The sequence below is a fragment of the Streptomyces sp. NPDC021212 genome (genome assembly GCF_044332925.1).
Taxonomy (GTDB): domain Bacteria; phylum Actinomycetota; class Actinomycetes; order Streptomycetales; family Streptomycetaceae; genus Streptomyces.
On the sequence record NZ_JBIRPZ010000015.1, the window covers coordinates 1 to 57234 of the forward strand.

50 protein-coding genes and 4 pseudogenes are annotated in these 57234 nt (G+C 69.3%); 28 read left to right on the forward strand and 26 right to left on the reverse strand.

All coding sequences use genetic code 11. From position 1 onward, the window contains the following. The 8 genes and pseudogenes from ACH4SI_RS33210 to ACH4SI_RS33245 form a co-directional block, all read left to right on the forward strand. Positions 1-1826, forward strand: a pseudogene (locus tag ACH4SI_RS33210) (hypothetical protein); the annotation flags it as partial. Positions 1827-1851: 25 nt separating this feature from the next. After that, positions 1852-2307, forward strand: a complete 456-nt coding sequence (locus tag ACH4SI_RS33215) for a hypothetical protein (protein WP_398302316.1) — start codon at positions 1852-1854, stop codon at positions 2305-2307. Positions 2308-2423: 116 nt separating this feature from the next. After that, complete coding sequence (locus tag ACH4SI_RS33220) at positions 2424-2555, forward strand: hypothetical protein (protein WP_398302318.1); 132 nt, start codon at positions 2424-2426, stop codon at positions 2553-2555. Between the two features lie 9 nt (positions 2556-2564). After that, the gene (locus ACH4SI_RS33225) at positions 2565-3209 is read left to right on the forward strand and encodes a hypothetical protein (RefSeq protein WP_398302320.1); all 645 of its coding nucleotides are present in this window, start codon (positions 2565-2567) and stop codon (positions 3207-3209) included. Between the two features lie 199 nt (positions 3210-3408). Then, the gene (locus ACH4SI_RS33230) at positions 3409-4311 is read left to right on the forward strand and encodes a hypothetical protein (RefSeq protein WP_398302322.1); all 903 of its coding nucleotides are present in this window, start codon (positions 3409-3411) and stop codon (positions 4309-4311) included. 514 nt (positions 4312-4825) lie between these two features. Beyond that, positions 4826-5311 (forward strand): SitI3 family protein, encoded by a 486-nt coding sequence (locus ACH4SI_RS33235; RefSeq protein ID WP_398302324.1) that lies wholly within the window; start codon positions 4826-4828, stop codon positions 5309-5311. A gap of 534 nt (positions 5312-5845) precedes the next feature. Further along, positions 5846-6190: pseudogene (locus ACH4SI_RS33240) on the forward strand (Gfo/Idh/MocA family oxidoreductase); the annotation flags it as partial. A 728-nt stretch (positions 6191-6918) separates the two neighbouring features. Beyond that, entirely contained in the window at positions 6919-8334 is a 1416-nt protein-coding gene (locus ACH4SI_RS33245) for a M1 family metallopeptidase (RefSeq protein WP_398302326.1), read from the forward strand. A 58-nt stretch (positions 8335-8392) separates the two neighbouring features. Here the strand turns inward: ACH4SI_RS33245 and ACH4SI_RS33250 are convergent. Both ACH4SI_RS33250 and ACH4SI_RS33255 read right to left on the reverse strand, forming a co-directional pair. Next, a pseudogene (locus ACH4SI_RS33250) lies at positions 8393-8587 on the reverse strand (DUF1396 domain-containing protein); the annotation flags it as partial. Positions 8588-8635: 48 nt separating this feature from the next. Beyond that, positions 8636-9190, reverse strand: a complete 555-nt coding sequence (locus ACH4SI_RS33255; RefSeq protein WP_398302328.1) for a hypothetical protein — start codon at positions 9188-9190, stop codon at positions 8636-8638. Between the two features lie 99 nt (positions 9191-9289). Here ACH4SI_RS33255 and ACH4SI_RS33260 point away from each other — a divergent pair, with 99 nt between their 5' ends. Next, on the forward strand, positions 9290-9802 hold the full coding sequence (locus ACH4SI_RS33260; RefSeq protein ID WP_398302330.1) for a PadR family transcriptional regulator: 513 nt from the start codon (positions 9290-9292) through the stop codon (positions 9800-9802). Between the two features lie 90 nt (positions 9803-9892). On the opposite strand, the gene ACH4SI_RS33265 is transcribed toward ACH4SI_RS33260, so the two are convergent. After that, positions 9893-10039 carry a hypothetical protein gene (locus tag ACH4SI_RS33265; RefSeq protein WP_398302332.1) on the reverse strand — a complete coding sequence of 49 codons (147 nt, stop codon included), beginning with the start codon at positions 10037-10039 and terminating at the stop codon, positions 9893-9895. Positions 10040-10702: 663 nt separating this feature from the next. Here ACH4SI_RS33265 and ACH4SI_RS33270 point away from each other — a divergent pair. Next, complete coding sequence (locus ACH4SI_RS33270) at positions 10703-11239, forward strand: hypothetical protein (protein ID WP_398302335.1); 537 nt, start codon at positions 10703-10705, stop codon at positions 11237-11239. On the opposite strand, the gene ACH4SI_RS33275 is transcribed toward ACH4SI_RS33270, so the two are convergent. The 3 genes from ACH4SI_RS33275 to ACH4SI_RS33285 form a co-directional block, all read right to left on the reverse strand. Beyond that, entirely contained in the window at positions 11205-11807 is a 603-nt protein-coding gene (locus ACH4SI_RS33275; RefSeq protein WP_398302337.1) for a hypothetical protein, read from the reverse strand. The two genes, ACH4SI_RS33270 and ACH4SI_RS33275, sit on opposite strands and share 35 nt — an antisense overlap. After that, positions 11792-12058, reverse strand: a complete 267-nt coding sequence (locus tag ACH4SI_RS33280; protein ID WP_398302339.1) for a hypothetical protein — start codon at positions 12056-12058, stop codon at positions 11792-11794. The genes ACH4SI_RS33275 and ACH4SI_RS33280 overlap by 16 nt, the downstream gene beginning before the upstream one ends. A gap of 455 nt (positions 12059-12513) precedes the next feature. Next, positions 12514-12882, reverse strand: coding sequence for a low affinity iron permease family protein (locus ACH4SI_RS33285; protein ID WP_398302341.1), 369 nt, complete (start codon positions 12880-12882; stop codon positions 12514-12516). Between the two features lie 490 nt (positions 12883-13372). On the opposite strand from ACH4SI_RS33285, the gene ACH4SI_RS33290 reads away from it, so the two are divergent. Further along, positions 13373-13585, forward strand: coding sequence for a hypothetical protein (locus ACH4SI_RS33290; protein WP_398302343.1), 213 nt, complete (start codon positions 13373-13375; stop codon positions 13583-13585). 492 nt (positions 13586-14077) lie between these two features. Here the strand turns inward: ACH4SI_RS33290 and ACH4SI_RS33295 are convergent, their stop codons facing one another. Both ACH4SI_RS33295 and ACH4SI_RS33300 read right to left on the reverse strand, forming a co-directional pair. Then, a complete protein-coding gene (locus tag ACH4SI_RS33295) occupies positions 14078-14287 on the reverse strand; it encodes a hypothetical protein (RefSeq protein ID WP_398302345.1) in 210 nt (69 codons plus the stop codon). Positions 14288-14702: 415 nt separating this feature from the next. Further along, on the reverse strand, positions 14703-15608 hold the full coding sequence (locus ACH4SI_RS33300; RefSeq protein WP_398302347.1) for a S41 family peptidase: 906 nt from the start codon (positions 15606-15608) through the stop codon (positions 14703-14705). A gap of 57 nt (positions 15609-15665) precedes the next feature. Between ACH4SI_RS33300 and ACH4SI_RS33305 the strand changes: the two genes are divergently transcribed. The 8 genes from ACH4SI_RS33305 to ACH4SI_RS33340 all read left to right on the forward strand — a co-directional run bounded on the left by ACH4SI_RS33305 (position 15666) and on the right by ACH4SI_RS33340 (position 26928). Beyond that, complete coding sequence (locus tag ACH4SI_RS33305; protein WP_398302349.1) at positions 15666-16208, forward strand: ArsR/SmtB family transcription factor; 543 nt, start codon at positions 15666-15668, stop codon at positions 16206-16208. Between the two features lie 220 nt (positions 16209-16428). Beyond that, the gene (locus ACH4SI_RS33310; protein WP_398302351.1) at positions 16429-17262 is read left to right on the forward strand and encodes a PIG-L family deacetylase; all 834 of its coding nucleotides are present in this window, start codon (positions 16429-16431) and stop codon (positions 17260-17262) included. A gap of 197 nt (positions 17263-17459) precedes the next feature. Beyond that, on the forward strand, positions 17460-18278 hold the full coding sequence (locus ACH4SI_RS33315; RefSeq protein WP_398302353.1) for a hypothetical protein: 819 nt from the start codon (positions 17460-17462) through the stop codon (positions 18276-18278). Positions 18279-18532: 254 nt separating this feature from the next. Further along, positions 18533-22762, forward strand: coding sequence for an FtsK/SpoIIIE domain-containing protein (locus tag ACH4SI_RS33320; protein ID WP_398302355.1), 4230 nt, complete (start codon positions 18533-18535; stop codon positions 22760-22762). Between the two features lie 105 nt (positions 22763-22867). Beyond that, the gene (locus ACH4SI_RS33325) at positions 22868-23155 is read left to right on the forward strand and encodes a hypothetical protein (RefSeq protein ID WP_398302357.1); all 288 of its coding nucleotides are present in this window, start codon (positions 22868-22870) and stop codon (positions 23153-23155) included. A gap of 8 nt (positions 23156-23163) precedes the next feature. Then, positions 23164-24864: a hypothetical protein gene (locus ACH4SI_RS33330; RefSeq protein WP_398302359.1), complete on the forward strand. Its 1701-nt coding sequence runs from the start codon at positions 23164-23166 to the stop codon at positions 24862-24864. Positions 24865-24910: 46 nt separating this feature from the next. Then, positions 24911-25189, forward strand: a complete 279-nt coding sequence (locus ACH4SI_RS33335; protein ID WP_398302361.1) for a hypothetical protein — start codon at positions 24911-24913, stop codon at positions 25187-25189. A gap of 35 nt (positions 25190-25224) precedes the next feature. Next, positions 25225-26928 carry a protein kinase gene (locus tag ACH4SI_RS33340; protein ID WP_398302363.1) on the forward strand — a complete coding sequence of 568 codons (1704 nt, stop codon included), beginning with the start codon at positions 25225-25227 and terminating at the stop codon, positions 26926-26928. Between the two features lie 19 nt (positions 26929-26947). Here ACH4SI_RS33340 and ACH4SI_RS33345 read toward each other — a convergent pair whose 3' ends face one another. After that, entirely contained in the window at positions 26948-27739 is a 792-nt protein-coding gene (locus tag ACH4SI_RS33345) for a helix-turn-helix domain-containing protein (RefSeq protein ID WP_398302365.1), read from the reverse strand. Between the two features lie 263 nt (positions 27740-28002). On the opposite strand from ACH4SI_RS33345, the gene ACH4SI_RS33350 reads away from it, so the two are divergent. Next, on the forward strand, positions 28003-28851 hold the full coding sequence (locus ACH4SI_RS33350) for a helix-turn-helix domain-containing protein (protein ID WP_398302367.1): 849 nt from the start codon (positions 28003-28005) through the stop codon (positions 28849-28851). Here the strand turns inward: ACH4SI_RS33350 and ACH4SI_RS33355 are convergent. Further along, the gene (locus ACH4SI_RS33355) at positions 28835-29662 is read right to left on the reverse strand and encodes a TIM barrel protein (protein ID WP_398302369.1); all 828 of its coding nucleotides are present in this window, start codon (positions 29660-29662) and stop codon (positions 28835-28837) included. The two genes, ACH4SI_RS33350 and ACH4SI_RS33355, sit on opposite strands and share 17 nt — an antisense overlap. After that, positions 29659-30678, reverse strand: coding sequence for a Gfo/Idh/MocA family oxidoreductase (locus tag ACH4SI_RS33360; protein WP_398302371.1), 1020 nt, complete (start codon positions 30676-30678; stop codon positions 29659-29661). Before ACH4SI_RS33360 ends, ACH4SI_RS33355 begins: the two co-directional genes overlap by 4 nt. 386 nt (positions 30679-31064) lie before the next feature. On the opposite strand from ACH4SI_RS33360, the gene ACH4SI_RS33365 reads away from it, so the two are divergent. The 3 genes from ACH4SI_RS33365 (at position 31065) to ACH4SI_RS33375 (ending at position 34500) form a co-directional block, all read left to right on the forward strand. Next, on the forward strand, positions 31065-31703 hold the full coding sequence (locus tag ACH4SI_RS33365) for a hypothetical protein (RefSeq protein ID WP_398302373.1): 639 nt from the start codon (positions 31065-31067) through the stop codon (positions 31701-31703). 209 nt (positions 31704-31912) lie between these two features. Beyond that, a complete protein-coding gene (locus ACH4SI_RS33370) occupies positions 31913-33307 on the forward strand; it encodes an MFS transporter (RefSeq protein WP_398302375.1) in 1395 nt (464 codons plus the stop codon). Then, the gene (locus ACH4SI_RS33375) at positions 33304-34500 is read left to right on the forward strand and encodes an FAD-dependent monooxygenase (RefSeq protein WP_398302377.1); all 1197 of its coding nucleotides are present in this window, start codon (positions 33304-33306) and stop codon (positions 34498-34500) included. The genes ACH4SI_RS33370 and ACH4SI_RS33375 overlap by 4 nt, the downstream gene beginning before the upstream one ends. A gap of 2 nt (positions 34501-34502) precedes the next feature. Here ACH4SI_RS33375 and ACH4SI_RS33380 read toward each other — a convergent pair whose 3' ends face one another. The 6 genes from ACH4SI_RS33380 to ACH4SI_RS33405 form a co-directional block, all read right to left on the reverse strand. Then, positions 34503-35186 carry a response regulator gene (locus ACH4SI_RS33380; protein WP_398302379.1) on the reverse strand — a complete coding sequence of 228 codons (684 nt, stop codon included), beginning with the start codon at positions 35184-35186 and terminating at the stop codon, positions 34503-34505. Beyond that, positions 35183-36463 carry a sensor histidine kinase gene (locus tag ACH4SI_RS33385; protein ID WP_398302382.1) on the reverse strand — a complete coding sequence of 427 codons (1281 nt, stop codon included), beginning with the start codon at positions 36461-36463 and terminating at the stop codon, positions 35183-35185. Before ACH4SI_RS33385 ends, ACH4SI_RS33380 begins: the two co-directional genes overlap by 4 nt. A 364-nt stretch (positions 36464-36827) precedes the next feature. After that, complete coding sequence (locus ACH4SI_RS33390) at positions 36828-37628, reverse strand: nucleotidyltransferase (protein WP_398302384.1); 801 nt, start codon at positions 37626-37628, stop codon at positions 36828-36830. 789 nt (positions 37629-38417) lie between these two features. After that, on the reverse strand, positions 38418-38966 hold the full coding sequence (locus ACH4SI_RS33395) for a DinB family protein (RefSeq protein WP_398302386.1): 549 nt from the start codon (positions 38964-38966) through the stop codon (positions 38418-38420). Between the two features lie 35 nt (positions 38967-39001). Beyond that, positions 39002-39967 carry a nucleoside hydrolase gene (locus ACH4SI_RS33400; protein WP_398302388.1) on the reverse strand — a complete coding sequence of 322 codons (966 nt, stop codon included), beginning with the start codon at positions 39965-39967 and terminating at the stop codon, positions 39002-39004. A 76-nt stretch (positions 39968-40043) separates the two neighbouring features. Continuing rightward, on the reverse strand, positions 40044-40877 hold the full coding sequence (locus ACH4SI_RS33405; RefSeq protein WP_398302390.1) for a class I SAM-dependent methyltransferase: 834 nt from the start codon (positions 40875-40877) through the stop codon (positions 40044-40046). 596 nt (positions 40878-41473) lie between these two features. Here ACH4SI_RS33405 and ACH4SI_RS33410 point away from each other — a divergent pair. The 3 genes and pseudogenes from ACH4SI_RS33410 to thrS all read left to right on the forward strand — a co-directional run bounded on the left by ACH4SI_RS33410 (position 41474) and on the right by thrS (position 44704). Continuing rightward, on the forward strand, positions 41474-42139 hold the full coding sequence (locus ACH4SI_RS33410; RefSeq protein WP_398302392.1) for a hypothetical protein: 666 nt from the start codon (positions 41474-41476) through the stop codon (positions 42137-42139). Between the two features lie 264 nt (positions 42140-42403). Further along, a complete protein-coding gene (locus ACH4SI_RS33415) occupies positions 42404-43213 on the forward strand; it encodes a class I SAM-dependent methyltransferase (protein ID WP_398302394.1) in 810 nt (269 codons plus the stop codon). A 278-nt stretch (positions 43214-43491) separates the two neighbouring features. Further along, positions 43492-44704 (forward strand): annotated as a pseudogene (thrS, locus tag ACH4SI_RS33420) (threonine--tRNA ligase). Between the two features lie 194 nt (positions 44705-44898). On the opposite strand, the gene ACH4SI_RS33425 reads toward thrS, so the two are convergent. From ACH4SI_RS33425 to ACH4SI_RS33450, 6 genes are all read right to left on the reverse strand, one after another. Next, positions 44899-45351 carry a hypothetical protein gene (locus ACH4SI_RS33425; RefSeq protein ID WP_398302396.1) on the reverse strand — a complete coding sequence of 151 codons (453 nt, stop codon included), beginning with the start codon at positions 45349-45351 and terminating at the stop codon, positions 44899-44901. 62 nt (positions 45352-45413) lie between these two features. Next, complete coding sequence (locus tag ACH4SI_RS33430) at positions 45414-45833, reverse strand: SDR family oxidoreductase (RefSeq protein WP_398302692.1); 420 nt, start codon at positions 45831-45833, stop codon at positions 45414-45416. Beyond that, positions 45830-46258: an SseB family protein gene (locus ACH4SI_RS33435; protein ID WP_398302398.1), complete on the reverse strand. Its 429-nt coding sequence runs from the start codon at positions 46256-46258 to the stop codon at positions 45830-45832. Before ACH4SI_RS33435 ends, ACH4SI_RS33430 begins: the two co-directional genes overlap by 4 nt. Before the next feature lie 32 nt (positions 46259-46290). Further along, positions 46291-46944 carry a CatB-related O-acetyltransferase gene (locus tag ACH4SI_RS33440; protein WP_398302400.1) on the reverse strand — a complete coding sequence of 218 codons (654 nt, stop codon included), beginning with the start codon at positions 46942-46944 and terminating at the stop codon, positions 46291-46293. A 1-nt stretch (position 46945) separates the two neighbouring features. Then, entirely contained in the window at positions 46946-47452 is a 507-nt protein-coding gene (locus tag ACH4SI_RS33445) for a DinB family protein (RefSeq protein ID WP_398302402.1), read from the reverse strand. Positions 47453-47748: 296 nt separating this feature from the next. After that, on the reverse strand, positions 47749-48858 hold the full coding sequence (locus ACH4SI_RS33450; RefSeq protein ID WP_398302404.1) for a helix-turn-helix domain-containing protein: 1110 nt from the start codon (positions 48856-48858) through the stop codon (positions 47749-47751). A gap of 23 nt (positions 48859-48881) precedes the next feature. Here ACH4SI_RS33450 and ACH4SI_RS33455 point away from each other — a divergent pair, with 23 nt between their 5' ends. Next, complete coding sequence (locus ACH4SI_RS33455; RefSeq protein ID WP_398302406.1) at positions 48882-49841, forward strand: alpha/beta hydrolase; 960 nt, start codon at positions 48882-48884, stop codon at positions 49839-49841. Between the two features lie 55 nt (positions 49842-49896). Here the strand turns inward: ACH4SI_RS33455 and ACH4SI_RS33460 are convergent, their stop codons facing one another. The 3 genes from ACH4SI_RS33460 to ACH4SI_RS33470 form a co-directional block, all read right to left on the reverse strand. Continuing rightward, positions 49897-52854 (reverse strand): aminotransferase, encoded by a 2958-nt coding sequence (locus tag ACH4SI_RS33460; RefSeq protein ID WP_398302408.1) that lies wholly within the window; start codon positions 52852-52854, stop codon positions 49897-49899. 77 nt (positions 52855-52931) lie between these two features. Further along, entirely contained in the window at positions 52932-54503 is a 1572-nt protein-coding gene (locus ACH4SI_RS33465; RefSeq protein WP_398302410.1) for an amidohydrolase, read from the reverse strand. Positions 54504-54530: 27 nt separating this feature from the next. Then, entirely contained in the window at positions 54531-56024 is a 1494-nt protein-coding gene (locus ACH4SI_RS33470; protein WP_398302412.1) for an APC family permease, read from the reverse strand. A gap of 141 nt (positions 56025-56165) precedes the next feature. Between ACH4SI_RS33470 and ACH4SI_RS33475 the strand changes: the two genes are divergently transcribed. After that, the gene (locus ACH4SI_RS33475; RefSeq protein WP_398302414.1) at positions 56166-56777 is read left to right on the forward strand and encodes a TetR/AcrR family transcriptional regulator; all 612 of its coding nucleotides are present in this window, start codon (positions 56166-56168) and stop codon (positions 56775-56777) included. Positions 56778-57234: the final 457 nt, after the last annotated feature.

The following is a 57234-nucleotide window of genomic DNA, read 5'->3' on the forward strand; positions in this document are numbered from 1 at the left end:
CGGTGGCGGCGTTCCAGGCGGCCGAGCGCCGGGCGGCCAACAAGATCGGCGACCGCTTCTTCGGCTCCACCCACTACACCGTCGACGACGGCTCAAGTAAGCGGGGGGCGTACGGGTACCGGGCCGGTGATCTGGACAAGGCGAAGGACCTGCCCTGGGGCACCCCGGAGAAGGAAACCCACCGCTTCTGGGAACTCGACCACTGGGGCGCCAGCGCAGCCAAGGGATTCGGCATCGACGGTTTCGGTGGCGACGTCGACGGGCTCGCCACTCTGGTCGGCTGGCACGGGGGCGACAAGGCCTCCGAGGCCTGGGGTGCGCTGGGGGACACCTTCAGCGGCCTGGGCCAGTACACGACCTGGCCGTATGACTGGGCGATGTCCAAGACCATCGGCGGCGGCAACGGCGACAACGAGCAGAAGAAGGCATTCCGTGAGGCCCTCAAAGGCTTCGTGGCGTGGGACGAGTGGGACAAGGACCCGGTCCGTGCGGGAGGCCAGGTCCTCTACAACGTGACCCCCTTCGGCGTGGCTTCCAAGCTAGGAAAAATGGCCAAGGGCACCCACCTGGCCGAGGTCACGAAGGTCACCAAGGTCGTCGATTCCGTCACTGCCGGCACCAGGGCCGCTCGCGCCGCACTCCCGAAAGCCTCCGACGTGCTGCAGGCCGTCAAACGCCTCCCCCATTGGGGCGATGCACACCACATGGACCGCACCGTGGACGCCGCGGACGACCTGGCCCACCCGCGCGACGCGGGGGTACGCCTGCCGGACCAGGACGGCGAGTCTCCGACGGTCCTGGACAACGTCGGAAACATCCGCCACGCAAACGGCGAGATCATCCACCGTATCGAGGACGCCAGGAAGGAAGGCGACCACCCGCAGCAGTCCTTGCCCGAGGACCACCCCGCACACGAAAGGGCACCTGAGCGCGAGAAGGCCACGGTCGGGGGCGGCGCGGACCACCAGCCACCACGCGCCCACGCACATACCGGCGACGGCCCCTCAGCTCACCATAATCCTTCCGCCGGTCGGCACGGCGGCGGCCCCGGTGCCGGCGAGCACAACGGCCCGTCGACCGGCGGGCACGGTGACGGCTCCTCCGGTGGCCATGGCGACGGGCACAGCACAGGCGGACACCACGGCCCGTCGAGCGGTGGCCACGGTGACGGCGCCTCCGGCGGCCACGGCGACGGGCACAGCGCAGATGGGCACCACGGTCCGTCAACCGACAACCCTGGCAGCGGCCCTGACGCGCCCGAACACGACGGGGCAAGCGGCGGGGGCCACTCGGCTGAGGCACACCATCACGGTAGGTCCGACGGCGAACCCGACTTCACGCGCGGTGAACTTCCGCCAGGCACAGCGGAGCGCACGCTTCACGAGATGCGGGCCATGCGCCACGGTCGGGCACGGTACAAGGGTGCGGAGGACTATCTCCGCGAGATGGCGGGCGGTTCCCCTGAGCGGCACTATCCCGTGCCGACCCATGACCACCCCTACTACCCTGTAGAAGCGCCAAGAGGGCGCCACGTCGACGTTCCGGTGGATCTGCCGGACGGCCGCACTCTGGCCATGGAGGTGAAGCACTACCTTGAATGGCGGACGGTCCATCTCAAAGATGGCGGCACTCGGGCCGTGAGGGGCGAAGTCCCATTGAATGACGGCATCGTTAAGCAAATCAACAAGGATCTAACGCTACGGCGCTTGGACCCAAAATTCGATCCGCGGTGGGTCTTCCTGCATGCGCCCCCGTCACAGGAACTGAGGAACTACCTCACTCAAGCGCGTATCATATTCATCGAATATGGGCCGGCTCCTAAGTAGCTGAATCCAATGGAAGGCGCAAGACGTGACGAAGGCAAGCGAACCGAATCTCCAGGGATGGATTGAGGAGGGGCGCCGAAACATCATTGAGGTAGCGGACATGCTCGGGGTTCCTCCTGAGGTCTATACCCGCGATCCGATGAGCCTGATTCCAGCTCTGCAAAATTATGTTTCACGTGCCCCGCTTGGCGAATTCGAGCAGTCCGACTGGATTACACTGCACAGTGACTTGATGTCGTACGTCGCCGATTATCTGATTCAGAAGCACGGTGCGCGATGGAATATCGCGCAGGACTCCACGGCTCCCCGCGGATATCGCTATGTCATCGAGGCAACAGGGTACGACGGGCAAACCCGTCGGATCGACCCTGCCGACGTAGTGATGAAGGAATTCTCCAGCCTCCCGGTCGACATCACTCGGATGCTGGCCAGCTCGGAACTCACCTTGCGCTTGGCATCGCAGGACGCCGACGGCGAATGATGCAGCCTGTCGTCCACAGAGGAAGGGCGCTGTCGAGGAATCCGCAGAGCCACTCTTTCCCGAAGTGACACGCCGTTCAATCAAAACAGTTGCAATACGAGTCGATGCGTCACGGCGTGGCCATTCTGGATGTGCATCAGCCCATTTCGCGCCTCACCTCAAAAGTATTCAAGTCCGGAACCATGTTCCTGCTGCGCTTCGAGGATGATGCCATCGCCATTCCGCGCAACGGCTCTATCTTCCCCTAAGGAACAACTGTGTCTCAACTCAAGCGTGCGCCGAAAAAATGCGGCTCCTGGTTCTGGGATCTGGAGGACATCGCGCCACCCGGGCTGGAATCGGCTTTGGCCGTAGCGGCAAAAATGACAGCTGTACTCCAGAAGTTCGATCTGCTCAGTCCTGTGAAGCTTGAGTACAGCTGGTCTGTACTCGATTCAGGCTTCACCGGAGTCATGAGCACGCTGTTCGTCTTTACGCCGCTGGACGACCCGGGCCTGCCAGGCAAGGTGCTCGGCAGCCGGCCTGCCGCGTTCCCTGAAGCGGAAGTTGACGACCTTCATGTCGTAGGCTGGGGGACGTGGTTCGACGGGGGCGGAAAGGCCCACAAGGAACCACGATTGGTCGATCTCGCAGTGTCGACTGCCCCTTTCGGGCCGACGGCCACTCTTGCCGTTCATCATGACATTTGGAGCTGGTTTGACTTTTCCGGACGCCCGCACCCCGAGGTGCACCGTCGAAATGCTCCTCGACTCGAGGCCGCGCTTCGAGAGCTCAACTCCACACTCGGTGTGACGCCGGAATTGGGTGATCCGACATATTTCGGTGGCGCTACAGAGTGGGGTATTGGCACGCCAGATGCGTTCGAGGACGGCATGGGTGCTGATCTGACGGACAAGCTCTGACGCGGACCGTTGCGAAGGTCACCCGAGGGTGTCCGATATCCGCTGGGTATTGATCGAGCCGGTGCTCAGCGCCTGGCGGGCCGAGCGGCACGCGTGCGCTAAACATCGGATGCCCGCCCGGGGCGATCGCTTCACACAGATCGGACCCTGTGAGCTCGGGCCCGGCGAATGGGGATGCGGGGGTCGCCAGGAACAGAGCATGACGTACAACATCTTTCTCGTTGATAGCTGTGACTCGGGTGTCATGGCTGAAGCTCTCGCAGAAATTTTCCAGGTCCCGGTGAAGGAAGTGGACGTCGCCGATGGTGATCAGGAAGATCGGTACTGGGATGCACTGGTGTCCTGCGAATATTCGCATGTCCGCGGTAACGTGTCCACTTCCTTGGACATCTATGCTCAGGACTCGGTAAAACAGCAGCCCACGGAAGCTCATTTCTCCGCGGCCCTGGCTCGGCGGATCGGAACGCCCGTTCTTTACCCGCCGCAGGAGAGCCCCATCAGTGCGCACTCTCTGGTCGACCCGGAAGGAATGGTGACGCGAGCCCGACTGGATGAGACGGAGGATGAAGAGCCCTCGTTCACAGTCGTGGCAGTTGAAGCATTCATTGAAAATTTGGCGGACGTTCCGGTAGTGCATCTGCCAGAAGTAGTGCGCGAGCAGAAAATCGCAACGCCACTCTCTGATTCTTTTGAGGAAGCCTTCAAGGGCTTGGCGGATTCTGACGGTGGACCGGAGTGTCTTGCTATCGCGGCCGAGGTAGCTGAGGTGGCGGGTGTCGCTGGATCCTGCCTGAGTGCGTGGGAGAAGCTGGCTCGGCGTGCTGAGCGCAATTGGGAACCATCTGGCTGGTTTCCCTTGGAGTTCTACCGGGAAACGCTCGGCTATCGAGATAATATCGAAGGGTACCTGCGCCAACTCCCGGTAAGCGTGGCTGTCCTGTACAAGCGGTACTTCGACAAGGTCGACAACCTCTATAAAGAGCTGACCGTCGAAGACAAAGAGCATGTTGTCGGTGACGACCGCGATGAGTCCACCGTCGGCTCGGTGCAAAAGGCCTGGTGGTGGTACCGTCGCCCCGATCCCATGCCGTGGGAATCGTGACCAAAGAGCAGGGCGTGTTTGGGATGTCGATCAAGGCCGTGAAACGATCTTGAGGCCGCAACCTGACGGATACATAGTGGGGGCGGCTGGGAGTCGCTGCTGCCGCCGATACTGAGAACGGGCAGGTCACCCCCGGATCGGCGGCAGGTTTCGACGGGATCTGGTGGCGGGCCCGGACCGACTCGCCGTGGCCACGCCCCCTCCGGGGGAGGGGCTGGAAGTAAGGGAGCACCCAACGACCCCGGTCACACCCTGCCTAAGCGAGAGCCCGACCCAAATGCCAAGGCGCAAGGCAATCCAGAGTCCATATCCAAGAGGCAGCCCCTGAGGCCCACCGTGCGCTGAGCCGTCAGAACGAGGCGGCCGACAGATTGGCCCAGCATGGCTACGACCTCGAGCATGCACCCCAAGTGCACGACTGGCCAGCCCCGGGACTCAAAGAGGTAATTGTCATCTATAAAGAAGGCGGCATATTACACCTCTTTCCCTGGAGCCCGCGAGAAGGGTAATCCGCATGTCAATTTCCTACAATCTTGACATGGTGGCGACGGAGAAAACCGTGTTGCAGGTCGCCTGGCAAGTGTGTGACGTAGCCCGGTCTCTCGATCTGTTCGACGCGTCAGTCACTCCCGAACCGCTAGTCGACGAAGGTGCGGTGACCGCGACTGGGCTGTGGCTTCGCGTGGGTGCAGAAAGATCAGATCCGCAGCACCCTGTGCTCACCGATCTCGGGTTTAGTCCGAACGTATCTGTAATGTTCGAACTCGCCAGGTCAAGTGAGCACTCCGATCAGCAGAACGAAATGATCAGGCTGGTGTGCCGCCTACTGGATCGGGTCGCTGGCGATGCGGTGCTGCACTTCCAGTTCGAGGTCATCTGGCTGCTGCGCCGTTCAGGCGAAATGAGTCTGAATGAACGGGACGACCTGTGGCCCCCGCACCGGCTGGCTGCGGTCTCCAGGCCCTATCGACGCACCACGCACGTGTTTTCCGACGAGTGACCACCAACAGGCACTGTCCAGGCGCTGAGCTCTTATCGCCTGTAAGGCACCCCGCTGCGTGCGTGTTCGTGAGACTTCCGCTCGCAGGGGTGATCAGCGCCGTTGCATTGCTCAGCAGCGTCGCAGCAACCTGCTAACCAGCGCCTCCATCGCTGGGCCCACGCCGTGACAGACCCTTGGGACCGACGTGTATCGGACCAAGCTCCAGGGGACACGTAGGGGCCACGGGGGCGGGCCAGGGGAGTAGGGGCCCTCACGCCGCCCCCTGGCGCCTGTTCGAGGCCCGGCGAGTGGATCTTCCCCTCATTGGCGCCAGGCCCTTCGGTAGCGCCTTCCATGGGCGCCTCCCGCGCGAGCGACACCGGTCGTCCTGCGGCGGATCGGGCAGTGCCAGGCACAACGCGTCCAGGGCCGTCACGAAGGCGTGGTCCGGTGGTGTGCCGTAGCCGATGACGACCCCCTGCCGTCTGGCGTTCTCCGGCGGTTCGAGGACGGCGTGCACGCCACCGCCGACGCCCTGGTCATTTCGACAACGGTGCCATCGCCACCGCCGAGGCGTCCTTCTCCGCGCTGTACGGCTACGACGTACGCGCCGAGGTCTTCGGCTCGGAAGGCATGGTGACCGCCGGCAACGGCCGCAGCACCGACATGACCTTCTACGGCCCCCAGGGCATCCACGTCGACACCGCCCGGCGCGACACCGAGCTGCTGCGCGCGGCCTACACCGCCGAGCTGACCGCCTTCGCCGACGCCGTCCGCCACAAGAACCCGGCCCTCGTCACCGGCCACGACGCCCGCCGGGCCCTGTCCATCGCGCTGGCCGCCATCCGCAGCGTGGAAACCACCGCGACCGTCACGATCGCCGAGGTGACCGCATGACGCTCTCCGCGAGCCCCTTCACTCTCGCCGCCGGCGCCGAAATGCTCTACCTGGACCGCCCGTTCACCGAACGCGTCGCCCGCATCGCCGAGCGCGGCTTCCAGGTCGAGATCCTTCTCCTCCATGACCGGCTATCTGACCGGCGACCTCACCGACCCCGACGGTATCGATGCCCTGCTCACCTCGGCCCGTACGTCCCTGGACACGGCCGCGCGACTGGACTGCCCGCGCTTGAACCCGCACGGCACCGGCCTGGACGGCAAGGGGCTCCCCGTCCGCCCCGTCGAGGTAGCCCCCCGCGATGTGGCTCACGGCCGCCGACACCCTGCGCCGCGTCGCGGAGCTGGGCGAGGCCGCGGGCCGCGTCCTCACCCTCGAAAACCTCAACTTCGCCGTCGACCATCCGGGACCGCTCTTTCGCCCGCGTCGCCAACGGCCCCATCTCCGGCGGAACCTGGATCTCTACCACGCCCAGATCGGCGAGGGAAACCTCATCGAACTCTGCCGCCAGGCCCCACATCCTGCACGACCTCGGCTACACCGGCGTCATCGCCCTCGAAGGCTGGGCCCGGGACGACTCCGACGCCGCCCTGGGCGCATTCCGGAACGCCTTCATCCCTCGTCCCGTCAGAGAAAGACGAGGTGACCCGAACGGAGGGTGGACGAGGGGTCCGATTGCCTACTCTGAGGATCCTTTGATCACACGCCACCCCCCAAGGAGCGCGCACGTGACCCACCCCCACATACGCACCGCCGTCCTCGGCCGCGGAGCCGTCGCCGCCACCGTTCCCGTCGCCGTGGCAGCCCTGCTCGCGGCGGCGGGGCCCGCCACCGCTGCCGGACGGGCGGGCGCGCCAGGCGTCGGCGACCCCTACTTCCCACTCGCCGGCAACGGCGGCTACCACGTCGCCCACTACGGACTGACGCTCGGTTACGACCCGACGAGCCGCCACCTCGCTGGCAAGGCGGTCCTCACCGCCCGCGCCACCCAGCGCCTGACCCGCTTCGACCTCGACTTCAAGGGCCTGAGGATCACCGGTCTGACCGTCGACCGGGCCAGGGCGGCGTACAAGCGCAGCGGTCAGGAACTCGTCGTCACCCCCTGGCGTGCCCTGCACAGGGGGCAGACGTTCCGCGTCACCGTCACCTACCAGGGTAAGCCCGCCCCGGTCACCGACCCCGACGGCTCCCGCGACGGCTGGATCCCCACCGACGAAGGTGCCTTCGTCGCGGGCGAACCCCAGGGCGCCATGACCTGGTTCCCGGCCAACAACCACCCGCTCGACAAGTCGTCGTACGACATCACGATCACCGTCCCCAAGGGGCGTACCGCCGTCTCCAACGGCGTCCTGCTCGGCCAGCGCACCCGCAAGGGGAAGACCACTTTCCGCTGGCGGCAGAAGGAACCCATGGCCGCCTACCTCGCCACCGCGACCGTCGGGAAGTTCAAGGTCAAGCAGTACACGACCCGTAGCGGCATCAGGGTCTACGACGCCGTCGACCCGCGCGAGGCCACCGCCGCGGCACCCGTGCTGAAGAAGCTGCCGTCCGTGCTGGAGTGGGAGAGCAAGCTGTTCGGGCCCTACCCGTACCGCGCCGCCGGCTCCATCGTCGACCACGCGCCCAACGTCGGCTACGCACTGGAGACCCAAACCCGGCCCGTCTATGACAGGGCCCCCGGCCTGGGCACCCTCGTCCACGAGAACGCCCACCAGTGGTTCGGCGACTCCGTCTCCCTCACTTCCTGGAAGGACATCTGGCTCAACGAGGGATTCGCCAGTTACGCCGAGTGGCTCTACGACGAGCAGCACGGCGGCGCCAGCGCCCAGGAGAGCTTCGACGACCTGTACGCCACTCCCGCAGGCGATCCCCTGTGGGCGTTCCCGCCCGGCAACCCGGGCAGCGGTGCCAAGATCTTCGGCCGCCCCGTCTACGACCGCGGCGCCATGGCCCTGCACGCCCTGCGCAGCGCCGTCGGCGACCGTGTCTTCTTTCGCATCCTGCGCGCCTGGGCCGTACAGCACCGCCACGCACACGGCACCACCGCCCAGTTCCAGCGGCTCGCGGAACGGGAGTCCGGGAAGAACCTCGGTCCGTTGTTCAAAAAGTGGCTCTACGCTCAGGGGAAGCCCCGCACCCCCTGACGGCCACAACCGTCCCTTGAGCTGACCGGTTCCACACGACCGCGCTGTCGCCCTTGCTGCGGGTGCGGAATTGCTTGGTGTGGCTGTCCTGGTCGATCCACATGTCCATGGCCAGGCGGTCGACGCCCAGCTTCTCGTACTGCCGCAGGCTCTTCTCGCGGCGCTTGCGGGTCGCGATGTCCTCGTCCTTCAGGCTTGCGCGCATCTGGGCGAGGGTGACCGTGCCGCGGTAGTGGGTGGTCCGGACGCCGTCTGCTGCGATGGCGGATTGGGCCCGACGCGTGTGACCGGGCGATCCGTTTCACCCGGCGTCGGCCCTGGTCTGCGCGGTGGCGACGTAGCGGATCGTGAACACCATCGGGATCACGAACCCGGCGACCTGGATGAGGGTGGCCGGGGTGGAGTGGCCGTTGCCGATGTGCGCGACGACGGCGAGCGCGACAGCGGTCACGGCGAAGGCGGCGGTCCACACGGCGGTGATGACGGCGTTGGCCCGGAGGAAGGGCTTGAGGTTCCAGACCTCACGTGGCGTGGTGCGCTTGGCGATGCCCAGAGTGAACGGCTTGCCGACGGCCAGCGAGCCCCCGGCGATCACCGCGAGCGTGCCGGACGACGCAGCCGCCGAGTAGTCGTGCACGGCCGAGTGCGGGTCGGCGAAGGCGACCACGGCCAGAACCGCGAAGAAGGCTGCCGAGCCCACCTCGATGATCAGGCTGTCGAATCCGGCACCGGTCCGGCGCTGCTGGACGATCAGCGCCACTGCGACCGCCAGGGCAGCCAGTGCGGCCCACTTCCACTGGCCGGACGGCAGCACGGCGAAGACGATCCATGGGAGGAAGGTGCGCAGATACGACATCGGTGACTCCCCGTTCGGTTCGTATCATTCCAGTTCTGACATGTGGAAACTAGAACCTCCTGTAGTGACATGTCAACGGTGGAATGTAGAGTGATGGACATGAGCCTTCGACATGCTGTGCTGGGGCTTCTCGCCGATAGGCCCGCCAGTGGCTATGACCTGCTAAAACTGTTCGACACCTCGCTGGCCACCGTCTGGCCGGCGACCCAGAGCCAGATCTACACCGAGCTGACCAAGCTGGCGCAAGCCGGACTGATCACGGTGGTCGCCGAGGGGCCGAGAGGCCGCAAGGAGTATGCCCTCACCGAGCAGGGGATGGCCGAGCTCCGGCAATGGCTGACCGAGACCACGCCGCAGCGGAACACCCGCAGCGAGATCCTGCTGCGCGTGTTCTTCCTCGGTGTGCTGACTCCCGGCCAAGCGCAGGCCTATCTTGCCGAACTGGTCGACATGTCGGTCCAGGGGGAGGAGAGTCTGCGCCGCCTGGCCGACTCCATCGACTGGGACGACGACAACCTCTCGTCCTACGGCCGGATCGTTCTGGAATACGGCCTGCGGTTCAACGCCATGCGCCGCGAATGGGCCGAGTGGGCAGCCGGGCAAATCAAGTAGAGCACGAGCTGGTCGCGCTCGCGCCGTATTCGCGCCGGAGGGCCGCGGTGCCGCGCGGCATGCGCTCGCGGCTGTCGCTCTTGCGGGGGCTCATGACGCCGCCCCCTGTGCCACCTCCGGCGTCCGGTCCGCAGCCGGGCGCTTGGCCATGACGACCAGCACCGGCCCGTGTTGCTTATTCGCAAGGAGCCGGAGTTCGGCGGCCGGGCGCAGTCCGGCCTGCTCGATCAGGTCCACGAGTTGTTCCGGCCGCCATGTGTGTCGTCCAGCGAACGGATACACCTCGGTAGGCCTCGGTGCGCACCGCGTCCTCGTCGCCGACGTGTGTGTCGACTCCGGACACGTCGAGTCCGCGTTCGGCACGGTAGGCGGTCATGGTTCCGGGTCCGCAGCCGACGTCGAGGACGGGCCCGCGCCCGCTCATGGTGTCGGCGAAGGCGTCGATCGATGCCTTGAGCCATGGATGGCTACGGATGTCACCGACTCCCGTCGCACAATCGCTGGTCAGATCCTGGTCAGATCGTCGCGGCACTGCTTCAGGTCAGCCCCGGGTTCGCCGGCGACTGGTGGACTCCGACCAGGCCCAGGAACTGTTCGTCTTCTCCGATGTACCCGGCTCACCGAGCCACGAAAAGCTTCAAACTCCTGGCAGCCGTGGGCGCTTGATACCGCAACGGTGCTTGCGGTGACCGATGGCCAGGTCAGGGGCTGTGTCCGCGTCGTTTGTAGCGGCCGGTACGGGCTGGGTGCTGTCGCCTTCGACACCAGCCGCTGGTGTTGGTGTCGTGATCCGTTCCAGGAGTCGAAGGAGTGTCCAACGCGCGATATCAGGCTGAGGTCTCTTTTTTCGGGCTACCGTCGGACACACCGCGTTGCCTACGCACACCGAGGAGTAATCCTGTGTCATCGCACTGTGACCCCCAGTACGCTCCCGCCGGCGATGTGGGTGCTGCGCTCATGGTGATTGACTCTCGACTCAAAGCCATCTACGACGGCAAGACCGAGACCGACCCCGAACAGCAGCAGCTGAGCGACCAATTCGCCGCGTCACTCGGCCCCCACGAGGCCGAGGACATGCTGGACGGCGCATGCACGCTCATCTACATGTTCATGCAGTGGCTGCGGATGGCCTACGAGGACCACGACAGAGATGTCATCGAGTACGTCGTGCCCAGCTTCGTGGCCTCGTTGCGCATGATGCCGAAGAGTATCTGTCCCGAGGTCATCCCCACCATGACCGGCCTGGTCGTCGCGGCCGGCACCGGCCTGAGCCCCAACCTGTGGCGCAAGCAGTTCGGCGACTGGACCGAGGACGAGATGAATCCCCTGGAAGCCACGGCCTTGCTGCTCGCGGAGCACATCAACCGGCTCACCGACGACCGCGACTTCGCCACCCGCATGATCAGCGAAGCCTTGTCCAGCTCTCCAGATGCTTAGTGGTGCGGTTGCCGAAGGGCTGTGACTGCCGCTTGAATGCGGAGCGCAGTCTCCCGTTCGGACTCGCGGTTCGCCCGGCGTTGCCTGCTGCTGGCTGTCGGGTTTGACGATGAACCACTCCAGGTCGCTTCACTCCTGTCCGGACGAGGTCGGCGTTGTTCGGCCCCTTGCCCTCGAACACCGTCTCCAAGTCCCACAACGGCCGGTTCTGGGCCCCGTCGCAGGGGTATTGGGCGGTCTCCCCGTCCACCTTGCCCTGCTCTTCGACGGGGGCGGCGCACTTCTGCGTGGTCCCCTTCCGGAGCAGGACGCGGGCGAACGGGTCCTCGGGCGGCGTCGTGGGCTTGGCGTCCCCGCCGCCCCCACCGCCGCCCGCGTCGTCATCGCCGGGCTTCTGCGTCGGGTCGGCCTCCGGTTTCGACGTGGGCGCGGAACTCGGGACCGGTTGCTTCGGGGTGGGCACCGCGGTGGCGGCGGCCTCCTCGGTCCGGTCCTGGGCGCGGGTGCTCAGCTGGGGCTTGTACGAGATCCAGATCATGACGCAGGCGATGGTCAGGGCGACCAGCATGCCTCCGGGTGCTCGGTGGGGATGATGTGCAGCCCGTACGCGTTCGGTCCGGCGGCTGCGTCCGGGGTGCGTGACGGGGCGAAGGGCACCTCCACTGTGCCGGTGGTCCCCGGGTACAGCCGGAGCGTCTGCGGCTCGACTGTCGTCCAGGGGGAGAGGTCGCCGACCGGTACGAAGCGGTACTCGTCGACGACTTCGCCGGTGTTGCGTCGCAGCCGCAGCCGCACGGTGGCCGAGCCGCCGGGGTCCACGGTGGTCGAGACGGGTTCCAGAGAGGGGGCACGGTCCGTTGCCTGAAGACACCGGCACGCTGCCCCGCTGGGCGCCCAGCGGTCTCCGGGGCCGCGGGACGGAACTCCCGAAGACCTCAAGGGCTGCTCGAGGGGCCTCTACCGTTGCGCGTGCGCACGGCGTACCAGAGGAGCGAACGTACCGGAACGAGGAGAGACGAAGACCGATGCACGCGCAACGAACACGGGACAACGAACGAGCCCCCGACCCCGATGCGCTCGGTGGGCAACGCCGTGGCGAGCAGGATGATCGAGGAGGAGCCGCACGTCTGCGGCGCGGACTGCGGCCATGGACCGGCGGTGCAGCGCTCCGCGGTACATCACCTCCTGGACACCTCCGGCCAGGCGTTCACCGGACCGCTGCATGATCCTCGTAAAGCCGGCCTCACGGGGGCTGGTAGCCATGCCGTGCGTGGTCAGCTCTGCTTCTCCATGCTGATGGCCTGGCGGAGTTCCTCACTCGCCGCTCCTGCTTCTTGCCGCTGGATCTCCAGCAGAGCGGCGGCTATGGCGTCGAGCTTGCGTTGGATGGCGTGTTCTGCACGCCGTTCGGAGTTCTTCAGCAGTGCCAGAAGCAGCAGCGACACAGCGGACATCGCCTCGCCCACCAGCAGCAGCCACGGCGTGGGCAGCTTCAGTACGTGCGCGGTGATCGCGCCGACGACCAGAACGAGGCACACACCGAAGAAGCCGGGAGAGCTGGTGAAGTTCGAAGCGTGTTCCGCCAGGCGCGTGAACCAGCCCGGCCGGTCGCCGTCACGGTGTGCGGGGTGCTGAGGCGCCATGAGGTCTCCAGCCGTCCTCACGAGGCCACCCGGTCGGCAGGGGCCCTCAGAAACCCATCGGACTCATCGACGAGCCGCCCGTTACCCGTATCCGAGTCTGCCTGCTCCAGGGCAGACCGGACGGTGTGCTCCAGGTATGTCATACGGTCAGCAGAATCCTCCGATCCGGTGGCCGTTGGCACTACGTTCCCCTCATGGTCGGCACTACCTTCTTCCAGCGGTCGGCCCACGTGCGGGACTCGGCCAAACCTCTGAATTCGAGCTGATGTGGCCGTGCCTACCCCGCCTTCCACAGAGCATGCACCTGCTTGGAGAGGGACCCGGGTACTGCAGCAGGATTGTGAGGTCGAGCTGCACCCGCCGCGGATCGCGGCTCCCCCATGCCGCAACGCCGCATGTCGGCGGCGGCCGTGCGCGTCGTCACCTTCCGGTGGGGGGCGACACGAGCGGCGGCGCGGGGACTGAGGTCCGTCCCAGTGACGCGGTGCCCGTGCAGCGCGAGGCCGATAGCCTGCGTGCGGCGCATGACGAGCCCGGTACCGTGCGACGGGCCTACGCGTCGAAGACCGTCGGCAACCTCCATGGACTGCTGCGCGACTCCAACCCTTGCGCGCAAGCACCTGCCGAAGGGGACGAGGCTGAAGGCGACGAGGTCTTCCTCGAGCCGGAGGAGTACGCGCTCCCTCGTGCACCTCAAGGCTGACCCCGTCGATCCGGTGGCGCACGCGGCGTTGCCCGGGCCGTTGCGCAACCGGCCGGCCCGCGACTGGCTCACCGCGCAGACGCTGGGCCCCGCATGGGGTGGCGCGCCGGGTCCGCCCATGGCCTCACCTGCAGATACGTCTTAAGGGTTCCTCTCCTTGACGTGCTGTGATCTATGGTGGACATGGGGCGCCGGGGGAAGCACCGCTCCGCAGAAAAGCTTCAGTACATGCGGTGCGGTTTCGTGACCGGGGGCGGTCCCATGAAATTCGACGCGAGCGGCATCGGTTGCCGCGGCCCCTGGCCCGGAGTTCGAGGTCATCTGGCTGCTGCGCCGTTCAGGCGAAATGAGCCTGAATGAGAGGGACGACCTGTGGCCCCCGCAGCGACTGGTTGCGGTGTCCCGGCCCTATCGACGCACCACGCACGTGTTTTCCGACGAGTGACCGTGTTGCTGAGCAGCGTCGCAGCAACCTACTCACCAGCGTCTCCATCAGCTGGGCCCATGCCGTGAGCACTCGGCCCGTACCTTGCGGATCGCCGGGCAGGCGACCGACTCGATCACTAGCGCCCGGCTCGGGCCGGGGCTGGCGGCCAGCAGTCGGCAGTAGGTGCGCCTCGCGGCGTTCAGCATCCCGCGGGGGCCGTCGATGGCCTCGGCCAGGTTGCGGGTCTGGTCGCCGTGTCTGAGATGGGAAACCATCGACGTGACATAGCGCGGGGGACGTGGGGACGCTGATTGGCATGCGACGGCGCTCCTGGGGGCGTCACCCCACCCCGAGCGCTGCGACTTGCTGGGCCTCGACAGGTGGTGAGGTAAATGCCTCACCGCGATGGATCGGACCGGAACGAGGAGGTCCCACCCGCCCACCAAGAAAATCGATCTGACCTGCGGAAACGTGATTGGGCAGGCGGGCCGCGTGAGGCGTTTGCCGCGGGTCGGTGAGGCAAACGCGCGCCTGTTTGGCCCGTCTGAGCCTCTGGCCCCCTTGTGGCCTGGGGTTTTGGGGCGACGCCTGAGTGAGATCCGTGGTTGATGCTTCCACGGCCGCGGCAAGCGAACCCCGCCCTTTCGGCTTGGCACTGCGCGTGCAGTGCTGTCGGTGAGCTGGACTGGGTCAGCCTGCCAGTCGGGCGAGGGCCAGCGTGTGCGCGTGGTCGAGGGAGTCGGCAGCGGCGCAGGGGATGTCCGGCTGTACGCCGGTGCCCTCCCAGTTCGTGCTGGAGACGGGGTTGATGGCGCGGCCGACTGGGACGGTGGCTTCCAGGTGTGGGTGCACGGTCCAGCCGTTGCACGGATGTGCGCCGCCGCGGGTGTGCTCGCCGACGACTGCGGCGCGGCCGAGCTGCTGGAGGTCGTACGCCAGCTCCTCAGCGGCGGAGAAGGTGCTATTGCTGGACAGCACGTACAACGGCTTGCTGCCGCCGAAGCGTGCGCCGGGAACGTGCGGCAGGCTCCAGGACTGCTCGCTGCGCTTGCCGCCGTGCCAGTGCATGGTGTTGAGGTGGGTGCGCTCGTCGAGTAGGTAGCTGCAGACGAAGGCGACCGTGTCCGGGTCGCCGCCCTGGTTGGCGCGAAGGTCCAGGATCAGCGCCTGGGCGCGGGAGGCCAGGGTGAGCGCGGCGCTCAGCGGTTCCGCGGCCCACTCCAGCGGGAACAGCATCGGTGCCAGCTCCACCACGGCGACCCCTCCGCCGAGCAACTCCACCCGGGGCGCACCGCCCAGCGAGCTGTCGAAGTCCCGGCGCATGGAGTCCCGGGTGGCCGCCCCCTGTTTCGGGGAGACCGGGTCGGGGTGGTGCTTCAGTCTCAGGTGTCGGTCGCCATTGACGGACTGCAGGTCTGCGGTGACCAGACGGGCGAGCTCCTCGGCGTCGTCGACGTCATAGGCCCCCTCGGCGAGGCGTCGTTGCAGGAGGCCTGTGAGCTGCTCGGCTATCTCGGGGAAGACGTAGTGCCCGGTCAGCAGCCGGGCTGTCTCGTCGATGACGGGGGCAGGCAGAAGCTTCGTCGGAGTCGTCATGGCAGGGAGTAGAGCACTGCCCTTGTGAAAGCGTCAAAGAGTTTAGACACTTTCGGTATGCGCGATCAGCCTTCCTCCCTGCCGCCACCTCAGGACGTCCTGGAGATCGGTGCGCCTGAGCAGTTCGCGGCGCTCTCTCACCCGTTGCGTCAGCGGTTGCTCTTCGCCCTGGGCCACCGGCCTGCCACCATCAGCCGGCTTGCGGCGCAGCTCGATGCGAAGAAGGGCAACGTGGCCCACCACCTCAAAGTGCTCCGCGAAGCCGGGCTGGTCCACGTCGCCGAGACCCGCCAGGTCCGCGGCGGCACCGAGCAGTACTACCAGCGCACTGCCCGCCGCATGGTCGTCGCCGAACCTCAAGCGGCGGGCACCGCCGCGATGCTCGCCGCGGTCGCCCGGGAGCTGGACCGCTCTCCCGCTGAGACCCACCTGGCACTGCGCCACCTGCGTCTCAGCCCTGCGAAGGCAGGGGAACTCGGCGAGGCCCTCGCCAAACTGGTCGACGAGGCCGAGGAAGACGCGGAGAGCCAGCCCGTGCACGGTGTGTTGGTGGCGCTCTATCAGCAGGCACTGTCGACCAGCACCACCAGTTCCGGCTAGCAGCACCAATCCCCCAAACGTCGAACGACTGGACGACCAAATGGCCGCGTAGGGAACAGCCGTCCCGGCGGCGCGGTTGCATCGACCGAGGGACCGGCGCCGCACGGCGGGGAACACGGGGACCACGAGGTCGTCCGTCTCACCTGGATCCGGGCCCCAGGATCGCGGTACGCCCGCCGCGCACTCGGATCAAGACGTATGTCCGCAGGAGGACTGTTTCATGACTGACCGACCCTTGACGCTCATGGCAGTACACGCCCACCCCGACGACGAGGCCACCGGAACCGGAGGGGTCCTCGCGCGGTACGCGGCGGAGGGCATCCGCACGGTTCTCGTGACGTGTACCGACGGCGGTTGCGGTGATGGGCCGGGGGGTGTCAAGCCGGGCGATCCCGGGCACGATCCGGCGGCCGTCGCCTTGATGCGCCGTCAAGAACTCAAGGCGAGCTGTGACGTCCTGAAGGTCAGCGATCTGGAGATGCTGGACTATCCCGACTCCGGGATGACGGGCTGGCCGAGCAATGAAGCCCCCGGGTCCTTCTGGCAGACCCCCGTGGAGGAAGGCGCGGCCCGACTCGCGGAACTCATGCGGCACTACCGACCCGATGTGGTCGTCACCTATGACGAGAACGGCTTCTACGGCCACCCCGACCACATCCAGGCCCACCGCATCACGATGGCGGCGCTGGAGATGACCACGCTGACACCGAAGGTGTACTGGACGACGATGCCCCGCTCGGGGATGCAGCGGTTCGGGGAGATCATGCGCGAGTTTCATCCGGACATGCCGGAGCCGGATCCTGCCGAGGCCGCCGCGATGGCCGAGATCGGCCTCCCCGACGATGAGATCACCACGTGGGTGGACACCACCGCGTTCAGCGATCAGAAGTTCGATGCGCTGGCCGCGCACGCCAGTCAGGGCGAGAACATCTTCTTCCTCAAGATGGGCAAGGAGCGGTTCGGCGAGTTGATGGGTATGGAGACCTACGTACGTGTCAAGGACGCCACCGGCGCCGCCGTACCCGAGAACGACCTCTTCGCCGGCCTGCGCTGATCCGCCCTGCCGACCCACCCGGGCCCAGGAAAGCTCATCGGCCGCACGGCGCGATCGGACGGGTCACCCACCCGGAGGCTTGTTCACGCGACTTCCGCTCCGGTAGCCCTCACAAACCCGGCCGGCATCCGGATCCAGTGGCCCGTCGACGGATACCGGTCAAGTGCCGGAACGAGCGCGTACGGAAGGGGCATCGCGTGTACTACGAGACGCTTGTTGCCTTGCACGGGGTACTTGACCGGTACCCGTGGGCGTCGCACATCACGTGCGACGCCCACGGCAGCGAACTGTACGACCTCGCCATGCGCAGGGCGGAAGCCTACGGTTGGTACTCCACCGGCGGATGGACCTACAAGTACCAGGGATGGGGCGAGGCCAGGATCGTCCAGGACCCGGGACGCTGGGCCGATTGCCTGGCCGGCGGGGACTGGACGCAGGATGGGAAGGTCCGGGAACTGGCGTGGATGTCGGCGGAGATCCCGCTCGATGTCCGTGAGCCGCGTCTCCCACTCCTTCACGTGACGCGCATCCTGTCGGACGCGGTGAATCGGATCGGGCGCGTCCGGTTCACCGGGCTGCATGCGGTCCTCCCGCTGCAGGAACTTGTCGGTGATGCTTCTGACGACTTGCAGGCGATGCGGAAATGGTTCGCCCTCACCGACCCGTCCACTTCGGTTTCCGTAAGCGTCACCGTCGCTGCCGGACCCGCCATGCGGGGAAAGGAGACGGCGGTGGTCGGCGCCATCGGAGAACGGCTCGGTGACATGGCAGAGGCCGAAGTCGCCGCTGGGCAGCTCGACGTGTCCGGTATGGCGGACGTGGCCGGCGAGCACGGCTACAACAAGGGCCGTGAGCGCGGCGTGCTGCGGTTCGCGTGTCGTGTGCCGGAGTGGTCGGCGGACGCCGCCGTGTGGCTGGTCGAGGTCGTGGGTGATGCGTTGCGTGCGGCCGGGTGTGCGGAGCAGGTGGTGGTGACCGCCTCGCTGGCGTCGCCTCCTCGTGAAGCGGCTGAATGACCGGGGCCGACCCCGACGACAGCCACGCCGACTCGGAGGCACGCGCTGCGTCCCGCCTCGGTCGGTCACGGCCGACGGCGCTCACTGGGTAGCCTCCAGAAACGTTCCGCAGGCCCACGAACTCCGCCACACGCACGCGTTGCTGCGCCGACGGTCAACGACTCTGCGCGCCATGTCAATGCCAACGGCGATGGCGCGCGGCACGCTTGGGGTGCCTTGTTGGTACACGGACCCTGGCATGGAGGCACGGAGCGGTGCGGATCGTCTACGCCGACGGCACATCCGAGCAGGACCTGGAACTGCGGATCGGCCGCCCCGACGCCACGCTTGCCGACCTCGCGGCCGCCCTTCGGGTGCCCGCGAGCGGGCTGAGCGTCGATGGCCGGATCCCCCCGCCGGAGACCGTGCTGAACGAGTCCGGGCTGGTCCAGGGGGCGTGGGTGGCCCGGCCCGGTGCGGTCGCCACCGCACCGCGTCGCCCGGTGGCCGTACTGCGGGTGGTCGGCGGCTTGGAAGCCGGGCGCGGTGTCCCGCTCCAGGCGGGCACCACGGTCGTCGGGCGCGGTGCCGAGGCCGACGTGCGGGTCGTGGCCACGGGGGTGTCCCGACTGCACGCGGCGTTCGAGGTCGCGCCCGACGGGGGCGTGCGCGTCACCGATCTCGATACGGCCAACGGCACGGACGTCGGTGGCGAACGCATCGCCGAACCGGGCGTTCGGGTGCGCCCGGAGGACCTGGTCTCGCTCGGCGGTGAGGTGCTGCTGCGCGTCCTGCCGCCCGACCGCCTCGGACCCGTTCAGCGCGTCAACGCCCTCCGCGAGGTCGGCCCCGGAGGCACCCTGCCGTTCAACCGCGCGCCGCGCGGCGGCCGCCCGGCCGATCCGCCTCGGATCGTCGTCCCCGCCGCACCCCGACGTGCCGACAAGGCCCCGTTCAGCGTCTCCAGCATGCTCGGCCCGCTGGTGATGGCCGCGGGGATCGTCGCCCTCACCCACGACTTCCGGTACGCCGCCATCGCGGCCCTCACCCCCTTGATGTTCCTCGGGAACTTCTTCGAGGATCGGCTGCGTGGCCGGTTCGCGCTCCGGCGCGGCACGCGTGCCCATGCCGCACGGGTCGTGGAGTTCGAGCGGGAGGTGGCGGCGCGGAACGCGGCCGAGGTCCGTACCCGCCGCGCCGCCCACCCTGATCCAGCCGAGGTGGTCCATCGCGCCACGGCACCGGGGGTCGCGCTGTGGGAACGGCGTCCGGGTGCCCCGGACTTCCTGCGGGCCGTCGTCGGCCACGCGGATCTGTCCTGGACCCCGCCGCTGGACAACGACTCCGCCGAGCCCGCGCCGGAGGCGGCCGCGATCCTCGGCGCACGGAGCGTCCTGCCGCAGGTGCCCGTGGTCGTCGGGATCGCGGCGGGCGAGGCGGTCGGGCTCGAGGGGGACCGGCGCGCCTGTCTGGCCGTGGCGCGGTCGCTGCTGTGCCAGGCCGTGGTCGGCAGCGGCCCCGCCGATGTGACGCTCGCGGTCTTCGCCGACGCCAACCGGTGCGCCGACTGGGAGTGGACCAAGTGGCTGCCCCACGGCGCGGACCTGCGTTCCGGTACGACCCGGCTGGTGGCCATCGGCCCGGAGCAGACGGACGCGCTGGCCCGGAGCCTGCTGGACATCGTCGCCGAGCGCAAGCCCGCCGAGAACGGCGCGGGGCCGGTCCTCCTGGTGGTCGTGGACGGCGCCACCCTGCTCGAGGGGCGCCCCTGCCCGCTGCGCGACCTGCTGGCCGGCCGCTCCGGCGGCCCCGCGGGGTGCGGGGGCATCGTCCTCACCAGCCGCCTGCCCGCACTGTGCACCACCGTGATCACCGCCTCGGCCGAGGCCACCGGCAGCGTACGTGACGTGGCCTCCGGGGAGGTCGTGCGGGACGTGCTGCTCGGCGGCATGCCGGTGGCCGAGGCGCGTACCGTGGCGCGGGCGCTGGCCCGCTTCGAGGACCCGGAGCTGAGGGTGGAGGGCGCCGGGCTGCCCGACCGGGTCCCGCTGCTGTCGCTCCTGGACCTCGACAGCGTCACCGGGGCCGCCGTCGGCGACGGGTGGAAGAAGCGCGCCCCGGCGCTGCGCGTCGGCGCGGTCCTCGGGGTCGGCGAACGCGACCTGTTCACCGTGGACCTCGACGACGACGGGCCGCACGCCCTGATCGCGGGCACCACCGGCTCGGGCAAGAGCGAACTGCTGCGCACCCTCGTCGTGAGCATGGCCATCGACGCCGACCCCGAGCACCTGACCTTCGCCCTGGTCGACTACAAGGGCGGGGGAGCGCTGGACGAGTGCGCCCAACTGCCCCACACCGTGGGCCTGGTCACCGACCTGGACGAGCAGCTGAGCGAGCGCGCGCTGCGGTGTCTGGAGGCCGAGATCCACCACCGGGAACGGCTGCTGCGCCAGACGGGGCTCAGCCACATCCGCGACTACCAGCGGATGCGCGACGGCGGGTGCGGCGATCTGGACCCCATGCCGCGCCTCGCGGTGGTGATCGACGAGTTCGCGACCCTCGTCAAGGCGCTGCCGGACTTCGTGGACGCGCTGGTCTCCATCGCGCAGCGCGGCCGCAGCCTCGGCGTCCACCTGATCATGGCCACGCAACGGCCCGCGGACTCGGTCAACGACGCCATCAAGAACAACGTCAAGCTGCGCATCGCGCTGCGCGTGGAGTCCACCACCGATTCCCAGGACGTCATCGACAGCCCCGCCGCCGCCGGGATCGGCACCCGGCAGTGGGGGCGCGCCTATTACCGGCTCTCCGCCCGCGAGGTGATGCCGGTACAGACGGCGCTCTCCACCGGCACCACCCCGCAGGCGGAGGTGACCGCGCCGGTGACGGTGGCACCGTTCCTGCTGGGCGTGGGGGCCGAAGACCCGGCCGCGGTGGGGGAGGGCGGCGAGTCGGACCTGCGGCGGCTGGTCGCGGCCGCCCGGGACGCGTCGGCGGCGGCCGGTTTCGCGCCGCCCAGGCGTCCCTGGCCCGATCCGCTGCCAGCCGTGCTGCCCACGGCCGAGCTGCCCGCCGTCGCCGAGCGCGGCCTGCACACCGAGGCCGCCGGGCTGCCCGCGTGGGCGCTCGCCGACGACCCCGACCGGCAGCGGCAGTACGCGGTCGGCTGGGACCCGGCGGCGGGCAACATCCTGATCTACGGCGTCGGCGGCTCCGGCACCTCCACCGCGCTCACCTCGCTCGCCCTCTCCGTGGCCCACGCCGCACCCCCCGACCGGCTGCACGTCTTCGCCCTCGACATGGGCGCGGGCCACCTCGCCCCACTCGCCGGCCTGCCGCACACCGGCGCCCACATCGGAGCCGCCGAGCGGGAGCGCCAGGTCCGCCTGATCAAGCTGCTGCGGCGGGAGCTGGACGCGCGTAAGGCACACGGGCCGGGGGACTTCCCACAGTGGCTGGTGCTGCTGGACAACCTCGGCGCGCTGCTGTCGGACTTCGACAAGGACATCGCCGGGATGAACCTCATCGAGGAGCTGGCCCGCGTCTACGCCGACGGCCCGGCGGTCGCCATCCGTTTCGCCGTCACCGCCGACCGGCCGGGCGCGGTGCCGTCGGCCTGGGCGGCGCTGACGCAGACCAAGCTGCTGATGCGGCTGGCCGACTCGGGCGAGTACGGGTACTTCGACATTCCGCGCGGCTCGGTCCCCACCTACGTACCGGGCCGGGCCCTGGTCGCCGCCAACCGCCAGGTGATCCAGCTCGGTTGGCCGGGCGAGGATCTGGCCCGGGCGGTCGCCGGGGCCGCCGCCCACTGGCCGGACGCGCCCGGCACCGCGCCTTGCATCGGCCTGCTGCCGACGGAGGTCGAACTGACCGCGATGAAGGCGCCCATTCAGGTCGCCTCCGACCCCTGGCAGATCCCGGTCGGCCTGGACGACGCCACCCTGGAGTGCGCGTGGCTGCGGCTGTACGAGAACGAGCACGCCCTGATCGCGGGCCCGCAGCGCTCGGGTCGCTCGACGGCGCTGTGCGCCATCGCCCGCCTGGTGGCCGCCTCCGAGGAGCCGCCCACCGTCATCGCGTACGCCCCGCGCCGCTCCCCGCTGCGCGACCCGCCGCCGGGCGGCGAGATCGCGGTGGTCACCGACTACACCGCGCTGGCCGAAGCCCTCTCCGAGTGTTTCGGCCCCACCCTCCTTCTGGTGGACGACGCCGACACGGTCGAGGACGAGTTGGGGGCCCTGGAGCGCTGGCTCTCGGTGTCCGCCACCTCGGGGAGTCACCTGATTGCCGCCGGCCGCGCCGACGCCCTGCGCCGCCTCTACGGCCACTGGACGCAACCCGCCCGCGACAGCCGCTGCGGCGTCCTCCTCGCCCCCGACCACGACCTCGACGGCGACCTCCTCGGCGCCACCTTGCCCCGCCACGACCGCATGACCCCGCTTCCTGGGCGGGGGTACCTCGTGGTCGACGGGGTTGCGGGTGGGGTGCAGTTGGCGCGGTGAGGGGACGTTGCGTTCCACGCCAAGGGCATTGCGCAGGGGGTCAATGACAGCTGGTGGCCATGCGGCCGAGAATTCTTGTGTGAGCCTGACAGGGGGAAATGACTGATGCCGCCCACGTACGATTTCGAGGCCGCTGACCGGCTCACGCAGCAGCTGAACCGACTCGTCGGAAAGCTCGACGCGTTCATCACGCTGCGAGAAAACCAGAGAACGGCGCTGCTGGGCCCGGAGCCCTGCGACAACTGGTCCGGCCCGAAGCGAAAAAATTTCGACGGGCACTTCAGAACTCAGCAGAACGCGCTCGGTGAGCTGAAAGCGGCCGCGATGAACCTTCGCGGAGTCGTGGCCCAGGCGACCGAGCAGGCTCATGAGGCCCGCAAGGAACGGGGCTAGGGAGCGAAGTGAACGAGAACTCCTGGTGCTCAGCTGTTCCCGAGAATCTGTACCGGTATTCCGACGCGTGCACCCGCGGCGCCGAGGAACTGCAGAGCTGGATCCGCACGGTGCTGGCGCCCGCGATCAGCGCCTATAACAGCGGTGGCGGATGCAGCGGCCCGCTGGACGTGGACGGGGCCAGGAAGGTGGCCGCCGCCTGTCGCACCGACCGTGACGTCCGGGCGACCGGGCAAGCGTTCCAGCAGGCTGGTGCGCCGACCGCTCGACCTGGCAGGCAACAGCAGTACCTGGTGAGGGACAAAGCCCTGGACGTGGTTCTGAAGAGAATTCAGCACCAAGCGCGATTGAAGGCCGGGGCCGCACTCGCGCAGCGATTCATGGAGGCCAGGACCTTCAAGGATCAAAAGTCGCTGCTGGGAGCCCTCGATCAGCACGCTGGCGATCCTTACTTCAGCGCCGGTTTCTTCAACGTCCTGGAGGGGTGGCAGATTGAGACCGTGGTAGCGCTCGACGGCAGCAAGGCGTTGGTCAGCGCCTGCTCCACCGACGTTCTCGACAAGAAGGTCATCGGATTCGTTGCCCACCAACTGACTCAATCGGCACCGACCGTCCGGTTCGCGGTGAGCCTGTTGTATCACCCGATGACCGACCTACAGAAGGTTGGACTACTCAAAGCATTCGCCGGGAATCCCGTGGCCGCGGCGAACTTTGCCAGGTACGTGACTGGCGACGGGAAGGCACTCAAGGCTCTGCTGGGGGCTGAGGGGTACCCGCACCCACGATCATCCGGGAAACCGTCCGTGCTCCAGACGGCAGCCCAGCGGGCCTACCTTTCGATGCTCAGCTCCGCGGTCACCAAGATGAACCAGGCCGAGGTGCAGCGTCTCCTCCTCGCCATGGGGGCCGACGAGAGCGCCAAGGGTGGACCCAAGCCCGGAAACTTTCCCATGATCAGTGCTGCCGACCTGGACGCGATCATGCCGGATCTCAAGAACTTCATGCGCGCCGGTGCGGCCGCCATGGTCTCCCCGATGCCGAGTCAGGCGGAGTTGCGGAACGGCTCGACCCTCCTACAGGAATGGGTGAAGAAATTCGGCGCAAGAATGCACGCCTTCGATGGACTCTATGACGGTATTGTCCTGGCCTACCAGAAGGACGGAGCGAAGCAGAGCAAGATCCGCGACGTCATCATAGACGCGGGGTTCGCGGCCGGCTTCGCCTTCCCTCCCGAGGCATTGATGAGCCTTGGGGTGAGGGGAGTTGGCGGGGCAATCATCTCCGGCTTCAACGAAGACCGCGTGAAGGACATCGCGAAACCATGGATCCTCAAATCGCTCGAAAAGAACAGCAAGAGTGCTGATCCTGCGGAAATCGCCAAGTACACCAACATGCACGTGGGCATCTATCTGATTTCGCGGATGGTGTACAACCGTAAAGGCATGGTGGTCGACAAGTTCGAATGGCCGGACCTCAACGCCCCGGACGGCATGCAAAGACTCCTCACCGTGATGCGTGACGGAGACCACTCCGTGGACTGGGTAGCGATGTCAGGGTGGCCTGCGGAGCGAAAGATCAATGGCGGTGACGCGAAGAACCTGTCCGTGCTGCTCGATGCTTACATTTCGGCCGTCGCGACCAAGGCGACACCCGTGACTCTGCCCGACAGGCTGCCGTCGAACTCGATCTGGCGTCTTTCGGTCAAGTAGTCCGGACTGAAGTCTCACCCGACAACACATATTCAAGGAGTGGAACATGAGCAAGGTAACGTCCTCGGACTTTGCGCAGGCGCAGGCAACCAAGATGCTCAGCCTCATCAACAACCAGCTGCCGGGCCTCATCCGGCAGCTGAACAGCCACGGACAGCAGTTGAGCGACCCCAGCCACTGGGATGGCCCGCTCGCGCAAAAGTTCAGGGGTGAGGTCTGGCCGCAGGCCAGCAGGGACCTGGACAACATGAGGTCGTCCTTGGAGCAGTTGCAGCAGCAGGTGCAGAAGGTCCTCGGGAACATCATGGCCGCGGGTGGTAAGTGACCGGAGCGAGGATACGGCGCCCTGAGGAAGCAGCCATGCCTGAGACCGACCCGGCCCACCCCTGGACCGGAGAGCTGACAGCCGTCGACCTCGAACGGCTCGGTGCCGAGCCGCTGCGCCGGACGGACCCGGTGACGATCGGGCCCTATCGGGTGCTGGCCCGGCTGGGTGGCGGGGGGATGGGGCGGCTCTTCCTCGGCCGGGCCGTGGCCGCGGACGAGTCGCGGTCGGCCGCGTACACGGCCCGAGACCTGGTGGCCGTGAAGGTGATCCGGCCGGAGTACGCCGAGGACGCCCGGTTCCGCCGCCGTTTCGACCGCGAGGTCGAGGCGGTGCGGCGGGTCCACGGCCGGTACACCGCCGAGTTGCTCGGGTCGGGGTTCGACGAGGACGAGCACCTGTGGATGGCGACGGCCTACGTCCCCGGCCTCAGCCTGGACGAGGCGGTCCGCCGCCACGGCCCCCTGCCCGCACCCGTCGTGTGGCGGCTGGCGGCCGAGATCGGGCAGGCGCTCGCCACCATCGCCGCCGCCGGGATCGTTCACCGCGACCTCAAGCCGTCCAACGTCCTGCTGGGCGCTGACGGCGCGCGGGTCATCGACTTCGGGGTGGTGCACACCGCCGACGCCAGTGCGCTCACCATGACCGGCCAACACGTCGGCACCCCGGCGTACATGTCACCGGAGCAGGCGGGCGGCCGTCCCGTCGGCTCCGCGTCGGATGTCTTCTCGCTCGGCTCGGTCCTGGCGCTCGCGGCGACCGGCCAGGCGCCATTCGGCGAAGGATCGACCGGGGACGTCATCCACCGGGTGATCTACGATCCGCCGAGCACGGAGGTCGTCGATCGGGTGGCGGAGAGCGCGCCGGAGCTCGCCGAGCTGATACGCCGCAGTCTCGACAAGGACCCTGACGCCAGGCCCTCCCCGGAGCGGGTGGTCGAGGCCGCCGGCGAGCGTGATCCGGCCGCGGAATGGCCGGATCCCGTCGCGGAGTTGATCGCGGCGCGCGCCGGGTGGAGCGGCAGGTCGGCCGCCGTGTCGCCCATGGACCAGTTGACGGTCCTGCGGCGCGGCGCTCCCGGGCGTACGGTCAAACAGACCGGTCCCCGGAAGAGCCGGCGGGCGGTGTTCCTGGGGGCGGCCGCGACCGTGGTGGCGTCGGTCGCGGTGGTGGCGGCCTTCGTCGTCCCGGGGAACGGGGCGTCGCCGCAGGCGCGCCCTGAGGGCTCGCGCGCCGCTGTCCGTGAGGCGTCGCCCACCGCCTCGGATACGCCCAGCCCCAAACACCGGGAGAGCAAAAGCCCCGTGCCGAGCACATCGGCGCCGCTCCCGCGGATGCCGCCTCCGGCCGCTGACCCGCCCGTGGGCCCGCAGGGCGGCGGAGGAGAAGACGAAGCCTCCACCCGCGCGGCCAGTAAGCCGGAACCGCAACCTCAGCCGAAGTCGACCAAGGTCACGGTCACGCCGCAGCCGTCGCACACGGCGCCGAAGACACGACCGTGGACGTCGTGCCGCTACTACTCGGGGAGCGCCCTCACAAAGTACGGAGACAAGGGGGACCGCGTTCGTGAGGTGCAATGCATTCTGAAGGCTCGCGGATACGACATCGGCCCGTACGGTGTCGATGGGAATTTCGGGTACGACACTCGGCTGTCGGTGAGGGATTTCCAGAACAGTCATCACCTGCACGTCGACGGCATCGTGGGTGAGGACACCTGGCCGGTTCTTCGGGGAGCCTGAGGCGTTGGGTCCGTGCCCACTAGTCCCATTGCGTGCAGAGACCCTTCGCGCAGGCACGGACCCATACTCCATGACCCGGGGGAAGGCGGACGGTCCGGTGGTAACGCGCGAGCTTGCCCGGCGGCGCGGCGGCGAGGTCGATGATCTGCGAGCAGGAATTCGGATGGTCGGAGACGCAGAGCTGGGCCGTGGTATTTCCCGTGTGGTTCGGGTTCTCCACGTACCCGTTCACCGTGGCCCTGGCTGATTTCCAGCAGACTTTCCCGGTCGTGTACGCGTGGATCTCCGCATAGTAGTCGCGGCACCCGGACGTCGGCGGTGGGGGAGCTGCTGATCGGCCGAACCATAGGAAGGCAAGGACCGCGGACAATGAAATGAGCAACCCTGAAAACGCGAACAGGATCACGCGTCGCGGGTTGCGAAACGGGCCGTGCGGCTGATCAGTTGATGTGCCGACGGGCATCGCTGGTTCCGCGTCCGTCCCGGTCACGGGAGATGGGGCGGCTTCCCGCGTCTCCATGGCCGTTTTCAGTGCGTCGTCCCAGAATTCCAGCAAGGGCCCGGGGTCGGCGCCGCACGCCTGCGCGATGTCCTTGACCGCGTCGCGGCCGGGAAACAGTTTGCCGTTGACGTAACGCTCGAGCGACGCCCTGCTGTAGTGGGTGCGGGCTTCCAGCCGGGCGTAGCTCAGCCCCGACGTCTGTTTGATACGCCGCAGTTCGGTCGCCAGGTGCCGTCCGGCCGGGGAAGCCAGAGCAAGAGTGCCCTCATGAGGCGACCCCCTCGACGCGTCAGTGTTGGCTGCCCCCATGCCATTTCCCCCTGTATGTCCTGCCTTGTGGCGATATTCGGACTGTGTGGCGTCTCAGAACGTCCCATGGGACGCCTGATCCCTTCCTGGGCCGGTTCGAGCCGTCAAGAGTGTAGAGGCGGAAGCGCTTGGAACGGGCGGCGAACGTGCCCTCACGCAGTGATGAGCGGACTCGCCGACCCAGGGAAGCGCGAACTCCCTCGGTCGCACGAAAGGCATTTACGGTTGTGGAAACGTACGACACCTGTGTGGATTCCCGCGGGATGAGGGTGCTGGACCTTGGTCAGGTGCGTATTTCAGTGATGAAGCCCCTCGCACGGGCATGGGAACGGGAATACCGTACGTTGCTCCAGCCCACCCCGGGTGCGTGGCTCATCCTGCTCTCGTTCCATCCGGAGCCGTCGTCGTTCCAGGGGCGAGAAGGAACGCATCGGGAAGTCACCGCTTTTGTTCTGCGGGAGGGGACACCGCCACTCGACCTGTCGCTGCCCGGCCGAGGAGAGGCGGACCTGGCGGTGGTTGTGCAATTGCCCCGCAGTGCCGTCCCTCTTCCGGTGGGTGCCTCGCGAAACCTGACGCGGGGACCGGTACCGGTGAGGGACGGGCCCGGGGTGGTGCTGGCCCGATTCCTGGAAGGAGTCGCCGATCAGCACGCGATGCTGGAATCGGCACCCGTCGGGCGCCTCGGATCAGCTGTCATAGACCTTTCGGCCTTGTTTCTCACCAGCATGGTGGACCGGCGGGAGGTGATTTCCTCCTCGCCGAGGACGGAACTCATCAAGGAGATCAAGCGGTTCGTCGTCCGGCACCTGAACGAGCCGCTGCTGTCTCCCGCGCTGATCGCTGCCGAACATCACATCTCCGTGCGGTACCTCCAATACCTCTTCCAGCAGGATCGGCAAACGGTCCGTGGGTTCATCCGCGAACAGCGGTTGGAACGCTGTCGCGCCGATCTGGCGGACGCGTCCCATGCCGGCCGAACGGTCGGGGAGATCCGCGCCCGGTGGGGATTTCAGGACGACGCGGTCTTCGGCAGGGTCTTCAAGAAGACCTATGGGATCTCTCCCGGCGAGTACCGCAAGGTGGGTCACCCCATCACGCCGGTGGGGTGACGGCGACTGCGGCGTCGGCGCCGGGAGTGAAGGCGCTTCGGAAGGCGTCCAGGGCGGCGTCGGAGTCGTCGCGGGCCCAGCTTTCGAGGCCGACGACGCCGGTGTAGCCGAGGTCGTCGAGGGCGCTGGCGATGGCGGGGTAGTGGATCTCGCCGGTGCCCGGTTCGCAGCGGCCGGGGACGTCGGCGACCTGGATCTCGCCGAGGTAGGGAAGGGCCCGGCGGCAGAGTTCGATGAGGTTTCCCTCGCCGATCTGGGCGTGGTAGAGGTCCAGGTTCATTCGCAGGTACGGGCTGTCGACGGCCCGCACGAGCGCCAGGGTGTCCGCGGCGCGGGCGAAGGGGGTGCCGGGGTGGTCGACCGCGAGATTGAGGTTTTCGAGGGTGAAGACGCGGCCGGCGGCTTCGCCCAGTTCCGCGACGCGGCGCAGGGTGTCGGCGGCCGTGAGCCACATCGCGGGGGTGGCTACCTCGACGGGGCGGACGGGGAGCCCCTTGCCGTCCAGGCCGGTGCCGTGCAGGTTCAGGCGTGCGCAGTCCAACTCGGCGGCCACGTCGAGGGACTCGCGGGCCGAGGTGAGCAGGGCGTCGATGCCGTCGGGGTCGGTGAGGTCCCCGGTCAGGTAGCCGGTCATGGAGGAGAACGTGGCGCCGGTGGCGGTCAGGGCGTCGATGTCCTTGGCGGACCAGTCCCAGATCTCGACCTGGAAGCCGCGCTCGGCGATGCGGGCGACGCGTTCGGTGAACGGGCGGTCCAGGTAGAGCATTTCGGCGTCGGCGGCGAGAGTGAAGGGGCTCACGGGGAGCGTCATGCGGTCACCTCGGCGATCGTGACGGTCGCGGTGGTTTCCACGCTGCGGATGGCGGCCAGCGCGATGGACAGGGCCCGGCGGGCGTCGTGGCCGGTGACGAGGGCCGGGTTCTTGTGGCGGACGGCGTCGGCGAAGGCGGTCAGCTCGGCGGTGTAGGCCGCGCGCAGCAGCTCGGTGTCGCGCCGGGCGGTGTCGACGTGGATGCCCTGGGGGCCGTAGAAGGTCATGTCGGTGCTGCGGCCGTTGCCGGCGGTCACCATGCCTTCCGAGCCGAAGACCTCGGCGCGTACGTCGTAGCCGTACAGCGCGGAGAAGGACGCCTCGGCGGTGGCGATGGCACCGTTGTCGAAACGGATCGTCACCACCGCGGTGTCCAGGTGGCCGTCGGCCTTGGCGTCGGGACGGACCAGCGCGTCCGCGGTGGCATGGACGCTGACCGGGGTGGCGCCGGGGTTGAGCCAGCACAGGGTGTCGAAGTCGTGGACGAGGGTCTCCAGGAAGATCGTCCACTGCGGGATCCGGGCCGGGTCGGCGGTGAACGGGCCCGGGTCACGGGTCAGCGACCGCAGCAGCTGCGGGGTGCCGGTACGGCCGTCGGCGACCGCGGCGTGGGCCGCGGCGAACCCGGGGGCGAAGCGGCGGTTGAACCCCACCTGGAGTACGACACCTGCCTGCTCCGCGGCGGCGATGGCGCGGTCGGCGTCGGCCGACGTCACCGCCATCGGCTTTTCCACGAAGATGTGCTTGCCGGCGGCGGCCGCGGCGACGACCAGGCCGGTGTGGGACCGGGCGGGCGCGGTGATCAGCACGCCGTGGATGTCGTCCCGGCCGAGGACCTCTTCCACATCGGTGGTGGCCGTCGGGGCGCCCAGCTCGGTGGCGAGGCGCCGAGCGGTTCCGGGTACCGGGTCGGTGACCGCGGCCAGGGTGACGCCGTGGATGTGACGGGCAACGATCTCGGCGTGGTTGGACCCGATACGGCCTGCGCCGATCGTGGCCAGCTGCAGTGTCCGCATGTCTGTGCTCCCAAGTGAACTAGTACGTTCTAGCAACCGAACGTAAAGTGCCCGCCGTGATCGGTCAAGGGGTCCATGTGTTCGGCAAAGCTGGGCAGCGGCCTGGCGAGGGGCGACGTGCCCCTCATCGGCGCCCGCTGTCGGGATTTACCTTGCGCCAATGCCTTGGCGTTAACTAGAACGTTCTAATCAGCTTCCCGTCGCCGTGGCGGTGGCGGCGAGGGGGGCATTCGGACCTATGGGGCGTTTGTGAGGAGAGTGGCACCACTACTCACACGCGCATTAGCCGGACGTTAGTGGAGCGGCAGCGATGCGGTAGTGGGCCCGACCAGAGTGGGTGACGTACCGAGAAAACAACGACACCGACTGTCCCGGGGGGACCCGAAATGAGCTCCCACACCACTGGCCGCACCGCTCGTCGCCGCACCCTGCGCCTTGCCGCCGCGGCCCTGATCGCAGCCACCGGCCTTACCCTGACCGCCTGTTCCGGCTCGGGCTCCACCGGCATGAAGCCCGCGGCTGCCACCGCGTCCAGCGGCGCGGACTCCTCCGCCGGAGCGCAGGGCTCCGATGTCACGGTCGACACCAAGGCGGGCGCCGCGGGCAAGGCGGCCTCCCCGGTCCGCACCCAAACCCTGGTGGACGGCAGCAAGGCCGAGATCTACAAACTCGGCCCCGAGCACTACCGCGCCAAGATCGTCAGCAGCGGTTCGGTCCTGGCCACGATGGAAGCCAAGGGCAGCGACGCCGGGCTCGACGCCAACGGCATGTACGTCGTGCTCACGCTGGACGGCCAGGTCCGTTCCTGGATGGGCGGCGAACACCAGGGACCGGGCACCTTCAAGCTCGCGGGCGGTTGGAAGGCCAAGGTCACGAAGGTCGGCGACCTCCACTACCGCGCGGAGATCCTCGGCTTCGAGGGCTCGGTGGGCACGCTGGACGCGAACCAGCACGACACCGGGGCCAACGCCAACGGCGTGTACATCGTGCTCAGCGCCGGCGGTGTGATCAGCGCCCACCAGTAAGTTCCTGCCCCGCTGCGGCGGTGGAGCCACCTTTGGTGGCGCCACCGCCGCGGTGACGTGCTGTGGTGCGTACGCACCAGGACCCGTGAGCGGCTGGTCCGGGCGCACCAGGGGAAGACAGCAGCGGGGAACGATGCCCGCCCGGGGCGCCGGAGGGGAGTGTGGGAGGCGCGTGAATCCCGCGCATTTCCCGGATGAAAAGGACGTCCATGTCCGAAGCTGTGGTTTCCCCGGTCCGCATCGGGAGGCTGTCGATCGGCGCGCTCGGTATCCTGGCACTCGCCCTCGGCACCCTGCAGTCGGTGGTGGAGCCCGCGCTCCCGCTGCTGCAACGTGAGTTGGGGGTCAGTCCTGCCGAAGGGGCATTGGTCGGCAACACGTTACTCATCACCGGCGCGGTCGTCGCACCCGTCGCAGGCAAACTCGGCGACCGCTACGGCGGGAAGCGCGTGCTGCTGTGGCTGATGGCCGTGGTGTCGGCCGGTGGTCTGCTGGCCGGTCTGGCGCCGAACCTGCCGGTGTTGTTGCTCGGCCAGGTATTGCAGGGTGCCATGGTGGGTGCGCTGCCCCTCTCGTTCATCCTGGTGCGCAAACACCTCCCCACTGGAGAGTCACAGGTGGCGATCGGGCTGGTCACCGCGCTGTTCACGGGCGGCGGCCTGGTGGGAACGCTGATTGCCGGGCCGATCGCGGAAACACTGTCCTGGCATGGGATGTTCGCGCTGCCGACGATCGCGATCATCGCGACGACGCCGGCCGTGATGTGGCTGATGCCGCATGATCCGCCGATCCCCTCGGACGACGGGATCGACTGGCCCGGCGTGGTTCTGCTGAGCGGTACGTTGCTCGCGTTCATGCTCGGGCTCGGGGCGGTGACGGGCGGCGGTCTGCCGCCACTCGCGGCCGGTGCCGTCGTGGTGGTCGTGGCCGCCCTCGCGAGCGGATGGGTCGCCGTCGAGCGCCGGGCGGCCGCGCCGATGGTCGATCTCCGCATGCTGGCGAAGCCCGCGATGAGGAATGCGTTCGTGCTCACCTTCGTCATCACCATCAGTTTCGGGATGGTGGTCTTCCTGCTCCCGCAGCTGTTCGCGATATCGGCCGACGGGTACGGCTTCGGAGTCGGCACCACCGACATCGGGCTGTTCCTGATGCCCGGCGCCATCGTCGGGGCGGTGAGCGATTCGGTCGGCGGGATCGCGGCGCGGCGTTTCGGTCCCCGTGCCGTGGTCACCGTGGGCGCCGTCGTCACGGCGGCCACGATGATCGCCCTGGCGTCGGTGCACACCGCGGCATGGCAGCTCGTCCTCGCGAAGGTGCTGACCGCGTTCGCCGCGGGCGTCGGTACCACGGCGTTGCTCGCCGGCACCGCCACCGCCGTCGACGCGAGGGACACCGGCATCGCCACCAGCCTGCTCGTGGTGACACGGGTGATCGGCGTCGCCCTGGGCGCCCAGGTCGGCGGCGCGATCCTCGCCGCCGGGGCCGACCCGATGTCGGATCGGCCGGCCGAATCGGCCTTCGTCACAGGGTTCGCCGTCGCCGGCCTCGTCGCCGCCTTGTCGCTGCTCGTTGTCCGTATCACGAAGAAGGGAGTCCAGACGTGAGTACGAGCGCGAAGCGCACAGTTCTGATCTCCGGGGCCAGTATCGCCGGACCCGCGCTGGCGTACTGGCTGCACCGGTCCGGATTCGCGGTCACGGTGGTGGAGAAGGCAGGCGCGCTGCGCGACGGCGGTTATCCGATCGACATCCGCGGCACCGCGATCGAGGTGGTCCGGCGGATGGGGATACTGCCGCGACTGCGGGACGCGCACATCGACTCGCGTCGCTGCACGTTCCTCAACGCCGAGGGCGGTGAGGTGGCCGCGCTCCCCCCGCACGCCGTTGCCGGCAGCGTCGAGGGACAGGATCTGGAGGTGCGTCGTGGGGATCTGGCCGCGGTCCTCCACGGAAAGGTTCGCGACGACGTGGAATTCCTGTTCGACGGCTCCATCGACACCCTCGACCAGTCGGAACAAGGGGTCGACGTGACGTTCCGCGGCGGGCAACGGCGCACGTTCGACCTGGTAGTCGGCGCCGACGGTATGCACTCATCCACCCGGGAGTCCCTGTTCGGCCCCGAAGAGCAGTTCCACCGCTACCTCGGCTACTGCTTCGCCATCTTCACCATGCCGAACACCTTCGGTCTCTCCCGCGAACTCATGATGTGGAACACCCCGGGTAAGGCCGCGGCGCTCTACGCCGTCGGGGACAGCGACGAGCTGCACGCCTTCCTGACCTTTCACCAACCGGAACCGCCGTTCGACGCCCTCCGGAACCCCGACGCCCAGCGGGACCTGGTCGCCACGGTCTTCGCGGGCGCGGGGTGGGAGGTCCCCGGCATGGTCAACGCCATGCGCGACGCGGACGACCTGTTCTTCGACACGGCCGGTCAGATCCGCATGCCCCGCTGGTCCAGCGGCCGCGTCGCGCTCGTCGGGGACGCCGCGTACGCACCCTCGTTCCTTACCGGACAAGGCTCAAGCCTCGCGCTGGCCGGTGCCTACATGCTCGCCAACGCCCTGGCCACGCACCGCGACCACACCGCGGCCTTCGCCGCCTACGAACGCGGTGTGCGCGAGTTCGTGGCCATGAATCAGGCACTGGTCGACAACGGTGCGGCCACGCTCTTCCCCACCACGGTGCGGGCCCTGGAGCAACGCAACACCATGCTGCGTGGCCTCGTCACCATGCCCTCCGCGACACCACGACCGGCCCACTCGGCCCTTACGCTGCCCGCGTTCGCCCCGATGCCGTGACCTCATCCGGTACCGCCGTCGGGGGCGGCCTGGGCCAGGCCCGTCCGGTAGGCGATGACGACGAGTTGCGCCCGGTCGCGGGCCTCCAGCTTCGTCATGGCGCGCTGCACGTGGGCGCGGACGGTGAAGGGGCTGAGGAACATCCGTTCGGCGATCTCCTGGTTGGACAGGCCGGTCGCGACCAGGGCCACCATCTCGCGTTCGCGCGGGGTGAGCACGGCGAGCTGTTCGGAGTGGTGCTGCGGCGCGTCGTCCGGTGTGGCCAGGAAACGGGCCACCAAGGAGCGGGTCGCGGCGGGGGACAGAAGAGTGTCGCCGGCGGCGATCGTCCGCACGGCGTCCGCCAGGTCCTCGGCCCCGATGCCCTTGCCGATGAAGCCGCCGGCCCCCGCGCGCAGCGCCTGAGCGACGTACTCGTCGGTCTCGTACGTGGTGAGGATCAGGATGCGGCTGGCACGCAGTTCCGGGTCGGCGCAGATCTCCGACGTGGCGGTGAGACCGTCCACCTCGGGCATGCGGATGTCCATGATCACCACGTCCGGGCGCAGCTCCCGGGTGAGTCTCACCGCCTCCCTGCCGTCGGCGGCCTCGCCGACCACGGTGATGTCGTCGGCGGTGTCGAGAAGCAACCGGAAGGCGCCGCGCAGCAGGGCCTGATCGTCGGCGAGCAGCACTCGGAGCGTCACGGCGCATCCCCCGCCTCTCCGTCGCCCGTCCGCCCGTCGGTGGTTGTTGCTCCGTCATCCCTCCGCGTCGCGTCCTTGGCGGGCGGGAGGGGCAGCTCGGTGGAGACGAGGAAGCCGCCCTCCGGGCGCTTGCCCGCGGAGAGGTGTCCCCCGACCGCGGTGGCACGTTCGCGCATCCCGATCAGGCCGTAACCGGGCGGCCGGTCCGGCACCGTGGACGCGCTCGGCACGGTACGGGCACCGTCCCCGTCGTCGGCGACGGTGATGGTGAGGCGATCGCGGTTCCAGGCGAGGCGCACCCGGGCGCTACCGGTGTTGGCGTGCTTGGTCACGTTGGTCAGGGCCTCCTGGACGACGCGGTAGGCGGTGAGGTCCACTCCCGGCGGCAGCGGCCTGGCCGTGCCCTCCTGATGCACCGACACCTCCAGACCCGCGCGGCGGAAGGACTCGAGGAGCGTGGGAAGCCGGGACAGCCCGGGCGCCGGTTCGGCGGGCGCGGCCGCGTCCCCGGACTGACGCAGCAGACCGACCGTGGCCCGCAGTTCGTCGAGCGCGTCGCCGGTGGTCTCGACCAGCTCCTTCAGGCTCTTGCGGGTCTGCTCCGGGCGGGCGTCGAAGAGATGGTCGGCGACCGTGGCCTGCGCGTTGGCCAGGGTGATCTGATGGGCCACGAGGTCGTGCAGTTCTCGGGCGATGCGCACCCGTTCCTCGGCCACTCTCCGGCGCGCCTCGCTCTCCCGGCTCTTCTCGGCCCGCTGGGCCCGCTCCTCCACGGCCGCCAGGTAGGCCCGTCGGTTCCGCACCGAGTGACCGAGGACCCCGGCCACCAGCGGGAACGCCGCCACCGCTCCCACCCTGCTCGCGTCCTGCCATGAGAGAGCCCCGAACAAGGGGGCGGAGGCGACCAGCAGCGCCGCGGAGATGAGCAACACCGCGCTCACCGCGCGCCGTTCGGTGCGCGCGGTGAGCGAGTAGGAGTAGGCCGTGATCACGGCGGGGGCCACGATGAGCGGGCTCAGCAGGAGGCCCAAGGACGGCACCAGCACGCCGCTCGCGGTGGTGGCCGCCATGGCGGCCAGGGGCGCCCGGTGCCGTACCGGCAGCACGGCACAGGACACCACGGCGATGACGTAGGCGGCGGCAGGCGGCGGCGACAGCGTGCCGTCGACCCGCACCATGCCGCCGAGCAGACAGAGCGCGAACGCCGTCGCCGTGATCGCTCCCTCCCGCCACCACCTGCCGCGTGGTCGCGGGCCACCGCCCCCCGTGTTCGTCATGGCCGGCTCAGTGCCTCACCCTCGATATCCACCTTTGGCAGCACACGGTTCAGGATACGGGGCAGCCACCGGCCCCGGGATTCAGTCCTTCCGGCCCCGGGCCAGCTCGGCCAGGTCGAAGGTGTCGCTCGCGGGCGGCGTGAAGGCCATGGCTCCTTCGCCCTCGAACCGGCCGTCCTCGGGGGTCCTGCCGGACATCCGGTAGCTCAGCGGGTCCGGTGCGGTACGCGGATGCCCATATACCCCACCCCTTGCAGAACTTGCGTTCGTTTCTGATCGATGTCGGGATATTAAGGCACGGGCGCGAGGCGGGCCCGGGATTTCTCCGGTGCTGCCCAGCGGCGGTACCGGCAGACAACGCCGTTCAGGGGCGGGGCGTCTTCTCGCCGTGCACGGCTGTGTATTCGGCGGCGAGCCAGGGGCCCAGGTCGTCGACGAGCATGCCGAGGACGGCCGGATCGGCCGAGGGGGCGCGGCCGGTGGTCGCGGCGAGCCGCATCTGCTCGACGCGCTCGGGGTAGTAGCGGCCGAAGAGTTCGGCGGACTCGTTGAGGTCGCAGCCGCCCCAGCGGGGCATGATCAAAGTGAACCCGCTGCGCACGATACGACGGGCGACCGCGCGGCTGAGGGTCCGGCGGTCGGCGTCCGTGACGGCTTCGGCGGCTCGGGCGCGCCAGCGTGGCAGCGCGAGGGCGAGGTCGCCGTTCGTTTCGCGGGCGAGCAGGGTCGTGGGGCGGTAACGGGGCAGCCGTTCGGCGAGGTCGGGGCCGAGCAGCGGGGTACACAGGCAGGCGATGAAGAAACCCGCATCGTGGCGTTCGAGGTCGCTCAGCAGGACGCGCGTGCTGGACAGCAGGATGCCGACGCCTTCGATCTGGGGGAACGCGTGGTCGAGCGCGGCCTCGATCGCCGTGGCGTCGGCGCGGTCGGCCTCGGTGGGCTCGTCGTGGAGGGCGAGTTGGAGGTCGAGATCGGAGACTCCGGGGATGGCGGTGCCTCGCGGGATGCTGCCGTAGAGGTAGGCGCTGTGCGGCCGCGCACCGCCGAATGTCTCGGTGATACGGGTGCGGGCGGCATCGACGACGGCAGTGAATGCCGTCGGCACGCGGTCCAGCGCGCCCTCGCGGGCGATCGTTCCGTCGTGGGCCAGACCTCGTTCGCTCATGAGGTCACTGTGCCGTGTGCCGCCGTGCGCTGCCGAGCGCATTTCCGGGGCGTCGACGAGGGGTGTGGCCCTCACCGACGGGGGATGCGGTGAGGGCCACGTTCAGTGTGGCACGGAACAAGCGGTGAAGCAGCAGTTCCGGACAGCAAATTTTGCATATATCCATCACTGAGTTCACAACCGGCTCAGCCGCCCCAGTGGTGATGCGGTGCCACCTGAGACAAATCAGTGGGCAGTCGCAATGGTGAAGTGGGCAACTCCACGTGCGCCAGGTCAAGGTCCCACTTCGCCGGTGCCTCGCCCGGACGAGGGTGCTGGGGACGGTGACGGTGCGCGGCGGCCGGTCCGGGGTGGCGATTCGGTCGAGGGCCAGGCGTGCCGCCTGCCGGCCGACTTCCTGCGGGTCGCGGACGACGGCCGAGATGCCGAGCCCCCTGGAGACGTCGGTCTCGTCGAGTCCGATGAAGGCGAACTCGTGCCGTCCGGCTGGCCGTTCGATGAGGACCCCCGTGCTGATGCCGAGGTTGAGCGCGAGGAATGCCGTCGGGGTGACGGCAGGTCCAGCAGGCGTACGACCGCGTCGCGGGCCTGCTGAGGGGTCGTGAGATCACCGACCACCAGCCGCGGGTCCTCCCGGACCTCCCGGACCTCCCGGACCCCGGCCTGGGCGAGGGCGCTTCGGTAGCCGCTGAGCCGCTGCGCGGCGCGGAACGAGTCCGGGCGCCAGGTGACGCGGTCTCTCCTCGTGCTCGTGCCGGGAGGGGGCCCGGGTGATCCGGGCCCCCTGCCTCACATCCCGGTGGCGCCGTCGATGCGCTCGCGCAGGAGATCGGCGTGGCCGTTGTGCCGTGCGTACTCGGCGATCAGGTCCACCAGGATCCTGCGCAGTGAGATCGGCTCGCCGGTGCTCTTGCGGATCCCCGTTTCGTCCAGTGACGCGGCAGCGGCCGTGATGTGCCGGGAGTGCTCGCACTCCGCCCGCCACACGGCGAAGGCTTCGTCGACGTCACCGTCCAGGCTGCCGAAGTCCTGGTCGGGGTCGTCGTCGGAGTAGTAGAGCATCGGAACGTTCTCACCGGCGAACTGGATGCGGAACCACCAGCGCTCGACGCCCGCCAGATGCCGCACGATGCCGTGCAGGGACAGGCCGGACGGCGGCACCGCCCGTTCGGACAGCCGTTCCGGGGGCAGGCCGGCGCACTTGAGCTCGAAGGTGGCCCGGTGCCAGTCCAGGACGGCGCTCAGGGTCTCGCGTTCGCCACCGGTGGCGGGCGGGGCCGGGCGGGTGTCGCTGTCCCACCGGGGTGCGTAGTGCTGGGGGGAGGCCGTGCCGGTCATCGATTGCCTTCCTGGTCGGGAACGGGCCGGGCGTATCAGGCGGTGAGAGCGTGGTGGATGCGGTCCATCGCCGTGACGGCGTCCACGGTGGCGGCTATCCGCACCGGGGGCCGTTGGTCGGGAATGCCACCATGGCTGACGGTGAACTTCCGCGCGTCGAGCAGTGTGGCGCCGCGCGTGTGACCCGCCAGCTCGACCATGACCTGGTGCTCCTCGTAGGTGGCCAAGGACTCGTCGACCATGATGGCCGCGGCGAGCGGATCGTGCAGGACACAGCCGACGGTGCCGCGAGTGCTGCTGTAGAGGGCCACGTAGGTGTCGAGTACGGACGATGCGAAACGAGCCGCTGGGGCGTCCGCGTCCGCGATCCGCTTCAACCAGATGTCGTCGGCCCACGCGTGGTCGGTCATGTCCAGCGGCACCAGGGTCAGGTCGAACCCCGCGCGCAGCACCTCTTCCGCCGCCTCCGGATCATGGGCGGAGTTCGCCTCGGCCCAGGCGGTGACATTGCCGGGAACACGGAACGCGCCGCCCATGCACACCACGCGGCGCAGGTAACGGGGAAGGTTCGGCTCGATCCGAAGGGCGAGGGCGATGTTGGTCAGCGGGGCCAGCGCCAGCAGCGTCAGCTCGCCCGGCCGTTGTCTGGCCAGGCGTACGAGTTGTTCCGCTGCCGATTCCTGGCTGGTCCGGCGCAGGGACGCAGGGCCGGCGTTGCCGCCGAGGCCGTCCACGCCGTGGACGAACTCGGATGTCCGCAGAGGCTGTTGAAGGGGGGTGGGATGCCCGGCGGCAACCGGTATGTGGTCGAGGCCGGCGATGTCGAGCACACGTAGCGCGTTGGCCGCCGCCACGGCAGTGGGCACGTTGCCGTGCGCGGCCCCGACGGCGACGATCTCGACGTCCGGCTGGGCAGCCAGAAACAGGATCGCCCAGGCGTCATCCACGCCGGGATCGGTGTCGATGACAACGGACAGACGCGGAGAAGGGGCAGGTGGCATGTGATCTCCTCTTGATGGCGATGGCGCAATGGGACCTGGACCTTGCCGCCCGGCGTGGCGCCACCGCGGCCCCCGCTCAACGGGATGCCAGGAGCCCGTACAGCAACGGGATCCGTGGCTCCGGCAGCTGCCACCAGCCGGACGAGGCCCGCGTCATGTGGGGCCAGCGAGGCCAGGGCAGTTCGGGTGACTCGCGCAGCCGCCGGATGCTCAGGCCCGCTCCGATCAGGGCGTTGACGACATCATCCAGCCCGTGCATCCACTCGTAGCTGTCGGTGGCGCCCTCGACGGCCGGGCCGTCCGTGTAGGTGTGCGTCCCGTCGCGGTGCACAGGGCCGCTGCCGCCCAAGTAGTCGTGCCTGAGCAGGAGTTCGGGGCCCTCTCCGGAGGCGGGTTTCGGGCCCAGTGCGTTGAGGAGCGGATGGAACTCCACGACGTACAGGTGGCCGCCGGGACGCAGCAGCTCGGCGGCGACGCCGGCCCAGCGGTCCAGGTCGGGGAGGTAGCACAAGGCGCCCTTGCCGGTGTAGACGACGTCGAACCGCCGCCCGCCGAGGGCCGCCACGGCGTCGTACACATTGGCCCGCACATACGGCACATCGAAGCCCGCACGCGCCGCGATGCCGGTCGCCGCCGCCACGGACGCCGCGGAGAAGTCGAGACCGGCGGCCCGTGCCCCGCGCTGCGCGAAGGCGATCGTCTCCGTGCCGAGGTGGCATTGCAGGTGCAGTACGTCGCGGCCGGCCAGCTCGCCGAGGTCGTCCCACTCCCACGAGGCGAACCAGCGGGACGGGTCGTGCTCCGCGCCGGCCTCGTCGACCCCGTAGAACCGGCTGGCGAGGTGGACGGGGGTCCGGGCGTCCCAGTTCGCCTGGTTGGCCCGCATCATCCGCTCGTACGCGTCGCTCATGGGGTCACTATCCCAGGCACCCGAGGGCGGCGGGGAAGGGTCAGGAGGGCCGAAATCGGGCTCTCGCGGACCGTGGAGCCGGTCACCGCGGAGCAGAGCGAGCCATTGCCGGGATCGGGCGGTGTGGTTGTCGAAGTGGCGTTCGAGCTGCGGCGCTGCGGGCGGCCACGCCGACCGAGCTGCCGCATCGAGGTGACGGAGCACCAGCTCGGCCAGGATCGCGTCCCTGTTCGGGTGGTACTGGTACAGCGAGCCGATCGAGATCCGGGCCTGCTCGGCGATGCGGTTGCCCGCTGTCGACCGCGGCGTCCCGAAGCCGGACGTCGCGTTCTACGGCTACTGGCGCCACGGTCGCTCCAGTCCCGGCCGACCCAGACGCCCGGCGGACTGCGGCCGGACCAGCCCCGCCTGCGCGGGGACCCCGACACGGGGCATGAGAGGTGGAGCCGCGTTGTGGATACTCGCGTCGCCGCCGAGGAGGGTGTCGGAAGGACCACCCTCATCCGGTGTTCAGGCCCAGCGACGATGAGCCCCGCGATCGGCAGCATTTACCTCATCAGTGGAAGAAGCGACAAAGAAGACAACCGGGGGCGCTCATGAACGAGACCTTTGCCAGGCGCGTTACCGGCATCGCGGGCATCTCCGCCGCGGCCGCTCTCATCATCGAAGTGCCCCTGTACTTCATCTACTCGGGTCCGCCGCCGGACTCGAACGTCCTGGCCAGGCTGCTGATCGGGATCGTCGCGCTCGCGTTCCTGGTCGTGTTCGTGACGGCCTTCCGTGAGCTGGTCAAGCGCGTGAGCCCCGCATATGAGTGGGCCGGCTCGATGGCCTTCGCCACGGGTCTGGTCTACGCGACCATCACCCTGGTCTCCAGCGGCCTGGAAGCCGGCGCGGTCATCGCCGTCGACCACCCGATCGATCCGACCATCGCCGTCAACGGCACGTACATCCTCTACGGTTCGATCTCCCGCCTCATGCTGGGGTTCTTCCTGACCTCGGTGGGCTACGTCATCTCCCGCACGAACCTGCTCCCGCGGTGGACCGGCCGGTCGGCGTACGTCCTGGCCGGGGTCAACCTGGCCTTCGTGCCGTCGCTGTTCTTCGGCAACACCCCCGCGAACTTCTACGCGGCGAACGGCTGGGGCACCACCGCCCTGATGGGTGCGGTCCTCAGCTACTGGCTGCTGGCCTTCGGTATCGCCACGTACCGCAGCGCCGGGCGGCTCGCCCCGACCGGATCACCGGCGCTGCGGAACTGACGTCACGTGGAAAGCCGTTGCTCAGGGTGCGCCGAGGTTGCCGCAACTCTGTGCGGTGCTGCCCTCCGATAAACGCCCAGACGTGGTGAGGTTGGCTGCCTGCGGGTAGCAGATCAGCTTGGCGGCGAGGCTGAGAGAGGCTGCGAAGTGGCTCAGCAGCCACGAGATGCTGCCCTCGGCCTCATAACGGTAGCGGTGACGGGCTGACCGGGCACGTTACCCGCATTGCGGACACGGGCATCCCTGGCCCGCCACAATGCAGTCATGACGGCTCACCGGATAGCTCCCGAGGTCATGACCTTCTACGCGTCCACCATCGACGAGTCGACGCGGTTGTCGTCCACGGCGGACGGCAGGCTGGAGATGCTGAGGACACAAGAACTTCTGCGCCGCCATCTTCCGCCTGCCCCGGCCCGGATCCTTGATGTCGGCGGCGGTCCGGGCACGCACGCTCGGTGGCTGATCGAGGATGGCTACGAGGTGCACCTCGTGGACCCCGTTTCCCGGCACGTCGACCAGGCGCAGCGCGTTGACGGGTGCGTCGCTGAACTGGGTGATGCCAGGGGGCTCACGGCGGAGAAGGAGTCCTACGACGTTGTCCTTCTGCTGGGCCCCCTTTACCACCTGTTGGAGCGCGCCGACCGGGATCAGGCGCTTGCGGAGGCATACCGAGTGCTGCGTCCGGGCGGGCTCGTCGCGGCCGCGGGGATCAACCGCTACGCCAGTCTTTTTGAGCACACGGCATTCGCCCACCTGCACCGCGAACGGATGCAGGAGAGCATCGGGAACATCCTCCGGACTCAGATGCACGACGGGAAGAAGGCTTTCACCGCTGCCTACTTCCATAGCGGCGCGCAACTGCTCGAAGAGGTGACCGCGGCGGGGTTCGACGCTCAGGTCTTCGGCATCGAGGGCCCGACGTGGGCGATGTTGAAGGCGACGGAGCAGTACACGGGTGACTCCCTGATCGATACGCCGTTGTTCCAATCGGCTTTGGCTGCGGCTCGGATGGCCGAGCCGTATCCGGAACTGCTGGCTGCGAGTTCGCACCTCTTGGCGGTGGGGCGTCGCTAGTCCTGGGCCTGCCGATTGGGCTGCGGGGACCACGTGTCGCAAGCACCGACCGCCCCGTCCGCACCAGATCACCTCCGTGGTCCCTGCACCGTGGAAAAAGGGGCGGCGGGGGTGGGGTGGGGTTGGTACGGTCATCGGCATGAAGCGCGCTGGTATGACGACGACGCCGGAGAGAGTCCCGGCGCGCTGACTGATGTCTGGTCCGAAGCCCCGGGGCGAGTGCCCCGGGGTTTCTGCTTGCGGTGGTGCTCGCCTCGCCGTCCGTGAGGGAGAACGTCATGCATGACCATCGCAAGCTGGGCCGTGAGTTGGGTCTGTTCGGGACCGATCCGTTGATCGGGGCGGGGTTGCCGTATTGGTTGCCGGATGGCGCGGCCGTGCGGCATGCGCTGGAGGAGTACATCCGGGGGGAGGAGCGGCGGGCGGGGTATCGGCATGTGTATTCGCCGGTGCTCGGCAAGCGGGAGTTGTACGAGGTGTCGGGGCACTGGGCGCATTACAGGGACGACATGTTTCCGCCGATGGAGGTGCGTGGTGAGCAGGTCGTGCTGCGGCCGAGTCTGTGTCCGCATCATGCGGTGATCTTCCGGTCGCGCTCGCACAGCTACCGTGAACTGCCGTTGAGGATGGCGGAGTTGGGTGGGATGTACCGGGCCGAGCTGTCCGGGGGTTCTGGGTGGGCTGGCTCGGGTGCGGGCGATTCAGCTCAACGATGCGCACATCTTCTGTGCCCTGGATCAGGTCGCCGGGGAGGTGGAGGGCGCGTTGGGGATGATTCGGCGGGCGTATGAGGCGCTGGGGATCCGGGCGGTGCGGTATCGGCTTTCGTTGCCGGGGGCGGGTGGGAAGTTTGTCGCGGGTGGTGGGGTGTGGGAGCGGGCGGTTGCGGTGCTGGGGGAGGTTCTTGGGCGGGCCGGGGTGCCGTACGAGGAGGGGGTGGGCGAGGCCGCGTTTTACGGGCCCAAGATCGATGTGCAGGTTGCCGATGGGGCCGGGCGGGAGTTCACCTTGTCCACCGTGCAGGTGGATTTTCATCAGCCTGAGCGGTTCGACCTGCACTATGTCGGCGCCGACGGTGCGAAGCACCGGCCGGTGATGGTTCATCGCAGCATCATCGGCAGTGTCGAGCGGGCCGTCGCTCAGCTCCTGGAGGTGCATGGTGGCGCGTTTCCGGGGTGGCTTGCGCCCGTGCAGGTGGTGGTTCTGCCGGTGTCCGATGGGGAGGTGCGGCATGCCGACGCGTTTGTCGAAAGGTGCGTCGAGCGAGGGCTGCGGGCCCGGGTCGACGGGCCGGAGTGCGGTTCGCTGGGGGCTCGCGTCCGGGCCGCTCGGCTCGTGCCGTACCAGGTGGTGATCGGAGCGAAGGAGGCCGCCGAGGGTGCGGTGGCGCTGCGGTTGCGGGGTGGGCGGCAGGTGGGGGTGATGGCTGCCGAGGAGGTGGTGGGACGTGTGGGAGCGGTTGTCGGTGCTCATCGGGTCGAGCTCTGGTAGCCGGCGGTGCTCAGCGGCAGGCGCTGGGGTGGGTGGTGCTCATCGACGCCATCGTGCCGCACGCACGCCGGGGCGGTCGCCACGGTGGGGGTGCATGTGTGGGAGGCCGCCGTTGTCGTCCTCACCGGTTTGTGTTGTTGCTGACCGAGGACCGGGCAGGGGCGGAACGAGGGGCGGTGCGGCGCTGCCCCTCCCTAGCCGTCCGGGAGCAGGCGCTGGGCGGGGGAGCCGGGGCGGAGGGTCAGGCGGTGGATGCCGTCCGGGGAGTCCGGGGCGGCGATCAGGACGTCGGGGACGTCGTGTTCGAGGAAGCGCAGATAACCGATGGCACCGACGGACGTTGTCCGGGCGGCCAGCCAGATGAGGAGGGTTCGCAGGGCTTCGAACTCGTCCGGGTGCACCTCCTGCCGTACGGTCAGGCCCCAGCCAACCGGTCCGGGCAGCAGTTCGCCGACCAGGGTTCCGCCGATGCGGTGGGCCGGGCCCCTGGAGGAGAGGAGGGGGTGCTCCGCCAGGGGATCGGATGCCTCGGAGCCCTGGCCCTCGTCCTCGACCTCGCCCAGGTGTTGGCGGATCAGGGCGAGGTCGGAGGCGGGCAGGGAGCCGGGGAGGTCGAGGGTCAGCTGCAGTTCGAAGAGATCGCTCACCCGGGAAGGCTATGTCCCGCGCCGCCCGGGTGGTGCCCCGCCGTGCATGCGGGGCGAAGGTGTCAGCCCTGCTGGACCGGGACCACCACCAGTTCGGCGATGTTCACATGTGGCGGTGCCGCCACCGCGTGGGCGATCGCTTCCGCTAGGTCCTCGGCGGCGAGGGGGTGGAGGGCGGTGCGCATCCCGGACAGGGTTGCGGACATCTGCGTATCGCGCATGTCCGTGCCCAGTTCGGTGAGGGTGACGCCGGGTTCTACGTTCTTCACGCGGACGTTGCGCGGGCCCAGTTCGGCGCGCAGGTTGCGGGTCAGATGGGCTACGGCGGCCTTGGTGGCCGAGTAGACGGACCAGTTGGGGTAGAGGGCGTGTCCGGCCACGGAGCCGACGTGGACGAGGTCCGCCGGGTGGCCGTCGGCGGCGGTGGCGATGAGGTCGTCGGTGAAGGTGCGGGCGGTGGAGCCGGGTTGCCGCCTCCTTATCGAGGGGTTTCCGGGCCGGTGTTCGTTTCGGTTTCGGCGGCTTCGGTTTCGGTGAGGTCCACCGCCACCTCGTCCGGCACGATGCCCTTCACCGGCGGGAACATCATCGAGCCGTCCTCGTCGGCCACATCGAGCGCGACGCCCGCCGGACCGTCCAGCGCGGGGACCATCACATCCAGCAGCCGGGCCCCCAGCACGGTCGCGAACTCCCACTCCTCGCGCGCCGCGCCGCGGACCTCGGCGAAGCGCGCGAGGGCGAGTTCGTCCGTGAAGGCGTAGATCCAGTGGATTCCGCCGTACGTCGCCGTCATGAAGTCGTCGTCGACCAGCGGCACCAGTACGGCGGTGCGCCGGAACTCGCCCACCATGGCGGCGGGGTCGCCCGACCCGTCCCGTACGGCAGCTATATGCTCCACCAGCTTCATGCGGGCCCCCGTATTCCCTTTCCGAACGCCGGTTACGTTAACGCAGGGGGCGCCGCGGCCTCCAGGGCGTCGAGGGAGCCGGACATCACCGTGCGGAGGTGTGCGGTGAGGTGTGGGAGCGGCCAGTCCCACCAGGCGAGGGCCAACAGCCGGGCGATGTCGGCGTCGTTGTAGCGGCGGCGGATCAGCCGGGCCGGGTTGCCGCCGACGATGCCGTAGTCCGGTACGTCGTCCACCACGACGGAGCCCGAGGCGACGATCGCGCCGTGGCCGATGCGGACGCCGGGCATCACGGTCGCCCGGTAGCCGAACCAGACGTCGTGCCCGACCACGGTGTCGCCCCGGCCGGGCAGGCCGGTGATCAGGTCGAAGTGGTCGGCCCAGGATCCGCCCATGATGGGGAACGGGAAGGTCGAGGCGCCGTCCATGCGGTGGTTGGCGCCGTTCATGAGGAACCGCACGCCTTCGCCCAGCGCGCAGAACTTCCCGATGACCAGCCGCTCCGGGCCGTAGTGGTACAGCACGTTGCGGGTCTCGAAGGCGGTCGGGTCGTCGGGGTCGTCGTAGTACGAGAACTCGCCGACCTCGATCAGGGGTGAGGTGACCAGTGGCTTGAGGAGGACGACGCGTGGCTGGTCCGGCATGGGGTGGACGACGGTCGGGTCGGCCGGCTTCTGTTCGGTCATGTCAGGCTCCCACCGTTCCGTCGATGCCCTCGCGCAGGAAGTCGGCGTGGCCGTTGTGGCGTCCGTACTCCAGCAGTACGTGGGTCATGATCAGCCGCAGCGTCACGTCCTTGCCCCAGCGCTCGCTGTGCGCGACGACGTCCAGCGACTCCGCCTCCCGCTCGATCCGGCGCGCGTGCTCCACCTCGTGCTGCCAGGCGTCGAACGCCTCGGCGCGGGTGGCCGTCGTCGCGTCGTACGCCACCTGGTAGTCGCGCTCGTCGGACCAGACGAGCGGGAGGTCCTCGCCGCCCACGACGATGCGGAACCAGGTGCGCTCCACCTCGGCCATGTGGCGGACGAGGCCGAGCAGCGAGAGGGACGAGGGCGGCATCGACTGTCGCCGCAACTCCTCGTCGGAGAGGCCGTCGCACTTCATGGCGAGCGTGGCGCGGTGGAAGTCGAGGAAGCCGCGCAATGTCTCGCGTTCTCCCGCGAGGAGGGGTGGGACGGGTCTTTCGGTGGGCATGGCCGTGCGTCCTCCCGGGGGTGGTGTGTCGTCCGGGACAACGATCAGTGTTGGGCGGGTCCGTGACAACCGATTTCGGGGGCCGGGGCGGGATCTTTCCCCTACCCCGCCCCTCCCCGGAACCGGGGCCGCGCCCCGGGCCCCGCACCGCGGTGTGCGGGAACGGGGTGGGTGGCGGCTGCTCGGGTCAGCGGCGGCGCCCCGCTCCGGCGCGACGTGACCGACCAGGGCTCCCCGTCGGCCGCGCGTGCCGCGATGGAGGCGTCGCGTGAGGAAGCCGCGGTCCCTGTGGACGGTCAGCGGAGATCGGCGTTGTCCCGCAGCCGTTTCAGCATGAGCGCGAGGTGCAGCCGAAACCGGCCGGCCGGGGAGCCGACCTCGAAGCCGAGGACGGCTTCGGCTCGGGTCAGCCGCGCCGGCATGGTGCTGTGGTGGCGGTGCAGCAGGGCCGAGGCTTTGCGGGCCGAACCGGTCGTGCACAGCGCGTCGAGCGCGGAGAGGGTGTCTTCGCCGTGGGGCTCCGTGGCGAGCCGGTCGAGCGCGCGGACGTCGGCCAGTGAGTGGAGCGCCGCCGGTTCGAGCGTGCCGTCGAGCGCGGCGAGGCTGCCGAGCTGCTCCCACCACACCACCGGTTGCGTTGGGGAGGTGAACCGCAGGGCGGTCCGGGCGGCCGTCCATGAGCGGGCGGCGTCGTGGGCCGGCAGCTCCGGGCCGACGCCCACCCGGGCGCCGTCGGGGAGCGCGGCGGGCACCGGGTCCGCGGTCAGCACCGCCCACACGCCGCCCAGCTGGGCAGACCACCCGGCGAGCCCGCCGACGTCGGTGCCGGCCAGCACCCGCAGCCGCGCCGCCGGGGCGAGGCCGAGCAGGTGCAGCGCCCGCGAGCGCTCGGCCGCGCCGGCGCCTTCGGACAGCACCAGCTCGACCAGCGCCGGGTCGCCGAGCTTGGGCCGCGGCACGCCGGGGTGGTCAAGGAGGATCGCGGTGGCGATGGCGAACCGTTCCAGCAGTATGTCGTCGAGCGGGACCGGCGGGCCGCCGCGCGCCACCCACACCTCGGTGCCGCCGTCGAGCGCGCGGACGGCGGCCCGGGCCGGCGCTGTCGCTGGCGTCGTGTCAGCCCCGTCGCCGTCCGCGCGCAGCGACAGGCCCTGACCGGGCGCGTGCACGCCGACCGGGCAGCCGGCGAGGTCGGCCGTGCTGCGCACCAGGACGTCCACGCTCACCCGCCCGGTGATCAGGCGGTCGAAGAACCCGATCACCCGCACGGCGTTCTCGGCGTCGGCGTCGAGCCCGGAAAGACGCAGCAGCAGCCCCTTCATGCCGTCACGCCACGACAGGTTCTCGCCGCCGGACGGCGAGGTCCGCGCCCGCAACGCCCGCCAAGTGGCGGTGGCCCGGGACACCTGCCGCGGCCCAGGATCGGGTCATGACCTACGCGATCGATCCCGAGCTGCTGCCCTGGCTGGACATGCTCCCGGCGTTCTCCCTGACCGACCAGGGCTCCCTGCTGGCCGCGCGCGCCGCGATGGAGGCGTCGCGCCACGACCTTCCCGTCTACGAACCGGTCCACCCCGTCGAGGTGCGGGACACGATGGCGCCCGGTCTGTCCGGTGCGCCGGACGTCCCGGTGCGCCTCTACTCGCCGGCGAACCGCACCGAGGCGGTGCCCGGCCTGCTCTACCTCCACGGCGGCGGGTTCGTCCTGCGCGAGTTCGACATGTTCCATGCGGCGCTGCTCCGGCTGGTCGACGAGCTGGGTGTGGTGATCGTGTCGGTGGACTACCGGCTGGCGCCCGAGCACCCGTTCCCGGCGCCGGTCGAGGACTGCTACGCGGCCCTGCAGTGGGTCGGGGCCGAGGCGCAGGAGCTGGGTGTCGACCCGGCGCGGGTGGGCGTGGGCGGTGAGAGCGCGGGCGGTGGCCTGGCAGCCGCGGTGGCGTTGCTGGCCCGTGACCGCGGCGGCCCGTCGCTCTGCTTCCAGTACCTCGGCATCCCGGAGCTGGACGACCGCCTCGACACGCCGTCGATGCGCGCCTACACCGACACGCCGTGGTGGAACCGGCCGAACGCGGTGTTCAGCTGGACCAGCTACCTCGGCACGGAACCGGGCGGCGAAGACGTTTCCCCGTACGCGGCCCCGGCCCGCGCCGAGGACCTGACGGGCCTGCCCCCGGCGTACGTGACGACCTGCCAGTTCGACCCGTTGCGGGACGAGGGGATCGAGTACGCCCGTCGGCTCGCGCATGCCGGGGTGGCGACCGAGCTGCGCCATTACCCGGGCACCTTCCACGGCTCGGGCATGGTGGAGACGGCAAAGATCTCCCGCCGGATGCTTGCCGACGAGATCGACGCGCTCCGCCGCGGCCTCGGTGTGCGGGGCGGCTGAGCCCGATCCCGCCGGCGAGCCCGGTACCGGGCCGCCACCGCCACCCCGGCGACGGTCAGCGGGCGTGACCGAGTTGGGCCAGGGCTCGGTCCAGTGTGTCGATGAAGAAGTCGGCCGCGGCCCTGTCGATGCATAGAGGGGGCTTGATCTTGAGGATGTTGAGGTGGTCCCCGGTGGGCTGGACGATGACGCCGAGGTCGAGCATGCGGTCGCAGAGTTCGGCGGTCTCTTCCGTCGCGGGCTTCAGACTGTCGCGGTCCCGGACGAGTTCGAGGCCGAGGTAGAGGCCCGAGCCGTGGACGGCGCCGATGATGTCGTAGCGGTCGGCGAGGGCCCCCAGCCGACGCCCCAGATGGCCGCCGACGCGTACCGCGTTCTCCTGGAGGCCCTCGTCGCGCAGGGTGTCCAGGACGGTGAGGCCCACGACGGAGGAGACCGGGCTGCCACCGGTGGAGGAGAAGAAGCCACCGTTGTCGCGGTAGCGGTCGGCGACGGCCTGGGAGGTGATGACGGCGCCGAGAGGGTGTCCGTTGCCGGTGGCCTTGGCGACACAGACGATGTCGGGCACCACCTGCTGCTGCTCGAAGCCCCAGAACCAGTGCCCGAGGCGGCCGTAGCCCACCTGTACCTCGTCGGCGATCACCAGACCGCCGTGCCGGCGGACGGCGGCGTACACCTCGGAGAGATAGCCGTCGGGCAGGGCGACTCCGCCCGCGTTGCCGTAGAACGTCTCGCTGATGAACGCTCCGGCAGGGCGGCCGGACGCGGCCAGCTCGTCGATCGCCGTGACGGCCTCCGGCGCGTACTGCGCGGCAGCGGCCCCGCGGTGGCGGCCCCGGAAGGAGTTGGGGGAGTCCACGGTGTGCACCCACTCCGGGCGGGAGGCGAGCCCGTTCGGATAGTCCACGAGCGACGTGGTGACCGCGTCGGAAGCGTAGGTCCAGCCGTGGTACGCCTCTCGGACGGCGACGACATCGTCCAGGCCGCTGGCTCCTCGGGCGAGTTGGAGGCCCAGATCCACCGCCTCGGAACCGGAGTTGACCAGGAACACCGTGTCCAGGGGGTCGGGCAGGAGGGCGGCGAGGCGTTCGGTGAACTCCACGACCGCGGCGTAGTGGAAGCGTGAGTTGGTGTTGAGCCGTCGCAGCTGCCGGGCGACCACCTCCTCGACACGCGGGTGAGCGTGGCCGAGCGGGGTGACGTTGTTGACCATGTCGAGGTAGGCGCGGCCGTCGGTGGACAGCATGAAGTGGCGCCAACCGCGTTCCATGCGGGGCGGGTTGGCGTAGTAGTGCTTCTGGGCCGTCGCGAAAGCGGCGTCACGCCGCTCCAGCAGACCGTCGGGTGCGGTAGGCCCGGTGGCGGGGAGGCCGAGCAGCGGGGCGGGGTCGGCGGTGAGCGCGAGCCATCCTTCGGCGTACTCGGGGCGGACCAGCGACGGGACGGCGGGGCTGTCGGTGTCGCGCAGCGTCAGGCGGAGCGAGGTCCGGGAGGGGAGCTGGGCGAGTACGTCGCCGGGCTGCACCTGAGAGCCGGTGAGGACCGACGCGCTCGACGCGGCGGGCAGGGACACGGTCAGCAGCCGTGGCCCGTACGTGATCTCCACGAGGCCCGGTTCCGAGGCGAGCACCGTGCCCGCGGCGGGTGCCTGCAGCAGGGTGTCCCGACCGAGCCACAGGTCGATGCCGGTGGGTACCGTCGCGGTGGAGTCGAACGAGAGCGGAGTCGCGCGGGTGAGCCGTGCCTGGGCGTACCGGGTGGCGACCGCGGTCGACCCGGCGTCGAGTGCCGAGGCCGCGAGCCGGTCCTCGGTACGGGTTTCGAGCCAGGCACCGTGGTCCATGGCGTCCGCGTCCGTGGACAGGTCGAGGACCGTGATCCGGTCGGCGTCGACGTCCCGCAGGAGAGGACGCACGGGTGCGTCCGCCGGGGCGCCCGCGTCGGTCAGACCGGTCGCCTCCTTGACGAGGTGGATCATGACCGGGACAGGAAGCCGGGTGGCCGCCTCGAACATGCGCCACTCGCCGTCGAGATTCGCCTGGGCGTAGACGTTGTCCGGGTCGACGGCGACCTGATGCCTGCCGCTGACCATCAGGACGCAGGCACGTAGGACCACCAGCGGCCACAGTGCCTCGGCCTCCGGCTGTGAGAGGGGCCGCACGGCGTGGAAGGCGCGTACCGCGGGGAGGAGGTGGTGCGGCTCCATCCCGTCGTGGTGGAGCATCGAGGTCAGCGTGCTGGCGAGTTCGCCGACGGCCCAACTCGTCGTCAGGTCACCGAAGTCGATGACCCCGTCCGGTATCGGTGTGCGGCTCTCGGGCGACCGGATCAGATTGTCGTCCGTGAGGTCGAAGTGCCCCGCTTGCGAGGGCAGTTCGGGGGCGAGCTTCTGGACCCGCGCCCAGGCATCCGAGCTCGCGGAGCGTACGGCGTTGCGCGGTTCGGCATCGTCGATGTGATCGGCGAGTCTGGCGACGACCCGGTTCGCGTGCTGAAGGTCCCACTGGAGCACGCGCTCAAGACCTGGGTGGGCGAAGTCGCGCAGGGCCGCGCCGGCCTGCCCGGCGATCGCCCCCATGCCCGCGACCGTGTCCGGGGACAGGTGCTGGCTTCCCGTGAGCGCTCCACCGGGCAGATACCGCAGCAGGCGTGCGATGACCGGCCCGCTCTCGGTGGCCACCGTCGCTCGGCGCGGAGTGCCGTCAGGGTGGCGCAGCACGGTGGCGACGCGCAGATCGGGGCAGGCCGAGGCGACCAGGTCGGCGGCGGCGTCCTGGGCGTCGATCTCCACGGAGCTGAAGGAGGGGTTGGCGATCTTCAAGATCGCCGTGCCCGCCCCGTTCCGCTCCCGCAGCAGGAAGTTGACGTCCTGGTTGCTGCCCAGCGCTTGCGCACGGCCGTCGAAGCCCAGCTCCTGGGCGGCGATGCGCTCCGCCTCGGTCGGCGACACCCGTGGCGCGGGAAGGGCGTCTTCGGAGAAGAAGTCGACGGTGCGTTCCTGGTGGTGCGGCATGCGGGGTACCTCGGTCGGCGTGGTGGGAACGGGGACGGGGGGCTCGGCCCTTGACGTACGTGGTGCTCGCGCAGCCGTCACGGGCCCCGGTGGGTGATGTGCCCACCGGTGACTGTGAGCCGGACCGGAGCGTCGGCGACCTCGTCGGCGGGTGCCGTGACCGGATCGACGGCGAGAGCGGTGAGGTCGGCCCGTAGTCCGACCGCGATCCGGCCCGACACGTCCGACTCTCCTGCGGCACGGGCGGCGTGGCTGGTGCAGCCCTCCAGTGCCTGCAGGCCGGTGAGTCCGGGGCGCGCGGCGGCCGCTCCGCGCGGAGTGCGTGCCGTGGCCAGTACGGACCGGGGGTCGTGGTGGGCGATCGGCCAGTCCGAGCCCAGCGCGACGACGGCGCCGGCGTCCCGCAGGTCACGCGTCCGCCAGGCCCGCGTGGCACGGGTGTCGCCGAGCCGCTTGGACCACTCGTCGGCGTGGTCGGCCCGCGTGTAGGCGGTGTGCGGCGGCTGCATCGAGGCGGCGACGCCGAGCCGGGCGAAGCGTGGCAGGCTGTCGTCGGGTACGGACTCGATGTGCTCGATGCGGTGGGTGAGGCCGGCGTCCGGCTCCAGCGTGGCCACGGTGTCCAGGACGTGGCGCACCGCCGCGTCGCCGATCGCGTGGGTCGCGGTGGGCACGCCGGCCCGGTGCAGGAAGCGGACGGCGTCGCTGTAGGCGTCGGGGTCGGGCCAGAAGGCCTCGGTGCCCTGGCCGTGGCAGTCGGGGTGCTCCAGCCAAGCGGTGCCTCCTTCGACGGTGCCGTCCATGAAGAACTTCACCCCGCCGATCCGCCAGTGCCGTCCGCCGCGCGCCTGGAGCGCGACGAGTTCGGCCAGGGAGTCCTTGTCCGCGCCGGGCATGCACCAGGGCGAGAAGCGCAGCCGCACCGGCAGGACGGTCTCGCGGGCCACCGCGTCGAGGAGTTCGGGGTCGCCTATGTCCATGACATGGGCGCCGGTCAGGCCGCCGGCTGCCATCGCCGACAGCAACTCCACCAGCCGCGCGCGCCGCTCCGGGTAGGGCACGCGCGGCATGACGGATTCGACGAGGGTCATCGCGGCGTGTTCGACCAGGTGCCCCGTGAGCCGTCCCGCGGAGTCGGTCGCGATGCGGGCGCGCTGCGCGAAGGTACGCGGACCCGTGACGCCGGCCGCCTTCAGCGCCGCACCGGAGACCAGGGCGGAGTGGGCGTCGTACATGCGCAGGAAGACCGGGACGCCCGCCACGGCGTCCTCGATCAACGCCCGGTCGGGTGCGCCGCCTTGGAAGACGTTGTAGTCCAGTCCGTAGCCGATGATCCAGCCGTCGATACGCTCCGCGGAGACGAGTGCAGCACGCAGTCCGGCTGTGTCGCGGACCTGCGACAGGTCGAGCCCTGTCGTCATGTCCAGACCCCACACGGCATGGCTGTGACCGTCCACGAGTCCGGGCACGAGGGATGCCCCGCCCAGGTCGACGACCTCGGTGCCGCTGCCCCGCCAGTCGCGTACGACGTCTTCTTCGCCGACGGCGACGATCGTGCCGTCCTGGACGGCGACCGTGGTCGCCTGCGGACGGGCGGGATCGAGGGTGCGCACGGCGCTGCCGGTGATGACGAGGTCGGCAGTGGGCATGGGCGGCTCCTTCGGCAGGTGCGGTGCTCAGACGCGCTGGGCGTCGTCGTTGTCGGACGTGGTGTCGGACTCGGCCGGCGGCTCGGCCGCGAACCCCTCGTAGACGGTGGGCCGCCGCGTGCGCAGCCGGCGAGCGAGGACGAGTCCGGCGAGGAAGGTGGCGGGGATGATGCCCACGAGGAGGGTGTTGACCGTGGCGGAAGCTCCGGTGAACAGGTCGATATGGGTGACCACCAGGACGAGGGCGGCGCTCAGCAGGACCGCCGCGATGACGGGGGCCACCACGGTGCGTACGACACCCTCCTGGTGGCGGATCCGCCGGAAGAACATCGGGACGGCGAGCGCGGCCAGCAGCTGCAGCGTCAACAGGCCGATCATTCCTGGGGTGTTGGCCCAGATCAGCAGGTGCGTGTACGGGTCGGCGCCGGCTGCGGCGAAGGCCAGGACCACGACGGCACCCAGGATGGTCTGGGCGATTCCGACGACATAGGGGGAGTGGTGGCGCGGATGGACCCGGGTGAAGACCCGGGGGAGGATTCCTTCCTCGGCGAGGGCGAGACCGTAACGGTTGATGGCGTTGTGGAAGGAGAGCAGGGAGGCCAGGATGCTGGTGACGATCAGGATGTGCATGAGGTCGGCGGCCCAGGCGCCCACGTACGTCGTCATGGCGGTGAAGAAGAGTCCGGTGGGGTCGGCGCCCGCGGCCGCCACGACCCGCTGGTCGCCGAAGGCCTGGATCACGGTCCAGACGATGAACGCGTAGAACAGCCCGAGAAAGCCGACGGCGATGTAGGTGGCACGGGGGATGGTGCGGGCGGGGTCGCGGGCCTCGCGCCGGTACAGGACGGTCGACTCGAACCCGGTGAACGCGGCAAACGCGAGGGCGAGGACCGCGGCCGTGCCCGGCACCAGCACGTTGCCCGGCGCGAAGGAGTGCAGGGACAGCCCTTCCGCGCCGCCTTGGAACAGCACACCGGCGGCGAGCAGCACGAGAACGGCGGTCTCGGCGGCGAGCAGCACACCGAGGACCTTCGCCCCGAAGTCGATGGACCGGTAGCCGCCGTAGCCGATGAGCAGCAGTCCGGCGAGCGACACGGGCAGCCACGGGATGTCGATGCCGAAGAGGGCGTGCACGGTGTCCTGGGTGCCACTGCCGAGGAACCCGTAGGCGCCGATCTCCATGCCGTTGTAGCCGACCAGGGCGAGCAGGGCGGCTCCGATGCCGGCGCTGCGCCCCAGCCCGCGGGTGACGTACGCGTAGAAGGAGCCGCCGTTGCGGATGTGGCGGCTCATGGCGGTGAAGCCGACGGAGAAGACGGCGAGGGTGATGCCGGTCAGCAGATAGCCGACCGGGGCGCCGATCCCGCCGAACAGGATCGCGAGCGGGGCGACGGCGGCCATGACGGTGAGCGGGGCGGCGGCGGATACGACGAAGAAAGAGATGTCTGCGGTGCCCAGGGTGCCCGGACGCAGGGTCGCGTTGCCCTCGGCGGTACTGGGCCCTGAGGTGGTGACGGACATGGGAAAGCCCTTCTGACCCGGAGTGGAAGAGGGGGGACGGGCATGCGGGGTGTGCGGCGCCGTAAATCTAAAGGCTTTCGGTTTCTGTAATGTAACCTCCTCTTCAGGAGCTGGGGAAGACCCTGAAGGGGGCCACGGAACATGGGACGGCCGCGCACGCGCCTGCTGGACCGGCAGCGCATCGCCGCAGCGGCGCTCGAACTCGTCGATGAGCAAGGGGAGTTCAGCGGGCCGCAGATCGCACGGCGGCTCGGTGTGCAGACGGGGTCGCTGTACCACCATGTGGACGGCCGGGAGGGCATCATCGAACTCCTGCGGGAGCGGGTGGCGGGAGCCATCGACCCGGCCACCCTCGACCTGCGCCCGTGGGACAGTGCCTTGGCCGCCTGGGCCCGTTCCTACCGGGCCGCCTTCGCCGCGCACCCGCGCGCCGTCCCCCTGCTGATGACGAACCCCGTGCGAGCTCCCCGCGTCCTGGACCAGTACGAGCGGATCGTGGCGCTGCTGATCGACGCGGGCTTCCCGCTGCCCGATGTCATGCCTGTGGTCATCGCACTGGAGAACGTCGTCCTGGGCTCCGCACTGGACCTCGCCGCTCCTGAGGTCATGTGGGACGTGGCCGATGCGACCCGGACTCCACGCCTGGCATCCGCGCTGGCCGCAGTCGGTGAAAACCGCACGGACCGGGCCTTCGAACTCGCCCTTGAGGCATTCCTGGAGCACGCGCGGCGCGGGCCGGTTGCCTCCGGCTGAGTGCTGGTCCAGTGGTTGATCTGGGATCTTGGCCTTGCAATCGCATCGTCCGTGGAGAGGTTGCACCGCCAAGTACGGCCGCTACGGCATCCCGGTCTACGCGATCGTGGACCCGTACGCCGGAGAGGTCGTCGTCCACACCGAGCCCACCGGGACCGGCTACACCTGGACGAGCTTCCCCGGCCCGCCGAGGCCCGCTGGCGGTGCCGCAGGCCGGGAACGTCGCAAACCCTCGCCTGCCCGGTTCTTCGGTACAACCGCAGGTCGGCGAGGTAACGATTTCGGGTTCGCGTTCCCCTGCGATGAGGGGTGGGGTGTGCTTTCCCCCACCCCGCCCCTTCCCGAAACCGGGGCTGCGCCCCGTGCCCCGCTTTCGCGGGCTGCGCCCAGGCGGGCAGGACGGGGGCTGAGCACTGGAGTGGTTGCGGTGGGGTGCCGTTCTGCGGGTGCGGGATGG

Bases quoted from the DNA above. Each gene is read 5' to 3' on its own strand.
- ACH4SI_RS33345 (WP_398302365.1), bottom strand. From the start codon at position 27,739: ATGGGGGCAGCCAACACTGACGCGTCGAGGGGGTCGCCTCATGAGGGC.
- ACH4SI_RS33235 (WP_398302324.1), top strand. From the start codon at position 4,826: ATGTCAATTTCCTACAATCTTGACATGGTGGCGACGGAGAAAACCGTG.
- ACH4SI_RS33445 (WP_398302402.1), bottom strand. From the start codon at position 47,452: ATGCCCACCGAAAGACCCGTCCCACCCCTCCTCGCGGGAGAACGCGAG.
- ACH4SI_RS33365 (WP_398302373.1), top strand. From the start codon at position 31,065: ATGAGCTCCCACACCACTGGCCGCACCGCTCGTCGCCGCACCCTGCGC.
- ACH4SI_RS33385 (WP_398302382.1), bottom strand. From the start codon at position 36,463: ATGACGAACACGGGGGGCGGTGGCCCGCGACCACGCGGCAGGTGGTGG.
- ACH4SI_RS33275 (WP_398302337.1), bottom strand. From the start codon at position 11,807: ATGCTGGTCGCCCTGACCATCGCCTGCGTCATGATCTGGATCTCGTAC.
- ACH4SI_RS33395 (WP_398302386.1), bottom strand. From the start codon at position 38,966: ATGACCGGCACGGCCTCCCCCCAGCACTACGCACCCCGGTGGGACAGC.
- ACH4SI_RS33230 (WP_398302322.1), top strand. From the start codon at position 3,409: ATGACGTACAACATCTTTCTCGTTGATAGCTGTGACTCGGGTGTCATG.
- ACH4SI_RS33435 (WP_398302398.1), bottom strand. From the start codon at position 46,258: ATGAAGCTGGTGGAGCATATAGCTGCCGTACGGGACGGGTCGGGCGAC.
- ACH4SI_RS33285 (WP_398302341.1), bottom strand. From the start codon at position 12,882: ATGGCGCCTCAGCACCCCGCACACCGTGACGGCGACCGGCCGGGCTGG.
- ACH4SI_RS33400 (WP_398302388.1), bottom strand. From the start codon at position 39,967: ATGCCACCTGCCCCTTCTCCGCGTCTGTCCGTTGTCATCGACACCGAT.
- ACH4SI_RS33465 (WP_398302410.1), bottom strand. From the start codon at position 54,503: ATGCCCACTGCCGACCTCGTCATCACCGGCAGCGCCGTGCGCACCCTC.
- ACH4SI_RS33440 (WP_398302400.1), bottom strand. From the start codon at position 46,944: ATGACCGAACAGAAGCCGGCCGACCCGACCGTCGTCCACCCCATGCCG.
- ACH4SI_RS33340 (WP_398302363.1), top strand. From the start codon at position 25,225: ATGCCTGAGACCGACCCGGCCCACCCCTGGACCGGAGAGCTGACAGCC.
- ACH4SI_RS33360 (WP_398302371.1), bottom strand. From the start codon at position 30,678: ATGCGGACACTGCAGCTGGCCACGATCGGCGCAGGCCGTATCGGGTCC.
- ACH4SI_RS33370 (WP_398302375.1), top strand. From the start codon at position 31,913: ATGTCCGAAGCTGTGGTTTCCCCGGTCCGCATCGGGAGGCTGTCGATC.
- ACH4SI_RS33310 (WP_398302351.1), top strand. From the start codon at position 16,429: ATGACTGACCGACCCTTGACGCTCATGGCAGTACACGCCCACCCCGAC.
- ACH4SI_RS33350 (WP_398302367.1), top strand. From the start codon at position 28,003: ATGAGGGTGCTGGACCTTGGTCAGGTGCGTATTTCAGTGATGAAGCCC.
- ACH4SI_RS33390 (WP_398302384.1), bottom strand. From the start codon at position 37,628: ATGAGCGAACGAGGTCTGGCCCACGACGGAACGATCGCCCGCGAGGGC.
- ACH4SI_RS33305 (WP_398302349.1), top strand. From the start codon at position 15,666: ATGCGCGATCAGCCTTCCTCCCTGCCGCCACCTCAGGACGTCCTGGAG.
- ACH4SI_RS33470 (WP_398302412.1), bottom strand. From the start codon at position 56,024: ATGTCCGTCACCACCTCAGGGCCCAGTACCGCCGAGGGCAACGCGACC.
- ACH4SI_RS33300 (WP_398302347.1), bottom strand. From the start codon at position 15,608: ATGACGACTCCGACGAAGCTTCTGCCTGCCCCCGTCATCGACGAGACA.
- ACH4SI_RS33355 (WP_398302369.1), bottom strand. From the start codon at position 29,662: ATGACGCTCCCCGTGAGCCCCTTCACTCTCGCCGCCGACGCCGAAATG.
- ACH4SI_RS33260 (WP_398302330.1), top strand. From the start codon at position 9,290: ATGAGCCTTCGACATGCTGTGCTGGGGCTTCTCGCCGATAGGCCCGCC.
- ACH4SI_RS33475 (WP_398302414.1), top strand. From the start codon at position 56,166: ATGGGACGGCCGCGCACGCGCCTGCTGGACCGGCAGCGCATCGCCGCA.
- ACH4SI_RS33325 (WP_398302357.1), top strand. From the start codon at position 22,868: ATGCCGCCCACGTACGATTTCGAGGCCGCTGACCGGCTCACGCAGCAG.
- ACH4SI_RS33460 (WP_398302408.1), bottom strand. From the start codon at position 52,854: ATGCCGCACCACCAGGAACGCACCGTCGACTTCTTCTCCGAAGACGCC.
- ACH4SI_RS33405 (WP_398302390.1), bottom strand. From the start codon at position 40,877: ATGAGCGACGCGTACGAGCGGATGATGCGGGCCAACCAGGCGAACTGG.
- ACH4SI_RS33410 (WP_398302392.1), top strand. From the start codon at position 41,474: ATGAACGAGACCTTTGCCAGGCGCGTTACCGGCATCGCGGGCATCTCC.
- ACH4SI_RS33415 (WP_398302394.1), top strand. From the start codon at position 42,404: ATGACGGCTCACCGGATAGCTCCCGAGGTCATGACCTTCTACGCGTCC.
- ACH4SI_RS33455 (WP_398302406.1), top strand. From the start codon at position 48,882: ATGACCTACGCGATCGATCCCGAGCTGCTGCCCTGGCTGGACATGCTC.
- ACH4SI_RS33335 (WP_398302361.1), top strand. From the start codon at position 24,911: ATGAGCAAGGTAACGTCCTCGGACTTTGCGCAGGCGCAGGCAACCAAG.
- ACH4SI_RS33295 (WP_398302345.1), bottom strand. From the start codon at position 14,287: ATGGTTTCCCATCTCAGACACGGCGACCAGACCCGCAACCTGGCCGAG.
- ACH4SI_RS33255 (WP_398302328.1), bottom strand. From the start codon at position 9,190: ATGTCGTATCTGCGCACCTTCCTCCCATGGATCGTCTTCGCCGTGCTG.